The 54,729-nt window shown below is 65.7% G+C and carries 54 protein-coding genes and 5 tRNA genes (2 of these 59 only partly in view); 29 read left to right on the top strand and 30 right to left on the bottom strand.

The window, feature by feature from the left end; genetic code table 11:
• Both GOQ09_RS05205 and GOQ09_RS05200 read left to right on the top strand, forming a co-directional pair.
• A protein-coding gene (locus GOQ09_RS05205; protein ID WP_242631005.1) for an FAD-dependent oxidoreductase crosses the window boundary here: on the top strand, positions 1-3,012 show its 3' portion. It extends 873 nt beyond the left edge of the window; the window shows 3,012 of its 3,885 coding nt (coding positions 874-3,885); its start codon lies off the left edge, out of view; its stop codon occupies positions 3,010-3,012.
• On the top strand, positions 2,901-4,784 hold the full coding sequence (locus GOQ09_RS05200) for an ABC transporter ATP-binding protein (protein ID WP_165442067.1): 1,884 nt from the start codon (positions 2,901-2,903) through the stop codon (positions 4,782-4,784). Before GOQ09_RS05205 ends, GOQ09_RS05200 begins: the two co-directional genes overlap by 112 nt.
• 17 nt (positions 4,785-4,801) lie before the next feature.
• Here the strand turns inward: GOQ09_RS05200 and GOQ09_RS05195 are convergent, their stop codons facing one another.
• The 7 genes from GOQ09_RS05195 to GOQ09_RS05165 form a co-directional block, all read right to left on the bottom strand.
• Complete coding sequence (locus GOQ09_RS05195; protein ID WP_157612254.1) at positions 4,802-5,326, bottom strand: hypothetical protein; 525 nt, start codon at positions 5,324-5,326, stop codon at positions 4,802-4,804.
• Between the two features lie 17 nt (positions 5,327-5,343).
• On the bottom strand, positions 5,344-6,525 hold the full coding sequence (locus GOQ09_RS05190; RefSeq protein WP_157612252.1) for a zinc-dependent alcohol dehydrogenase: 1,182 nt from the start codon (positions 6,523-6,525) through the stop codon (positions 5,344-5,346).
• Between the two features lie 99 nt (positions 6,526-6,624).
• The gene (locus GOQ09_RS05185) at positions 6,625-7,551 is read right to left on the bottom strand and encodes an NAD(P)/FAD-dependent oxidoreductase (RefSeq protein WP_242631003.1); all 927 of its coding nucleotides are present in this window, start codon (positions 7,549-7,551) and stop codon (positions 6,625-6,627) included.
• A gap of 38 nt (positions 7,552-7,589) precedes the next feature.
• Positions 7,590-8,507 carry a manganese catalase family protein gene (locus tag GOQ09_RS05180; RefSeq protein ID WP_157612250.1) on the bottom strand — a complete coding sequence of 306 codons (918 nt, stop codon included), beginning with the start codon at positions 8,505-8,507 and terminating at the stop codon, positions 7,590-7,592.
• 99 nt (positions 8,508-8,606) lie between these two features.
• Positions 8,607-9,014 carry a response regulator gene (locus tag GOQ09_RS05175; protein WP_157612248.1) on the bottom strand — a complete coding sequence of 136 codons (408 nt, stop codon included), beginning with the start codon at positions 9,012-9,014 and terminating at the stop codon, positions 8,607-8,609.
• Positions 9,011-11,041, bottom strand: a complete 2,031-nt coding sequence (locus GOQ09_RS05170; RefSeq protein WP_157612246.1) for a S9 family peptidase — start codon at positions 11,039-11,041, stop codon at positions 9,011-9,013. Before GOQ09_RS05170 ends, GOQ09_RS05175 begins: the two co-directional genes overlap by 4 nt.
• Before the next feature lie 29 nt (positions 11,042-11,070).
• Entirely contained in the window at positions 11,071-11,556 is a 486-nt protein-coding gene (locus GOQ09_RS05165; RefSeq protein WP_157612244.1) for a host attachment protein, read from the bottom strand.
• Positions 11,557-11,778: 222 nt separating this feature from the next.
• On the opposite strand from GOQ09_RS05165, the gene GOQ09_RS05160 reads away from it, so the two are divergent.
• Positions 11,779-11,985 carry a hypothetical protein gene (locus GOQ09_RS05160; protein WP_157612241.1) on the top strand — a complete coding sequence of 69 codons (207 nt, stop codon included), beginning with the start codon at positions 11,779-11,781 and terminating at the stop codon, positions 11,983-11,985.
• 42 nt (positions 11,986-12,027) lie between these two features.
• Here GOQ09_RS05160 and GOQ09_RS05155 read toward each other — a convergent pair whose 3' ends face one another.
• A complete protein-coding gene (locus tag GOQ09_RS05155) occupies positions 12,028-12,783 on the bottom strand; it encodes an alpha/beta hydrolase family protein (protein WP_157612239.1) in 756 nt (251 codons plus the stop codon).
• On the bottom strand, positions 12,780-13,052 hold the full coding sequence (locus GOQ09_RS05150; RefSeq protein WP_157612236.1) for a hypothetical protein: 273 nt from the start codon (positions 13,050-13,052) through the stop codon (positions 12,780-12,782). The genes GOQ09_RS05155 and GOQ09_RS05150 overlap by 4 nt, the downstream gene beginning before the upstream one ends.
• 295 nt (positions 13,053-13,347) lie before the next feature.
• Between GOQ09_RS05150 and GOQ09_RS05145 the strand changes: the two genes are divergently transcribed.
• Positions 13,348-13,902, top strand: a complete 555-nt coding sequence (locus GOQ09_RS05145; RefSeq protein ID WP_157612234.1) for a DUF4142 domain-containing protein — start codon at positions 13,348-13,350, stop codon at positions 13,900-13,902.
• A gap of 4 nt (positions 13,903-13,906) precedes the next feature.
• On the opposite strand, the gene GOQ09_RS05140 is transcribed toward GOQ09_RS05145, so the two are convergent.
• Together GOQ09_RS05140 and GOQ09_RS05135 are read right to left on the bottom strand one after the other, a co-directional pair.
• The gene (locus GOQ09_RS05140; RefSeq protein ID WP_157612232.1) at positions 13,907-14,755 is read right to left on the bottom strand and encodes an alpha/beta fold hydrolase; all 849 of its coding nucleotides are present in this window, start codon (positions 14,753-14,755) and stop codon (positions 13,907-13,909) included.
• On the bottom strand, positions 14,752-14,997 hold the full coding sequence (locus tag GOQ09_RS05135) for a DUF378 domain-containing protein (protein WP_157612230.1): 246 nt from the start codon (positions 14,995-14,997) through the stop codon (positions 14,752-14,754). The genes GOQ09_RS05140 and GOQ09_RS05135 overlap by 4 nt, the downstream gene beginning before the upstream one ends.
• Positions 14,998-15,224: 227 nt before the next feature.
• On the opposite strand from GOQ09_RS05135, the gene GOQ09_RS26285 reads away from it, so the two are divergent.
• The gene (locus tag GOQ09_RS26285; protein WP_157612227.1) at positions 15,225-15,554 is read left to right on the top strand and encodes a four-helix bundle copper-binding protein; all 330 of its coding nucleotides are present in this window, start codon (positions 15,225-15,227) and stop codon (positions 15,552-15,554) included.
• Between the two features lie 8 nt (positions 15,555-15,562).
• On the opposite strand, the gene GOQ09_RS05125 is transcribed toward GOQ09_RS26285, so the two are convergent.
• Entirely contained in the window at positions 15,563-15,748 is a 186-nt protein-coding gene (locus GOQ09_RS05125) for a hypothetical protein (protein WP_157612225.1), read from the bottom strand.
• 171 nt (positions 15,749-15,919) lie between these two features.
• Between GOQ09_RS05125 and GOQ09_RS05120 the strand changes: the two genes are divergently transcribed.
• Positions 15,920-16,693 (top strand): M48 family metalloprotease, encoded by a 774-nt coding sequence (locus tag GOQ09_RS05120; RefSeq protein WP_157612223.1) that lies wholly within the window; start codon positions 15,920-15,922, stop codon positions 16,691-16,693.
• 49 nt (positions 16,694-16,742) lie between these two features.
• On the opposite strand, the gene GOQ09_RS05115 is transcribed toward GOQ09_RS05120, so the two are convergent.
• Positions 16,743-18,131 carry an MFS transporter gene (locus GOQ09_RS05115; RefSeq protein ID WP_157612221.1) on the bottom strand — a complete coding sequence of 463 codons (1,389 nt, stop codon included), beginning with the start codon at positions 18,129-18,131 and terminating at the stop codon, positions 16,743-16,745.
• A 352-nt stretch (positions 18,132-18,483) separates the two neighbouring features.
• Between GOQ09_RS05115 and GOQ09_RS05110 the strand changes: the two genes are divergently transcribed.
• Genes GOQ09_RS05110 through GOQ09_RS05100 form a run of 3 tightly spaced genes read left to right on the top strand, consistent with a single transcriptional unit; the run spans position 18,484 to position 21,426 of the window.
• Positions 18,484-19,467, top strand: coding sequence for an amidohydrolase family protein (locus tag GOQ09_RS05110; RefSeq protein ID WP_157612219.1), 984 nt, complete (start codon positions 18,484-18,486; stop codon positions 19,465-19,467).
• 23 nt (positions 19,468-19,490) lie between these two features.
• Positions 19,491-20,360 carry an intradiol ring-cleavage dioxygenase gene (locus GOQ09_RS05105; RefSeq protein ID WP_157612217.1) on the top strand — a complete coding sequence of 290 codons (870 nt, stop codon included), beginning with the start codon at positions 19,491-19,493 and terminating at the stop codon, positions 20,358-20,360.
• Between the two features lie 4 nt (positions 20,361-20,364).
• The gene (locus GOQ09_RS05100; RefSeq protein ID WP_157612215.1) at positions 20,365-21,426 is read left to right on the top strand and encodes a maleylacetate reductase; all 1,062 of its coding nucleotides are present in this window, start codon (positions 20,365-20,367) and stop codon (positions 21,424-21,426) included.
• Positions 21,427-21,429: 3 nt separating this feature from the next.
• On the opposite strand, the gene GOQ09_RS05095 is transcribed toward GOQ09_RS05100, so the two are convergent.
• Both GOQ09_RS05095 and GOQ09_RS05090 read right to left on the bottom strand, forming a co-directional pair.
• Positions 21,430-22,386: a LysR family transcriptional regulator gene (locus GOQ09_RS05095; RefSeq protein ID WP_157612213.1), complete on the bottom strand. Its 957-nt coding sequence runs from the start codon at positions 22,384-22,386 to the stop codon at positions 21,430-21,432.
• A 23-nt stretch (positions 22,387-22,409) separates the two neighbouring features.
• Positions 22,410-22,946, bottom strand: a complete 537-nt coding sequence (locus GOQ09_RS05090) for a MarR family winged helix-turn-helix transcriptional regulator (protein ID WP_431769298.1) — start codon at positions 22,944-22,946, stop codon at positions 22,410-22,412.
• A 135-nt stretch (positions 22,947-23,081) separates the two neighbouring features.
• Between GOQ09_RS05090 and GOQ09_RS05085 the strand changes: the two genes are divergently transcribed.
• Complete coding sequence (locus GOQ09_RS05085) at positions 23,082-24,347, top strand: acyl-CoA dehydrogenase family protein (protein WP_157612209.1); 1,266 nt, start codon at positions 23,082-23,084, stop codon at positions 24,345-24,347.
• Positions 24,348-24,360: 13 nt separating this feature from the next.
• Complete coding sequence (locus GOQ09_RS05080; protein ID WP_157612207.1) at positions 24,361-24,957, top strand: flavin reductase family protein; 597 nt, start codon at positions 24,361-24,363, stop codon at positions 24,955-24,957.
• On the opposite strand, the gene GOQ09_RS05075 is transcribed toward GOQ09_RS05080, so the two are convergent.
• The 7 genes from GOQ09_RS05075 to gabT all read right to left on the bottom strand — a co-directional run bounded on the left by GOQ09_RS05075 (position 24,923) and on the right by gabT (position 33,333).
• Entirely contained in the window at positions 24,923-26,401 is a 1,479-nt protein-coding gene (locus tag GOQ09_RS05075; RefSeq protein WP_157616592.1) for an NAD-dependent succinate-semialdehyde dehydrogenase, read from the bottom strand. The genes GOQ09_RS05080 and GOQ09_RS05075 overlap by 35 nt on opposite strands.
• 325 nt (positions 26,402-26,726) lie before the next feature.
• On the bottom strand, positions 26,727-27,677 hold the full coding sequence (gene speB / locus GOQ09_RS05070; protein ID WP_157612205.1) for an agmatinase: 951 nt from the start codon (positions 27,675-27,677) through the stop codon (positions 26,727-26,729).
• Positions 27,678-27,689: 12 nt separating this feature from the next.
• Positions 27,690-28,508: an ABC transporter permease gene (locus GOQ09_RS05065; protein WP_157612203.1), complete on the bottom strand. Its 819-nt coding sequence runs from the start codon at positions 28,506-28,508 to the stop codon at positions 27,690-27,692.
• Positions 28,509-28,530: 22 nt separating this feature from the next.
• On the bottom strand, positions 28,531-29,787 hold the full coding sequence (locus GOQ09_RS05060; RefSeq protein WP_157612201.1) for an ABC transporter permease: 1,257 nt from the start codon (positions 29,785-29,787) through the stop codon (positions 28,531-28,533).
• 27 nt (positions 29,788-29,814) lie between these two features.
• A complete protein-coding gene (locus GOQ09_RS05055) occupies positions 29,815-30,843 on the bottom strand; it encodes an ABC transporter substrate-binding protein (protein ID WP_157612199.1) in 1,029 nt (342 codons plus the stop codon).
• A gap of 73 nt (positions 30,844-30,916) precedes the next feature.
• Entirely contained in the window at positions 30,917-32,011 is a 1,095-nt protein-coding gene (locus GOQ09_RS05050; RefSeq protein WP_157612197.1) for an ABC transporter ATP-binding protein, read from the bottom strand.
• Positions 32,012-32,040: 29 nt separating this feature from the next.
• Positions 32,041-33,333, bottom strand: a complete 1,293-nt coding sequence (gene gabT, locus GOQ09_RS05045) for a 4-aminobutyrate--2-oxoglutarate transaminase (protein ID WP_157612195.1) — start codon at positions 33,331-33,333, stop codon at positions 32,041-32,043.
• A 162-nt stretch (positions 33,334-33,495) separates the two neighbouring features.
• Here gabT and GOQ09_RS05040 point away from each other — a divergent pair, with 162 nt between their 5' ends.
• Positions 33,496-34,908: a PLP-dependent aminotransferase family protein gene (locus GOQ09_RS05040; protein ID WP_157612193.1), complete on the top strand. Its 1,413-nt coding sequence runs from the start codon at positions 33,496-33,498 to the stop codon at positions 34,906-34,908.
• Between the two features lie 22 nt (positions 34,909-34,930).
• On the opposite strand, the gene GOQ09_RS05035 is transcribed toward GOQ09_RS05040, so the two are convergent.
• The 5 genes from GOQ09_RS05035 to GOQ09_RS05015 all read right to left on the bottom strand — a co-directional run bounded on the left by GOQ09_RS05035 (position 34,931) and on the right by GOQ09_RS05015 (position 39,884).
• The gene (locus tag GOQ09_RS05035) at positions 34,931-35,911 is read right to left on the bottom strand and encodes a Bug family tripartite tricarboxylate transporter substrate binding protein (RefSeq protein ID WP_157612191.1); all 981 of its coding nucleotides are present in this window, start codon (positions 35,909-35,911) and stop codon (positions 34,931-34,933) included.
• A 61-nt stretch (positions 35,912-35,972) separates the two neighbouring features.
• On the bottom strand, positions 35,973-36,938 hold the full coding sequence (locus GOQ09_RS05030; protein WP_157612189.1) for a Bug family tripartite tricarboxylate transporter substrate binding protein: 966 nt from the start codon (positions 36,936-36,938) through the stop codon (positions 35,973-35,975).
• Positions 36,935-37,741: a citryl-CoA lyase gene (locus GOQ09_RS05025; RefSeq protein ID WP_157612187.1), complete on the bottom strand. Its 807-nt coding sequence runs from the start codon at positions 37,739-37,741 to the stop codon at positions 36,935-36,937. The genes GOQ09_RS05030 and GOQ09_RS05025 overlap by 4 nt, the downstream gene beginning before the upstream one ends.
• 12 nt (positions 37,742-37,753) lie before the next feature.
• Positions 37,754-38,671 carry a dioxygenase gene (locus GOQ09_RS05020; RefSeq protein WP_157612186.1) on the bottom strand — a complete coding sequence of 306 codons (918 nt, stop codon included), beginning with the start codon at positions 38,669-38,671 and terminating at the stop codon, positions 37,754-37,756.
• Positions 38,672-38,723: 52 nt separating this feature from the next.
• Positions 38,724-39,884 carry a CaiB/BaiF CoA transferase family protein gene (locus tag GOQ09_RS05015; RefSeq protein ID WP_157612184.1) on the bottom strand — a complete coding sequence of 387 codons (1,161 nt, stop codon included), beginning with the start codon at positions 39,882-39,884 and terminating at the stop codon, positions 38,724-38,726.
• Between the two features lie 129 nt (positions 39,885-40,013).
• Here GOQ09_RS05015 and GOQ09_RS05010 point away from each other — a divergent pair, with 129 nt between their 5' ends.
• A complete protein-coding gene (locus tag GOQ09_RS05010; protein ID WP_157612182.1) occupies positions 40,014-40,913 on the top strand; it encodes a LysR substrate-binding domain-containing protein in 900 nt (299 codons plus the stop codon).
• Positions 40,914-40,991: 78 nt separating this feature from the next.
• Positions 40,992-41,897 (top strand): beta-1,6-N-acetylglucosaminyltransferase, encoded by a 906-nt coding sequence (locus GOQ09_RS05005; RefSeq protein WP_157612180.1) that lies wholly within the window; start codon positions 40,992-40,994, stop codon positions 41,895-41,897.
• Positions 41,898-41,904: 7 nt separating this feature from the next.
• On the opposite strand, the gene GOQ09_RS05000 is transcribed toward GOQ09_RS05005, so the two are convergent.
• Positions 41,905-42,777, bottom strand: a complete 873-nt coding sequence (locus tag GOQ09_RS05000) for an alpha/beta fold hydrolase (RefSeq protein WP_157612178.1) — start codon at positions 42,775-42,777, stop codon at positions 41,905-41,907.
• Positions 42,778-42,977: 200 nt separating this feature from the next.
• On the opposite strand from GOQ09_RS05000, the gene GOQ09_RS04995 reads away from it, so the two are divergent.
• From GOQ09_RS04995 to paoC, 4 genes are all read left to right on the top strand, one after another.
• Positions 42,978-43,961, top strand: a complete 984-nt coding sequence (locus tag GOQ09_RS04995) for an AraC family transcriptional regulator (protein WP_157612175.1) — start codon at positions 42,978-42,980, stop codon at positions 43,959-43,961.
• Positions 43,962-44,207: 246 nt separating this feature from the next.
• On the top strand, positions 44,208-44,858 hold the full coding sequence (gene paoA / locus GOQ09_RS04990; protein WP_157612173.1) for an aldehyde dehydrogenase iron-sulfur subunit PaoA: 651 nt from the start codon (positions 44,208-44,210) through the stop codon (positions 44,856-44,858).
• Positions 44,855-45,805: an FAD binding domain-containing protein gene (locus tag GOQ09_RS04985; RefSeq protein WP_157612172.1), complete on the top strand. Its 951-nt coding sequence runs from the start codon at positions 44,855-44,857 to the stop codon at positions 45,803-45,805. The genes paoA and GOQ09_RS04985 overlap by 4 nt, the downstream gene beginning before the upstream one ends.
• Before the next feature lie 5 nt (positions 45,806-45,810).
• Positions 45,811-48,024: an aldehyde oxidoreductase molybdenum-binding subunit PaoC gene (gene paoC, locus GOQ09_RS04980; RefSeq protein ID WP_157612170.1), complete on the top strand. Its 2,214-nt coding sequence runs from the start codon at positions 45,811-45,813 to the stop codon at positions 48,022-48,024.
• Between the two features lie 22 nt (positions 48,025-48,046).
• Here the strand turns inward: paoC and GOQ09_RS04975 are convergent, their stop codons facing one another.
• Positions 48,047-48,433, bottom strand: a complete 387-nt coding sequence (locus GOQ09_RS04975) for a hypothetical protein (RefSeq protein ID WP_157612168.1) — start codon at positions 48,431-48,433, stop codon at positions 48,047-48,049.
• Positions 48,434-49,011: 578 nt separating this feature from the next.
• Here GOQ09_RS04975 and GOQ09_RS04970 point away from each other — a divergent pair.
• From GOQ09_RS04970 to GOQ09_RS04920, 11 genes are all read left to right on the top strand, one after another.
• A tRNA-Gly gene (locus tag GOQ09_RS04970) sits at positions 49,012-49,088 on the top strand.
• A gap of 147 nt (positions 49,089-49,235) precedes the next feature.
• A tRNA-Leu gene (locus GOQ09_RS04965) sits at positions 49,236-49,320 on the top strand.
• Between the two features lie 20 nt (positions 49,321-49,340).
• Positions 49,341-49,416: transfer RNA gene (locus GOQ09_RS04960), tRNA-Pro, on the top strand.
• A gap of 122 nt (positions 49,417-49,538) precedes the next feature.
• Positions 49,539-49,616 (top strand) — tRNA-Arg (locus tag GOQ09_RS04955).
• Between the two features lie 98 nt (positions 49,617-49,714).
• On the top strand, positions 49,715-49,915 hold the full coding sequence (locus GOQ09_RS04950; RefSeq protein WP_157612165.1) for a short-chain dehydrogenase: 201 nt from the start codon (positions 49,715-49,717) through the stop codon (positions 49,913-49,915).
• Between the two features lie 50 nt (positions 49,916-49,965).
• A tRNA-Asn gene (locus GOQ09_RS04945) sits at positions 49,966-50,042 on the top strand.
• 62 nt (positions 50,043-50,104) lie between these two features.
• Complete coding sequence (locus tag GOQ09_RS04940; RefSeq protein WP_157612162.1) at positions 50,105-50,668, top strand: HNH endonuclease; 564 nt, start codon at positions 50,105-50,107, stop codon at positions 50,666-50,668.
• A gap of 214 nt (positions 50,669-50,882) precedes the next feature.
• The gene (locus GOQ09_RS04935; protein ID WP_157612160.1) at positions 50,883-51,563 is read left to right on the top strand and encodes a Crp/Fnr family transcriptional regulator; all 681 of its coding nucleotides are present in this window, start codon (positions 50,883-50,885) and stop codon (positions 51,561-51,563) included.
• 163 nt (positions 51,564-51,726) lie between these two features.
• On the top strand, positions 51,727-53,355 hold the full coding sequence (locus GOQ09_RS04930; RefSeq protein WP_157612158.1) for a tannase/feruloyl esterase family alpha/beta hydrolase: 1,629 nt from the start codon (positions 51,727-51,729) through the stop codon (positions 53,353-53,355).
• A 68-nt stretch (positions 53,356-53,423) separates the two neighbouring features.
• Positions 53,424-53,714, top strand: coding sequence for a DUF1330 domain-containing protein (locus tag GOQ09_RS04925; RefSeq protein ID WP_157612156.1), 291 nt, complete (start codon positions 53,424-53,426; stop codon positions 53,712-53,714).
• An 8-nt stretch (positions 53,715-53,722) separates the two neighbouring features.
• Positions 53,723-54,478, top strand: coding sequence for a response regulator transcription factor (locus GOQ09_RS04920; protein ID WP_157612154.1), 756 nt, complete (start codon positions 53,723-53,725; stop codon positions 54,476-54,478).
• A 107-nt stretch (positions 54,479-54,585) separates the two neighbouring features.
• Here the strand turns inward: GOQ09_RS04920 and oxlT are convergent, their stop codons facing one another.
• Positions 54,586-54,729: the 3' portion of an oxalate/formate MFS antiporter gene (gene oxlT / locus GOQ09_RS04915; protein WP_157612152.1), read on the bottom strand. It continues 1,209 nt past the right edge of the window; 144 of the gene's 1,353 nt are visible here — the last part of the coding sequence; the start codon falls outside the window, past its right edge — the gene reads right to left on this strand; the stop codon is at positions 54,586-54,588.

Raw genomic sequence — 54,729 nt, 5'->3', positions numbered from 1 at the left:
GATCCGGTGGCCATGGTGGCCGAGGTGTGCGAGCGCTACGGCCGCCCCGTGTTCATTGCCGAGACCGGCCATGTCGGCGACGGGCGCGCGCAGTGGATCGACGAAGTGGGCTCGCTGGCCATGCGCTGCAAGACGGCCGGAGTACCGCTGCAAGGCATCTGCCTGTATCCGCTCATCGACCGCCCCGACTGGGAAGACGCCCGCGCCTGGCACCGCAGCGGCCTGTGGGACGTGGACGAACGCACGGGCGCGCGAACCCTTCACCGCCCGTCGGCGCGCCGCCTGGAGCACTGGCAGGCGCTGCTGGCCGGCACCGAGGCACCTCCTTCTTCATCGCCTTCAACTCCAGGAAAGCCCATGACCCACCTGATCGTCTTCTCCCACCTGCGCTGGAACTTCGTCTACCAGCGCCCGCAGCAACTGCTCTCGCGGCTGGGGCACCGCTTCCCGGTGGTGTTCGTCGAAGAGCCGATGCCCGGGGCGGCGCAGCCGGTGCTCGAAATGCTGTCGCCCTGCGAAGGTGTGGTGGTGCTGCGCCCGCACCTCACGGCCAGTGCGCCGGGCTTTCACGACGACCACATTCCGCAGCTGCAGAAGCTGCTTGCCGAATACCTGGGTGAAGCGGCCATCGACGACTACTGGCTGTGGTTCTACACGCCCATGGCCATGCCGCTGGCCGCGGGGCTGTCTCCCGCCGGCGTGGTGTACGACTGCATGGACGAGCTTTCCGCCTTCCGCCATGCGCCGCGCCAGCTGCTGCAGCGAGAGAGCGCTCTGCTGCAGTCGGCCGACCTGGTGTTCACCGGCGGCCAGAGCCTGTATGAGTCGAAGCGGGAGCGGCATCCGCGCGTGCATTGCTTTCCGAGCAGCGTCGACGCGGCCCACTTCGCCCGCGCGCCCGGCGACCACCGGGAGCACGAGGCCCAGGCCGGCATCGGCCGCCCGCGGCTCGGCTACTGCGGCGTGATCGACGAGCGCATCGACCTGGACATTCTTGCCGCGCTGGCCGACGCACATGCCGACTGGCAGATCGTGGCCGTCGGCCCGGTGGTGAAGATCGACCCCGCCACGCTGCCGCAGCGGCCCAACATCCACTGGCTGGGCCAGCGCGGCTACGACGAACTGCCGGCGCTGATCGGCGGCTGGGACGTGTGCCTGATGCCCTTTGCGCTGAACGAGGCCACGCGCTACATCAGCCCCACCAAGACGCTCGAATACATGGCGGCGGGCCGCCCCGTGGTCAGCACGCCGATCCATGACGTGGTCGGCCCCTATGCGGGCGTGGTGGCGATAGCCGAGGGCAGCAAGGCCTTCGTTGAAGCATGCGAAGCCGTGCTCGCGCGCGGCCCTGAAGAGCAAGCGCGGCAGGCTGGCGCGTGCGAAGCGATCGTGCGGGCCACCTCATGGGACCGCACCGCGGACGAAATGGCCTCGCTGATCGACAAGGAAGACGAAAAGAAGCGCACGAAGCAAGCGCCGCCGCAGGCGCACGGCGGCAGCAGCAGCAGCGGCACGATCGCGCCCATCACCCTGGCGCCGGCCGCGAACGAGCAGGCCGACGGAATGGCCGATGCGTATGCCACCGTCATCCTGGGCGCCGGCCCCACGGGCCTGGCCGCCGCGCTGCACGCGGGCCGCGGCAGCCTGCTGGTCGAGCAGAACGCAACCGTCGGCGGATGGTGCCGCTCCGTCGAAGACAAGGGCTTCACCTTCGACTATGCGGGGCACATCATGTTCTCCAACGATCCGTATGTGCTCGATTTGTACAAGCGCCTGCTCGGCGACAACGTGCACTGGCAGGACCGCGAAGCATGGATCTACAGCAAGTCGGTCTATACGCGCTACCCCTTCCAGTCCGCGCTGCACGGCTTGCCGCCGCCGGTGCTCAAGGAATGCCTGATCGGCGCCATCGAGGCGCGCTTCGGCAGCATCGGCAAGCCGGAGCGGCGCGTGTCGCCCACCGGCCCATCGCGCGCGGCGGCGCCACCGGCCGCGTCGGAAAGCCCCGCACCGGCGGTGCCCCATGCGCCCACGCCCGCCACACCGCCGCGCAACTTCGAAGAGTTCATCTACAAGGTCTGGGGCGAAGGCGTGGCCAAGCACTTTGCCATTCCGTACAACCGCAAGCTTTGGGCCGTGCCGCTCAGCGAAATGGAAACCTCCTGGCTCGGCGGACGCGTGCCGCTGCCTGACCTGGAGGAAATGATCGAGGGCGCGCTGCAACCGGTGCGCAAGCCCGTGGGCCCGAACGCGCGCTTCGGCTACCCGCTGCGCGGCGGCTTCCAGGCGCTGATGAACGGCTTCCTGCCGCTGCTCGAAGGCGAGATGGCGCTGGGCACGCGGGTCACCGCCGTGTCGCCCTCGCGCAAGACGGTGACTTTCGACAACGGACGGACCGTGTCGTTCAACACGCTGATCAGCACCATGCCGCTGCCCCGGCTGGTGGAGGCCATCGGCGCAGAGGCGCCGGCGTTCGTGCGCGAAGCCGCCCGCCACCTGCGCCATGTGTCGGTGCGCTGCGTGAACCTGGGCGTGGCGCGCGAGAACATCACCGACAAGCACTGGATCTACTACCCCGAGGACACGGTCTTCCACCGCATCTTCGTGCAGGGCAATGCCAGCCCGCATTGCAACGCGCCAGGCGGCTTCGGCCTGACCTGCGAGATCACCTATTCGCCGTTGAAGCCGCTGCCGGCCGAAGGCGATGCGCTGGTGCGCCGTTGCTTCGACGATTGCGTGCGCGTGGGTTTGCTGCGGCCCGACGACCAGCTTCTTGCCGCAAACGAAGTCGACATGCCTTGCGCCTACGTGGTGTACGACCACGCGCGCGCGGCGCATGTGCAGGCCATTCGCAACTGGCTGGCCGAAGCCGACATCCTGCTGGCGGGCCGCTACAGCGAATGGGAGTACTACAACTCCGACCACGCCTTCGTGGCCGGGCGCAAGGCGGCGGAAGCGGCGCTCGGGCTGAACGCGAACCCGGCGCCACCGGCCGTGGCGGTGGCAGCCTGAACGCCGCGGCCACAACCGGCGCCTCCCCGCTGCCGGGCCGGCCCATCGCTTTCCTGTGGCACTACGTTCAGCGCCGGCGGGGGGCCTTCGGTGCGCTGCTCGCGCTGATCGTTGCCGCCGCCGCATGCTCGGTGGGCGTGCAGTACGGCATGAAGCTGATCGTCGACACGATGGCCAGTGAAGACCGCACCTCGCGCGCAGTGTGGCAGTGGCTCGGCCTGTTCATCGTGCTGATCGGCGCCGAAAGCGCCTTCTGGCGGCTGAGCGGCTGGCTCGGCTGCCTGACCGTGGTGCGCACGGGCGTGGACGTGCGGCTCGATCTGTTCCGGCATCTCTCAGGGCATTCGCTCGAGTATTTCTCGCGCCACCTCGCAGGCTCGCTCGGCAACCGCATCACGGTGACTGCCGGCGCCACCGGCGCCATTTTCGGCACGCTCATCTGGAAGATCCTGCCGCCCTGCGTCGATTTTCTGGGCGCGGTCGTGGTGCTGTGCACCATCGACATCCGCATGGCGCTCACGCTGATCGCCTTTGTGGCGGTGGTCGCGGGCTTCATGTATTTCTTCGGGCTGCGCGTGCGGCCCCTGCAGCAGGCGTTTGCCGAAAAGGCATCGCAGGTGGGCGGCGAGCTGGTGGACGTGGTCTCCAACATCTTTACCGTCATGGCCTTCTCGGCGCGCGAGCGCGAATACCGGCGGCTGCGCGAAGCCTTCGGCCTGGAGGCTCAAGCCCAGCGCCGCAGCTGGCTTTTTCTGGAAAAGGCCCGCGCCTTCCACGACGTGTGCATGTGGCTCATGGCGGGCTCGATGCTGATCTGGGCCGTGGAGGCCTGGCGCGCGGGGGAGAACATGGCGGGCGACGTGGTGCTGATCAGCGCGCTGACCTTTCGCATCCTGCATGGCTCGCGCGAGCTTGCTCTGTCGCTCGTCGATGCTTCGCAGCACTTCGGCGTGATTGCCGAAATGCTGCGCGTGGTGACGGTGCCGCACGAGGTTTCCGACAGGCCGCATGCGCCGCCCTTCCTGCCCCGCGCCGGTACCATCGTCTTCGACGACGTAGGCTTTGCCTATGACCATGACCGACCGGTCTTCGAGCATCTGGACCTCGTCATTCCGGCGGGGCAGCGGCTCGGCGTGGTGGGCCCATCGGGCGCAGGCAAGTCCACCTTCATCCGGCTGATCGGACGCATCATGGATCCGACCTATGGCCGCATCCTGGTCGACGGCGTCGACATTTCGCAGGTGCGGCAAGACAGCCTGCGCGACGCGATCGGCGTGGTTCCGCAGGATGTGTCGCTTTTTCACCGGAGCGTGATGGAGAACCTGCGCTACGGAAACCCCGATGCGACCAATGCGCAGGTCGTGGCCGCCGCGCGCCATGCCTTGTGCGACGACTTCATACGCGCCCTGCCGCACGGCTACGACACCGTCGTGGGCGAACGCGGCGCGCGCCTGTCTGGCGGCCAGCGCCAGCGCATCAGCATTGCGCGGGCCATGCTGAAGAATGCGCCGGTGCTGCTGCTGGACGAAGCCACGTCGGCACTCGACAGCCGCTCCGAGGCGGAAATACAGGCGGCGCTGGGGCGGCTCATGCATGGCCGCACGGTGGTGGCCGTGGCGCACAGGCTATCGACCGTGGCCAACTTCGACCGGATCATCGTGCTGGTCAACGGGTGCGTCGTCGAAGACGGCACGCCCGACGAACTCATCGAGCTCGGTGGCGTGTACGCCGAGCTCTGGAGCCTGCAGGCCGAAGGGCAGGAAACGCCCTGATTTTCCGAAGCAGCGGCTTAGCCCCGCAGGCGGCGCCGAGTCCGCCCCCGGCCCTTGAGCGCCATGGCGACGAGCGCCAGCGCCGCAACGCCAATCGCCACCTTGCGTGCGGCCCCCATCGGGTTATGCCTGAGCTCGGCTCGGCCGCCCATTTCGGCATAGATGTTGGGCACGTGCCCGCGCGAGATGTCTTCAATGAGGCCCTCGCCCATCTGCACCCGGTCTGCCAGCAGCAGCATGAGCCAGTGCCGAAGGTCGTTTTCCGAATGCCGGAACGCCAGGCGCCGCAGTCGGCCGCTCAGGCCCGACGGCGGCAAGGTGCTACCGAAGATGGGCGTGATGCCGGGGCGCTCGGTCGAATGAAGCACCTCCGCATGCGAGTGCTGCTGCTCTGGTGGCTCCACCGGGTGCGGCAGCCGCGGCGGCGTGCGCTCCTTGGGGTAGGCCGGGCGCATGGCGGGGTCGAGGTCGGCGCCCCAGCCGATGATGTGCGCATGGCTGGGCGACGGCGAACGGGTGTTCGAAGGATCTGGCATGTTCATTGGTGCGCTCCAGTCGATCAAAGGCTTGCGGCCGCGGTGGTGGTTTCGCGCACCATGCCCGGCGGCACCAGCACGGTCTTGATGCAGTTGTCGAGCTTGCTCGAGAAGATGTGATACGCGTCGGCCACGTCGCGCAGGTCGATGCGGTGCGAGATCACGCGGCGCGGCTCCAGCCGGCCGGCCTGGATGTGCTCGATGAGGCGCGGCAGATGCCGCTTCACGCTGGCCTGGTTCATGCGCAGCGTGAGCCCCTTGTTCACCGCGTTCCCGATGGGCACCGCGTTGAAGGTGGGCCCGTAGACGCCGACGATCGATACGGTGCCGCCCTTGCGAACCGAATTGATGCACCAGTGCAGCACCGTGGCCGCACCGCCCTGCAGCTTGAGCTTGACGCCCAGCAGCGTCTGCGCAAAGTTGCCGGCCGCCTCGCAGCCCACGCAGTCGATGCACACATCGGCACCGAGGCCGTCGGTCATCTTCTTGATGTGGATCGCCATGTCGCCCACCTGCTTGAAGTCGATGACCTCGCACTGCGCGTACGAGCGCACGAACTCCAGCCGGTACTCGACATGGTCCACCACGATCACGCGGCCCGCGCCCAGCAGCCAGGCCGACTTGGCCGCGAAGATGCCGATCGGCCCCGCGCCGAAGATCACCACCGTGTCGCCCTCGCGTATGCCGCCCATCTCGGCGGCCTGGTAGCCGGTGGGCAATGCGTCGGTCAGCAGCACGGCATCATCCAGGTCCATGTCGGCCGGAATGACGGTGGGCCCCACGTCCGCCATGGGCACGCGCACGTATTCGGCCTGCCCGCCGTCGTAGCCGCCCGCCGTGTGCGAGTAGCCGAAGATGCCGCCCACCGCCGTGGCCTCGGGGTTGGTCGAGTGGCAATTGCCGTACAGTTCCTTCTGGCAGAAGTAGCAGCTGCCGCAGAAGATGTTGAACGGCACCAGCACGTGGTCGCCCGGTTTCAAGTGCTGCACCGCCGAGCCCACCTCTTCGACCACGCCCGTGAACTCATGCCCGAAGGTGGAGCCGATGCGCGTGTCTGGCACCAGGCCGTGGTACAGGTGCAGATCGGACCCGCAAATGCATGAGCGCGTCACCCGCACGATGGCGTCGCCGGGATGCTCGATCTCGGGTTCGGGCTTGTGCACCGCGCGAATCCTGTAGGGGCCGCGGTAGTTCATTGCCAGCATCGGTTGCTCCTTCTTGATTACGGGGCCAGCATCTGCGCAGGGTGAGTGCGCCGCGCAAGCAGAGACCCACAGGCCTCGTCGGACAGCGCCCACATTGCGTCAAGTGCCGGCACGCGCCGGCCAGTCGCGCCCGAGTTCGCGGTGAATGGCCGAGGCCGCAATGGCCGCGCCACCCATGGCCACCGCAATCTGGTTGAGGCCGGCGGACACATCGCCCGCCGCATACAGGCCCGGCACGGTCGTCGCATGATGGGCATCGACGTGGACGTAACCCGTGTCGTCGACCGATGCACCAAGGGCCACTGCAAGCTGCGAATGCACGGTCAGGCCCAGCGCGCAGTAGAGCGTGTCGCATAGCGTGCGGGTGCCTGCATGCGTCAGTTCGACGCGTTCGCCGCTTCTTCGTATGGCGTCCACCGGCGCGTCGTTCCACCGAATGCCGGCCTCGGCCAGGCGGCTGCGTTCTTCCTCAGCAAGGCCGGGTCCGCCCTGCGCCATGAACAGTGTGATGTCGGCACTGAAGTGCCGAAGGTAGATTGCTTCCGCCACGCCGGCCGGGCCGTTGGCATACACGCCGACGGCCTTGCCGACCACCTCGTAGGCATCGCACACCGGGCAATAGCGCAGCGCGCCGGCGTCCAGCGCGGCGCGCACGTGCGGCATGGCGGGTGGAATATCCGTTACGCCGGTGGCAAGCAGCACCCGCCTGCCCGCAATGGGCCCCTCCTGGGTGTCCAGGCGAAAACCGTCCGGCGTGCGCTCCGCCCGCTCGACAAAGGCTTGGGTGATGCGGACCGGATAGCTGCGCAGCTGAGCCCGCAGCATGTCGCGCACCTGCGCACCCGGTATTCCTCCAACGAAGCCGGGATAGTTGTGCGAGCGCGGGATCTTCTCGATCCTGCTCTGGCCCGCATCGACCAGCACCACCGAGCGCCGGAAGCGGGCCAGGTAGATGGCCGCCATGAGCCCGGCCGGCCCACCGCCGACAACGACCGCATCGGCGATGGGTTCGGAATGGTCCTGCACGATGAAGCTCGCCTTCCGCCTGGCTTAGCGTCCTGCGGCTACACCTTGGGCTTGCCCAGCTCGGTGGCCAGCTCGTCGAGGATGGCATCGTCCGACATGCCCAGCTCCGCACCCGTTGGCGGATTGCCGGTCGGGTCTGAAGCCGTGCGCGTGGCCATGGCCTCCACCGCCGCCTGGTCTTCGGCGGTGAGCTGCACGCTGGGCTCGCCAGAGCCACCGTCCACTGCCATCTGCTGCTTCGGATCGCTGGCGTAGTCCCATTTTTCGCCCTGGTTCCAGGGCCCGCGTACCTCGCCGCCCTTGGACATGTCGAAGTAGACCTTGGTGAACTCAGGCATGCCCGGCAGCTTGCCCGGCGGGAAGTTGGGCTGGATTGCGTAGAGCGCCTTCTCGAATGACTTCTGGTGCGCAATCTCGCGCGTCATCAGAAAGCCCAGCGCCTCCTTCACACCCGGATCGTCCGTCAGGTTGATGAGCCGCTCATAGACGATCTTGGCGCGCGCTTCCGCCGCGATGTTGGAGCGCAAGTCGGCCGTGGGCTCGCCGATGGTGTCGATGTAGGCGGCCGTCCACGGTACGCCCGCCGAGTTGACCAGCGCGGGGCCGCCGCCGTAGAGCACCTGCGTCACGTGGCTGTCGTTGCCCGCACCCGTGATGCTGCGGAAAGCCTCCGCCTCGGCGTCCACCCCTTCGGCAAGGCGGCCCTTGGCGCCCTTGTTGAGCATGGCGACGATGGTGCCGATGACTTCCAGGTGGCTCAGCTCTTCAGTGGCAATGTCGAACAGCATGTCCTTGCGGCCAGGATCGTCCTCGCCGACGGCCTGCGTGAAATAGCGGCAGGCCGCGGCCAGCTCGCCCTGAGGGCCGCCGAACTGTTCGAGCATGAGATTGGCAAGGCCGGGATTGGTCTCGCTGACGCGCACGGTGTATTGCAGTCGCTTGTTGTGAGAGAACATGCGTGAACTCCTTGAAAAAGGATTTTTATGTTGCAGGCTCCGGTTCACTCCGGACTCGGCATGCGCGCCACTCTGCTGTAGGCTGAATCCGGCTCCGGGTTACCGCATGTGTGTCCCTTCTTGCCCCGGGTGCGGATGCAACGACCTGCCCGCCTCGATACAAAAGTCGATGAGCGCAGTGATCTCGGTGGTCTTGTCGAAGAACGCATCGGCACCTGTTTCGGCCGCACGTTCCCGTACAGGGTCGCGCGCATAGTTCGACATCAGAACCACCTGCTGGTGCGAAGAACGCACCGCGCAGCGCCGCAAGATGTTGAAGCCGTGGCCGCGCTCCAGGAAAAGGTCGATCAGCGCCAGGTCCCAATCCTGCGGGTGCGTATCCAGCCAGCCGATGGCCTCTTCTTCCGTCGCCGCGGCAAATACGATCTCCAGCCGCGGAATCGCCCGCAAGACTTGTCCGAGATGCTCGCGCATGGCGGCATCGTCTTCCGCCAGGAAAACTCTCATCGAAGGCTCTCTCCCTCCGGCTCTTGCGCTCTTTCTTCGTCGAGCGGCGGCGCGTCGAAAGGCTCGGTGTAGCGAACGACCCATTCGATGATCCGCTTTGCCGCGTCTTCCCGGCACGAAGGCGCACCGCTGCCCAGGAAGCCGTGCGTCTCGCCCGGGTAGAGCACCAGCTCCGCCGGCGTGTCGCCCGCGCGCGCAAGAGACACGAACAGCTCTTCCGACTGGCACTTCGGGCAGCGTTCATCTTCCTTGCCTTGCATGAAAAGCGTGGGGGTCGCCGACTTTTCGATGTGCTGCAGCGGGGACAGCCTGGCGGCAAGCTTGCGGTCGAACACCGGAGAGCTGGCCATGTAGAACGGGTCGGCGTAGTAGCCGCCGTCCGAGGTGCCGTAGTGGGTCTCGATGTTGCCGACAGGCGCCATCACCACCGCGGCGGCGAATGCGTCGGAGTTGCCGGTGGCAAAGCCGCTCAGATAGCCGCCATACGACTTGCCCGAGATGGCCACCCGGCCGTCCGACACGCCATCGGCGCGCAGCTGCCTTAGCGCCGCGAGGTGCTGCGGCAAGTCGTGCCTGCCCCAGTGCCCCGCAAGCCGCCGGCAGAACTCGCGGCCATAGCTGGCCGAGCCCACGGCGTTCAGCGCAAGCACCGCCCAGCCCCTGGCGCACAGCACCTGCCAGAAGACGTTGGTGTCGAAGTCGAGCAGCGCGTAGCTTGCAGGCCCGCCGTGCACATCGTTCAACAACGGCTGAGGCTGCGTGCTGCCGGGCGCCCGAAGCAGCCAGCCCTCGATGTGTTCGGTGCCGCCGAGGCCGTCCGGCACCTCGAACTCCATTGCGCGCACCTCGATGCCCGGGCGGTCGTGCCACCAGGGATTCAAGCGGCTCAGCTGGCGTTCCCGGCCCGGCTCGCCGGTGCCGCTTTCTTCTTCGCCGCGCGGCCGCGTCCACAGTTCGCTGGGCAGCGAGGGATGGTCCACGCTGTAGACGAAATGCCGCTCGGTGCAGCCGAAGACCCCCAGCTGCCGGTCACCGCCGGCGAGCACCCGCAGCGACTCGCGCGCCACGTCGAGCGCGACGATCTGGTGTCGCCCGCGATGCGCCCGCGTGAACACCAGGCAGCTGCCGTCGGAGGTCCATTGAACCGAACCGGGGTCGGCCACGTCCACCGTGTCCTCGCAGAGGCCCCGCACCTTTCCCGAGGCCGCTTCGGCAATCCACAACCGGGGCTCGGCATCGCCTTCTTCGCGCGCACCGGTAAAGGCAATGTGGCGCCCATCGGGCGACCAGCAAGGCTGCATCACGATGGCGTGCTCATGCGTCAGTCGCCGCGCGTTGCGGCCGTCCGCATCGCACACCCAGAGATCGTTGCAATGCGCAAAGCGCCCTTCGCGCGTGCGTGAAAAGGCAATGTGCTTCCCGTCCGGCGAAACATCGAATGCAAGCACGTCGAAAGCGCCGTCCGTCAGCTGGGTGTGCCGCCCGCTCGCCGCATCGAGCCGGAACAGGTGAAACTCGCGCTGCAGCAGATAGCCCACGCCATCTTCCTTGTAGGGAAGCCGCCACGCCACTTCGGGCATGCATTTGCGCGTTTCGGGCGGTTTGCCGTTGGCGCGCGCACCGCGCAGGTCGGGATCTGTCTTCACGGCCGCCGCAACGACCAGCGACTTGCCGTCGGGCGCCCACCGCAGGTTGGAAACGCTCTGCGGAAAGCCTCCGAGCTGCCATGCCTCTCCGCCCTCGCGCCGGATCAGGTGGACCTGCGGCGAGCCGCCGCGGTTCGACAGGAATGCGAGCCGTGTGCCGTCCGGCGACCAGCGCGGCGACTCGTCCCGCCCGGGGCCGCGCGTGAGCTGCAAGGGGGCCGAGCCATCCAGCGCGAAGGTCCAGATGCAGGAGATGTAGCTGTCGTTCTCCCGATCGACCGAGGAGACGGCGCAGGCAGCGAGCTCGAGGCCTGGCGCGCAATGAAGATCCTGGACCTTCTGGTGGAGGTAGAGGTCTTCAACGCTGAAGGGTTGCGTCATTTCGATGCGCTCCGTATTCAGGGATGGCCTCACGCCTGCGATTGGCGCCGAAAGAGGCGCCCGGCGATCTCGTCGTTGGTCATGTGCACGAGGTCCTTGTCCAGTGTTTCCTTCACGCAGCCGGCCACATCGGCCGTCAACGCCTTGCGCAGTTCGCCCAGGAAGCGCGGCGCCGCAATGATGCGCAGTTCATCGAAGCGCTGCGCCTGACGTGCCCGAGCGAGATGTTCGGCCACGCGCCTTGCGAAGCCCGCTGCCTCGAGGTGCTTTTCGCTCTCACCCGCCGAGGCCGTTGCGTTCGCCGTGCTTCGCAGGCGGTGCGGCGTGTTGGGACGTGCGCTGTGGGTGGCGCTGCCTGCGCGGCGGCCTTGCGCATCGCGGTTCAGGTCGGCTTCGCGCGCGTGCGCCGCGGGGTCCGTCAGTTCTTCGACGCTTTCCAACTCGTCGGGTTTCTTCGAACGCGCAAGAATGCGCGCAATCGCTTCGTCGGCAACGACGATCCAGCTCTTCGTCATGTCGGCTCCTTCCTTGACGATGGCTGGAAGGCGGCAACCCGCGTGCCCGGAACTATTGACCCGAGCCGATGGCCGACGGGTACACCGCAGGTAAGAGATGCCGTCAAAAAAGCTGCGGCCGCGCAGTGGAAGCCGTCCTGCACGGCATGCACTTTCCGTCCGACCTACCGCCGTGCCTGCTGCAGGAGGATGGCCGTTGCCGAAACAGCAGGAGCACCAGTCATGAATCGGAAGCAAACGTCCGCCACGCCGGCGGAATCCGCGCCCCTCACGCCGGGCAAGCTGCCGCTCGAGGCCGAGGTACGCGCAAACGACCTCGAGTTGGACGAATCGACGACGCCGGAAGAGGCGGCAGACATGGGCGATGACGAGGCGCAGCCCGGCAAGGGCGAGAACGCGCCGGGTTTCCTCAAGCGCCGGAAGCCCTGACAGACGAAGCTGGCACCACAGGGCCCGCGACGCCGCGCAAGCTCATGCAGCGCCGCGGGCCTTGTCGTCTACCGCTGCCGCGGCCCCGCCGGTGACCTGGTCCATCCACCGCAACAGCTCTTCGATGAACCGGCTCTGTGCCGCCTTGCTCGACAGCTCATGATCCGCCCCTTCGAGAAGGCGGTAGTCGAAGGACCGTGCATTCCTGAATGACGCCTTGTAGCTCTTCACTGCGGGATGAGGCACCGTCTCGTCGTCTTCGGATTCGATCAGCAGAACGTCGCCCGAAAACGCTTCGCACGCGGCAAGCGCCGCGTTTTCCTCGGGGCTTCGAACGCTGCGGCGGTAGTGGTCGAGCTCGTCCTTGTCCAGCTTCTCCTTGGGAACGAACCAGTCCTCGTCGCGGTACAGCGCGGGTGAGCGCAGCGCCATCCACTGAAGCGGCCTTTGGGCGCTCAGCAGGGCGCCAAGATAGCCGCCATAGCTGAACCCGATGAAGGCAACCGCCCTCCCTTCGACCACCTGCTGCGCCACCAGGTCGTCATATGCCGCAACGAGCTCCTTCAGGTGCTGGTCGCGGCTCATTTCATTGCGCGAGCCCTCCTGGCCTCGGTCTCCCGGAAAATCGACGCGGCGCGCGAACCAGCCCTGCTCGTGCAGCGCGGCGCTGATGCGGTCGTATTGTTCGTGCTTGCTGTCGTCCCATCCGGGCACAAGAAGAACCGCGGGCTTCTGCGCGACGCGGTGCTGCAAGACTTCGTGCGTCAATGGCTGCAACGAACCCAGGTCTTTGCTCATGAGCGGGATCCCTCCGATCCTTCCCAATAGGCGACAACGTTCCGCCTGGCTTCGTGCTCGTCGATCCACCGGATGCCCCGCGCCTTGAGGCTTTCGAACAGGTTGTTCCGGTTCTCGAAGTGTCCCGTCGAAAGCAGCGAACACCGAAGCTCGCCTTCCTTGCGCACCTCGGCCACGCCAGAACACTGGCCACCGCTCGCCGTCTTTTCGGAGAAGAAGGCGATCTCCCATCCGTTGTGAAAGTACTGCCCTTGCGGAATGAGCTCCATCGCTGCCCCTGTGCTCTGCGGATCCAACGCAGTGCCATCCCGGCACCGCTACTTAGTGTGAAAAATTTCACGGGATGTCACTGTACACGCGCGGGAATTGATGAGTTACGGCCTGAAGAAAGAGGCGCCAGTTCTCGCTCCGAAGGCCTGAAGGGGCTGCTGCATGCGCCGACCGCAAGTGGTTGACAGGCGACAGATGCAGGTAGCGTCCGACACGGCCGCCCGGGTGGCGAACTTAGATTGGACCGTCTCGCCGAGGCGAAGGCCCTGCCGTTGCCGGGCTGCAAGGAGAACCATGAAAAAAATGCTCGAAACGCGCTCGCGTGCCCTGATGCTTGTGTGCCTGGCGGCGCTTGCCGGGGGTTGTGCCGCTCCGGAAAACCCGGGCATGACACCGACCACGCTCCGCCCGGGCGGCCTTCAAGACCCGCAGTTCGTCACCGCGGCGGCGGGCAACGGCCGCTACGAAGTCCAGGCGTCGCGCCTGGCCATGTACCGCGCCGCAAGCCCCCAGGTGCGAAGCTACGCGCAGATGCTCGTCGACCACCACACGCGGGCCAACAACGAACTCATGGACCTGGTGCGTGCCCGCGGAATGCGTCTGCCCGGCGTGCTTCCGCGCGACAAGGGCGCGAAGCTGGACCGTCTGGCGTCGGCCTCCGGCGGCGAGTTCGACCGCATGTACATCCGCATCGTGGGCATCGAAGACCACCAGGCGGACATCGCGCTGTTCGAGCGCGCAAGCCGCGAGCTTCGCGACCCCGAGTTGCGGGCCTGGGCGAGCAAGACCTTGCCTGCCCTGCGTTCGCATCTGGACGCGGCGCAATCGCTCGGTTCGGCAATGCGCTGATCGTTCAGTCCGCGGCAAGGAAGGCGAGCAACAGCGCATTCACTTCTTCGGGTATCTCGTGGTGCAGCCAGTGCGTGGCGCCCGGCAGGTGAACCACTTCGCACGCGCCGCAGAACGCCGCGCCCGCTTCGGCCAAGCCGCTCGATAGAGCCGGATCTTCGTCGCCCCAGACCACCATTGCCGGAATTTCGATCTGCTGGCTCAGCGGCCGCGCCAGCGGCATTGCCCTGTACCAATTGAGCATGGCGCCGAGTGCGCCTTCCCGCGACCACGCCTCGCGGTACTTGGCCAACGCTGCCTCGTCGAAGGTTCCGGGCGGGCTTCGCCCGGTGAGCGCCAGCGCAAGCAGCGCATGGTCGTTTGCGCTCAGCGCCATCTCGGGCAGCCACGGCATCTGGAAGAAGCCGACGTAGGCGCTGCGCACGGCCTGCAGCGGATGGGTGAGCGCATAGCTTGCCAACGTGGCCGGATGCGGTGCATTCAGAATCGCAAGGCGGCTCAGCCGCTCCGGCGCCCGTGCGGCGAGATGCCATGCAACGATGCCGCCCCAGTCATGCCCCACGACCGCAAAGCGCTCGTGCCCCAGCTCACTGCATATCCCGCACACATCGTCGGCCAGCGTATCGAGCGCGTAGGCGCCGATGCCGCCGGGCTTGTCCGATTCGCCATACCCGCGCTGGTCCGGCGCGATCACGCGCAGGCCGGCACTGGCAAGCGGTTCCATCTGGTGCCGCCAGCCGTACCAGAACTCCGGAAAGCCGTGCAGCAAGACCACCGCGGGCCCGTCCTCCGGTCCGCAGGTCGCCAGGTGAAAGCCGATGCCGTTTGCGGCTACGCGCTGATGGCGGATCAACTGCGCGGCACCAGCCGCATCGGCATGGTCAGGCCGTAGAGGCCCGCCAGTCCGACCAGCACATAGACCACACGGCTGGCCATCGACATCTCGCCGAAGATGGCGGCGACCAGATCGAAGTTGAACGCGCCCACAAGGCCCCAGTTGATCGCCCCGACGATCATCAGGACCAGCGCGATCCAGTCCGCGATGCCGAGAGAGTGTTTGGCGAGTGCCGCGTCGCTGCGAAGGGTAGTGCTCATGCGAAATGCTCCTGCGTTGAGAGAAACCGAGTCAAGGCGGGATGCTCTTCTGCGCAGTGGGCCGCCGCGTAGGAAAAACGCCGGTGCGTGCGTCGGTGCCGCCAGCAGTTGCAAGCCGCTGAGGCAGCCATGCATCGCCGCCGCCTCACGAGTCGGTGGGCCCTCTTCCTACATCTGCAGCTGATCGAGGGAAGAGCATTTTTCCGAACGCCTGAAGGAGTCAGCAAATGCCCCATGAAACCTATGCCGCATGCATTGAAGCCTGCAACGGCTGCGCCACGGCGTGCAACCACTGCGCGGCCTCTTGCCTGAAGGAAAGCGATGTCGCCATGATGGCCAGGTGCATCGCACTGGACATCGACTGCGCGGCAGCATGCCAGTTTGCCGCCGCCGCGATGGCCCGCGGCAGCGAACATGCCAGGTCCATCTGCGCCGTGTGCGCGGACATCTGCCAGGCCTGCGGCGAAGAATGCGCCAAACACAAGGCCGGGCACTGCCAGGCATGCGCCAAGGCATGCCGGGAGTGCGCGGCAGCGTGCCGCTCAATGGCGGGTTGAACCGCCGCTCACTGCGCGGGTTCGATAGCGGTCACGCCGAACGCGCCGTCGATCTTCGCGGCCTGGAAGCGCACCTTCTCGCCGGTGTCGCAATTGACCCGGTGACCCGGCTGCAGGCAGCCGGAATCGACCTTGCCCCCTATCTGCCGGGCGAACGGCAACAAGACCGATGCGGGAATCGGCTCGCGGCCCATCCAACGAAAGAATTACAAGAAACGCTCCTGTAAAAAAGCAGTGGCTTCAAGCGCTTTTGCTCACCTATGATGGCGCCCGCTGCCGCGCAGCGCGCCGATGCAAAGTCGGACCGAAGCAGCGCGGCCAGCTTGATGCACTGACTTTTAATATTCATAAGAAGGGGAGCTCCAATGCACCATCTCAATCTACGTATCGCCGCTTCCGTCATCATGGCTGCCGCCCTCGCGGGCTGCGGAGCCATGAAGGGCGCAGACACGGGCGCGCTTGCGCAAGTCGGCGGCTCGGCCTACAAGGCCATGTCGCTGACCGATGCGGACATTGCAACGATGTCCGACCAGTCTTGCGCCGCAATGGACCAGAAGAACGAAGTCGCACCCGCCAACAGCCGGTACACCACGCGGCTGAACCAGGTGGTGCGCGCAATGCCCACCAGCGTGAACGGCAAGACGGCCAACTACAAGGTCTACCTGACCAAGGACGTGAACGCCTGGGCCATGGCCAACGGCTGCATCCGCGTGTACAGCGGGCTGATGGACCTGATGAACGACGACGAGCTGCGCGGCGTCATCGGCCATGAAATCGGCCACGTGGCGCTGGGCCATTCCAAGTCGCGCATGCAAACCGCCTATGCAGCCTCGGCTGTTCGGGGCCTTGCCAGCGCAGCCGGCGGCGTCGTGGGCCAGCTGTCGCAATCGCAGGCCGGCGACCTCGGCGAGAAGTTCATCAACGCCCAGTTCTCCCAAACGCAGGAGAGCGCGGCCGACAACTACTCGTTCGACCTGCTGACGGAACGCAAGCTGGAACGCAAGGGCCTGGTGAGCAGCTTCCAGAAGCTCGCCGCACTCAGCAGCGGCAGTTCGGGCAGCTCGATCCTGAGCTCGCACCCGCCGTCGAGCGAGCGCGCTGCGGCAATGCAGAAGCGCCTCGACACCAAGGCCAAGTAAAGGCAAGGGCCGGGGCAATCCCGGCCCTTTTCGCATCAGCGGCGAGCGATCAGCCTCCGGGCGTTCCAGATACAGACACCCCCGCCGCAACCTTGTTCAACGCAGAACCGGCCTCTGCACGCAATGCCGATGCCGACGCCGACCGGTCGTGCTTGATGAGCAGCACCGCAACCATGCCGATGACCGCCGGAATCGCAATGGCGATGAAGTTCTGGTGCAGCGGAAGGTTCATGCCGACCAGCACGCCGATCAGGATCGGCGCGAGGATGGCACCGCTGCGGCCGACTCCCAATGCCCATCCGAGCCCGGTGGCGCGCACGGCCATCGGATAGAACTGGCCGGTGTAGGCGTTGGCCACGATCTGCGTGCCGATGGTCGATGCACCGGCCAACCCTATGAGAATGAACAGCGCCGGCGTCGGCATCTTGTAGCCCAGCAGAGTGAGCGAAACGGCTGCCAGTGCGTACATTCCCGCGAGCACGTACTTGATGTGGAACCGGTCGGCGAGCCACCCGCCCCCGATGGCGCCGACCATCGCACCGACGTTCAGCACCAGAACGAACGTCAATGCCGAGCCCAGGCTGTAGCCCGCACTCGCCATGAGCTTGGTCAACCATGAACTCAGCGCGAAGACCATGAACAGGCACATGAAGAAGGCGATCCAGAACATCACCGTGCTGAATCCGCGGCCGTCGTAGAAGAGGTGCTTGATCGGTGCGCTGTCAGCCCTGTCCTTGGCTGGAACGGCAAAACTGTCGGTCGCCAGCGGCTTGTAGCTCGGCTCGAGCCGCGAGGCGATCTTCTTCAGCTCTTCGTTCCGGCCCCTGGCCAGCAAGAAAGCCATCGACTCCGGAACTGACTTCAGGATCAACGGGATGAGGATCACCGGCAGGCCGGCTGCAAAGAACACCGATTGCCAGCCGTAGGCCTCTATGAGCCCCTTGCCGAGCAACGCCGCAATGATTCCCCCGACGGCATAGCCGCTGAACATCAGCGTGACGAGCGTGGCGCGGATTTTCTTCGGCGAGTACTCGGTCATTTGCGCCACGACGTTCGGCATGACGCCCCCGATGCCGAGCCCGGCAAGGAAACGCATCGCGCTGAATGCGACGGGACTTTCGGCCAGCCCTGCGGCGGCAGTGAAGACGCTGAAGAGTCCGACACAAATGGCGATTGCCCAACGGCGGCCGATCCTGTCGGCAATGGTCCCCATGAAGATGGCGCCGAACATCATGCCGAACAGCGCGGAACTGACCATGAATCCGGCATTGGTCGCGTCGACGCCCATCTTCTTCATGATCGAAGGCAGCGCGATGCCGACGACCGCCAGGTCGTAGCCGTCGAACACGATGATCAGCGCGCACCAGAACAGCACCAGCCCATGAAAGCGGTTGAAGCGGGCATCGTCTGCCAGCTTGTGAAGGTCGATTTGACGCATGACTCTTGTCTCCGGTTCGAATGGCAAAGATGCCTTGTGCGCCGCCCTGGTGTCGCGTGGAGTTGCAGGGTGACCGGCGATGCTGGCGATCATGGGCTTGCCGGTTTGGCAGGTCCAACGCATTTTTCGGATGCCCTCTATGCGGCCTGTGAATGTTGGGGCGGGTCTACCCATGGGCCGCCCCTCCCCGGGCGCATCTGCTCGCCCCTTCATACGATCTTCGAATGCGCGCTATCACCGATCTTTGTTGGACCGTGCCTTTCGGCGCCCATAAATTGACCGCAGGCCAAGCGCCGCTGTGGAGCGGCCGTAAGTCAGGTGTTTGCGGCGAGCCCGCACAAAGGAGATAGCTATGCAAGGAAAGATCGGTCTCGAAGAACATTTCGCGATCCCCGACACGCTGCAGGATTCGGCCGGCTTTGTGCCCGGCGTCTACTGGAAGGAGCTCAGCAGCCGCCTTCTCGACATCCACGACGGACGCCTGCGCCAGATGGATGAGAACGGCATGGAGATGATGATTCTTTCGCTGAACGCGCCCGCCGTTCAGGCGGTGCCCGATCCGGTGAAAGCGTACGAGCTCGCGGTGCGCGCCAACGACTTTCTCGCGGAGCAGGTGGCGAAGCGGCCCGATCGATTCCAGGCGTTTGCCGCGTTGCCGATGCAGGACCCTGAAAAGGCAACGCAGGAACTCGAGCGGTGCATGACCGTGCTTGGCTTTCGCGGTGCGCTGGTCAACGGGTTCTCGCAGGTCGGCACGCCCGACAACGCCGTCTACTACGACGCGCCGCAGTACGCGCCCTTCTGGGCCGCGGTGGAGCGGCTCGATGCGCCGTTCTATCTGCATCCTCGCAACCCGCTCGCAAGCTGGTCGCAGATCTATGAAGGCCATCCGTGGCTGCTCGGCCCCACCTGGGCCTTTGCGCAAGAAACCGCTGTGCATGCGCTGCGCCTCATGGCAAGCGGCCTCTTCGACCGGCACCCCGGGCTCAAGATCATCCTTGGCCACCTGGGCGAAGGCCTGCCCTACAACATGTGGCGTGTCGACCACCGCAACGCCTGGGTCGAATCTCCCAAGGGCTATCCGGCCAAGCGCAAGCTCTGCGACTACTTCCACGAGAACTTCTATCTCACGACCTCGGGCAACTTCCGCACCCAGACATTGATCGATGCGATGCTGGAAGTCGGATCGGACCGGATCTTGTTTTCGACCGATTGGCCTTTCGAGAACGTCGACCATGCGTCGAACTGGTTCAACGACACGAGCATCAGCGAGGCCGACCGGAAGAAGATCGGCCGCACCAACGCGTTGTCGCTGTTCAAGCTGCCCCATTCCTGAGCCACGCGAAAAGGCAGGCACGCATGATCGATATCGACGAGTGGACCATCACCGGCGCTGCATTGAAGGCGCAGGGCGCCGCACCCAACCCGCGCCTGAAGGCCGTGATGGACAGCCTGGTGCGGCATCTTCACGATTTCGCACGCGAGGTGCAGCTCACCGAAGCCGAGTGGGCATTGGGCATCGACTTTCTCACGAGTGCCGGAAAGATCACCGACGACAAACGCCAGGAGTTCATCCTGCTGTCCGACGTGCTGGGCCTTTCGACCCTCGTCACCGCACAGTGCAACCGGCGCCCCGCGGGCTGCACCGAGGCCACAGTGTTCGGCCCCTTCTACGTGCCCGACGCGCCCGAGTACAGCAACGGCGACGACATCTCCAACGGTGCGAGCGGTGAACCCTGCTTCGTCGGCGGAAGCATCCGCGGGATCGGCGGCGAGCGCATAGCCAATGCAAGCATCGACGTATGGCAGTCCGACGATGAAGGCTGGTACGACGTGCAGCGCCCTGAGCTGGACCATGCGCAGGGCCGGGGCCATCTGAGAAGCCTTGACGACGGGCGCTATCACTTCAAGTCCATCGTGGCGGTGCCCTATGCCATTCCTCACGACGGGCCGGTGGGCCAGTTGCTGCAAAAACTCGGCCGCCACCCGTGGCGCCCCGCGCACCTGCATTTCATGATCAAGGCGCCGGGCTACGAGACTCTGATCACCCACGTGTTCCGCTCGGGCGGAAGCTACCTGGGCTCGGACGCCGTATTCGGCGTGCGCTCTTCGCTCATCGCCGACTGGAAGCGCCACGAGCCCGGCGTCGCGCCGGACGGAGAGCGCATGGATGTGCCGTTCTACACGCTCGACTACGACTTCGTGCTGAACCCCGTAGCGCAGGACTAGAAGCATGGACCGCTTCGTCTACACCGCGAGCCCTTCGCGCATCGTCTTCGGTGCGGACAGCATCGACCAGCTTCCGGCGGAGATCGATCGCGTCGGCGCCCGGCGCGCTCTCGTCCTGTGCACGCCCAACCAGCGCGGCCAGGCCGAGGCCATTGCCGACCGGCTTCCCGGCCGCGTTGCATTCATCTTCGACGAAGCCGCCATGCATGTGCCGATCGAGATTGCGCGCAAGGCACGCACGGTCGCTTCGGAGCTGAAGGCGGACTGCGCCCTGGCTGTCGGCGGCGGATCCACCATTGGCCTCGGAAAGGCCATTGCCCTGGAGTCCGGCCTCCCCATCATTGCTGTGCCCACGACCTACGCGGGCAGCGAAGTAACGCCCATCTACGGCATTACCGAAGACGGCCTGAAGAAGACCGGGCGCGATCCGCGCGTGCTTCCGAGCGTGGTGGTCTACGACCCCAGGCTCACGCTGTCGCTGCCCTTAGATCTGACCGTGACGAGCGCGATCAATGCGATGGCCCACGCGGCAGAAGGCCTGTATGCGCACGACGGAAATCCGGTAATCGCATTGATGGCCGAAGAAGGCATCCGCGCGTGCGCAGCATCGTTGCAGCCGCTTCAGGACAACCCGCACGACCTGCCCGCGCGCAGCCTGGCGCTCTACGGCGCCTGGCTCTGCGGCACGGTGCTGGGCGCGGTGTCGATGGGCCTGCACCACAAGCTGTGCCACACCCTGGGCGGCACCTTCGACCTTCCGCATGCGCAAGTGCATACGGTGGTTCTTCCGCATGCGCTCAGGTACAACGCCGCCGCGGCGCCGGACGCCATGGCGCGCATCGCAAGAGCCCTGGGCGTCGAGGATGCGGCAATGGGCCTTTTCGAACTGGCAAGAACCCATGGCGCTCCCGTTTCGCTGAAGGCGCTCGGCATGCCGGCAGATGGACTTGAAAAGGCCGCGGAATATGCGGCTTCGAACCAATATCCGAATCCGCGCCCGCTCGAAAGGGAGGCGCTGCGCGCTCTGCTCGACCGCGCCATGGATGGCGCGCCGCCAAGGCCTTGAGCATCACCTGCTCCGCGTTTGCGGCGACACAAGCTCGCGGCTCGACCGCTCGTGGAAGAGACCGAATATCAGCTCACGCAACCAGCGGTTGCCGCTGTCCTGATGAAAACGCTCGTGCCATTGCTGGCGTATTTCGAAGGGCGTGACATCGAAGGGAGCCTCGACACTGTGCAGGTCCGCGCGTGACGCCACCATCGCCTTGGCAAGGCGGGCCGGTGCGGTCAGCAACAGGCCCGAGGTGGCGACGATCGTCGCCAGGCCCAACGAGTGGGCGGCGGTCAGGACGACCCGCCGCCGGTCGAGCGCACCCGCCCTCTCCAGGGTTTGCTGTAGCTGCGAATCGGTTGTTCCCTGCGGGCGGTAGGCGATGTGTTCGGCCGCAAGATAGTCGTCCAGTTCGATGCGCTCGCGGGTGCCCAGGGGCGATGCCTTCGACATCAGGACGACAAATGTCTCGTCGAACAGCCGCTGTTGATAGAACGACGGGCCCATCGACTCCCAACTGCCCAGCGCGATGTCGACCTGGCCATGGAGCATTCGCTGCCGCGCGTCGGCCATGGAGACGTCCACGGTTTCGAAGCGCACCGCGGGTGCGACGCCGCGCGCGACGGCAAGCAGCTCGGGCATCATGACCAGCTGCCCGATGTCGTTGACCGCAATGCGAAAAATGCGGCCGGACGTCTCCGCCTCGAAGGTCCGGCCTTGATCGACAGCCTGCATCAGGCAGGCGATACCTTCTTCGATGGGGGCGATGAGCCGCTCGGCCACTGGGGTGGGGACCATCCCATCCGCCGACCGCACGAAGAGCGCGTCGTTGAACCGCTCGCGCATGCGCTTGAGTGCGTTGCTCACGGCGGACTGCGTCATGCCGAGGCGGTCGCCCGCGAGCGTGACGCTGCGCGTGGCGTAGATCGCCTGGAACACCAGGAAGAGATTCAGGTCAATGGAGTTGATGTTCACCGCGCCGCCTCCTTTACCGAGCGTTACTCGTTGTCCAGGACCGCCAGGTTGTCGTAGACCATCCGAAGCATGTCGCGCAGGGATTCGGCCTGTGCGGCAGTCAGTCCGGACAACGATATGCGCTCGTACACCTGCGCCAGCGGGATGATTCGCAACGTGAGATCGCGCCCCGCATCGGTGAGGCTCAGCGCGAGCGCGCGGGCGTCCTCGTCCGACCGGTCGCGCACCAGCACGCCGCGCTGCAAAAGACCGTCGACCACCCGCGAGAGCGTGGAAGGGTCCGTGGATGTGTGCAGCGCAAGATCGGAGAGCCGCTGGTGCGCCTTGTGGTGCAGCGCGACGCAAACCCGCCATTCGGTGAGCGAGAGCTTGAACTGCTTCAGCTCCTTGCTGAATGACTGTCCCATTCGCATACCTGCGCGTGCAAGCAGGTACGGAATGGCCCGCTCCAGATCGTGATCCGCTGATTTATCTGCGATTGCATTCAATTTTTGAGGGGTCTCGGCACGTGTTCCACGTGCTGGGCGAGCTCCCTGCTCGGATAACTTTCTTTTAGCCATGACGAATGCTACAAGCGAATCGCGTCATGGATATAGCGTAAACCCCAAGCATTTATTATTTGCATTTGCAAGTTTCATGAGCTTCAATCAAGGCCTGCCTGCCGAGTTCCCCACCCACCTTATCCGGAGACAACCATGACTGAAGCCGTGAACCCCTTCGCCCGCCTGGACCGCGTCGACCTCCCCGCTCCGGGCCGCAAGTCACCCGTGAGGGATGCACCTCCCATCGAAAAAATAGTTGCGTCCGCAAGCAACTTGGTTCCAATGCTTCGAGAGCGTGCGCAGCGTACCGAACAGGATCGACGCGTTTCCGAGGAAACCACGCGCGCGTTTCACGAGGCAGGCTTCTTCAGGCTGATGCAGCCTGCGCGCTACGGCGGCTACGAGTACGGCTTTACCGCGTTCATCGACGTGGTCAGCGAATTGGCGCGGGGCTGCACATCGTCGTCCTGGGGCTGCTCACTGGGCGCCATTCACCAATGGCTGGTCGCGATCTTTCCGGAACAGGCACAGGACGACGTCTGGCGCAAGGACCCGAGTGCGATCGTTTGCGGCTCGTATGCGCCCGCGACCATGGCCGAGAAGGTGGACGGCGGCTACCTCGTGCAAGGCAAGTGGCTCTTCGCATCCAACGTGGACAACTCCCAGTGGGCACTGCTGGGCGTTCAGTTTCCGCCTGAAGAAAAAGGCGCGCCACCCAGTGCCGGCTTCCTGCTCGCGCCGCGAGCAGACTGGGCCATCGAGGACAACTGGCATGTGGCCGGCCAGGCAGGTACAGGCTCGAAGGCGATCGTGATCGACAAGCCGTTGTTCGTTCCGGGACACCGCAAGCTGACCTTTGCGGAAGCTTCGTCCAACAGCCCACCCGGCGCCGTGGTCAACACGAATCCGATCTACCGCATTCCCTTTCTTTCGGCAGTACCGGTTTGCCTTGTGTCGCCGATCATCGGCACCGCACAAGGCGCGGTCGACGAGCTGATCGAGTTGGCCGGCACGCGCGTCACCCGAGGGGCGGTTGCCGGAGGCGGCAGCAGGCTGAGCGAGTTCTTTCCAGTGCAGTCGCGGCTTGCCGAAGCCTCGGCCAGCGTCGACGCGGCGCGGCTCCTGCTCTATCGCGACACCGCCCAGGTGGAGCAGATGGCGCTCGACGGCCAGGTCATCAGCATCGAGCAGCGAATCCGGAACCGGCGCGACCATGCGTTTGCCGCGCGGCTCTCGCGCGATGCTGTCGAAGCGGTATTTGCCAGCGTAGGAGGTGCCGGGCTGTCGCTGAACCAGCCGATCCAGCGCATGTGGCGCGACACGAACGCCATCTCGCGCCACATCAGCCTCAACTGGGACGCCGTCTCTTCGATGGTGGGCCAATACCTGCTCGGCCTGGAGCCGAAGGGCCAGTACTGACTGGAGCAGCACCATGTATTCCTGGGCTCTCATCACGGGCGATGCGGCCGAAACGGTCGATGCCCGCCAGCTGCGGCAGGCGCTCGGCGCCTTTCCCACGGGGGTGTGCCTCGTGACCACCACCACGCCGGAGGGCAAGCGCGAGGGGATGACGATCAACTCGTTTGCTTCGGTGTCGCTGGATCCGCCATTGATCCTGTGGAGCATTCGCGACGACACCCGCAGCGCCGAGGCATTCCTTGCGGCGCGGCCGTTCAATCTCAGCGTGCTGACTGCCTCGCAGCGGGACCTGGCCTGGCATTTTGCGAAACCCGCAGCGGACAAGTTCGAACGCTTTGCCGAAGCATTCGAGCTCGCGCCCAACGGATGCGCAAGACTTGTCGAGAGCGTCGCGACCTTCGAATGCTCGACCTACTCGCGCCATCAGGAGGGCGACCACACCATCATCCTCGGCCGTGTGGATCGGTTCTCGCGAACCGACACGCCGCCCTTGCTTTTCCACTCAGGGCAGATGGGATCGCTGTGGGAACTTGCCGAGAACCTGGAGCGGCCTCAACGCAACGATGCGGCGCCGTCTACTTCTGGATGTCGCCCAGGCACAAATACTTGATCTCGACGTAATCGTCCATGCCATGGTGCGAACCCTCGCGCCCCAGGCCCGATTGCTTCACGCCGCCGAAGGGCACGTGCTCCGTGGCGATCACGCCGGCGTTGATGCCGACCATGCCGTACTCCAGCGCCTCCGCCACGCGGAAGATGCGCCCCACGTCGCGCGTATAGAAGTAGCTTGCCAAACCGAACTCCGTGTTGTTGGCCGCGTCGATGGCCTCCTGCTCGGTCTTGAAGCGGAACACCGGCGCGAAGGGGCCGAAGGTTTCCTCCTTCGCGCACAGCATGTCTGGCGTGGCATCGGCAATGACCGTCGGCTCGAAGAACTGGCCCTCGATCTTGTGGCCGCCCGCCAGCAGCTTGCCGCCCTTGGCAACCGCGTCGTCGACGTGCCGCTGCACTTTATCCACAGCCGCATCTTCGATGAGCGGCCCTTGCACCACGCCCTCTTCAAAGCCGTTGCCCACCTTCAGCGCCTTGACCTTGGCCGCGAACTTCTCGACGAAGCTGTCGTAGATACCGTCTTGCACATACAGCCGGTTCGCGCACACGCAGGTCTGGCCCGCGTTGCGGTACTTGCTGGCCATGGCACCCTCGACCGCCGAATCGACATCGGCATCGTCGAACACCAGGAAGGGCGCGTTGCCGCCCAGCTCGAGCGACAGCTTCTTCACCGTGGGCGCGCACTGGCTCATGAGAATGCGGCCGACCTCGGTGGAGCCGGTGAAGCTCAGGTGCCGCACGATGTCGCTCTCGCACAGTTCCTTGCCAACGGCAATGCTGTTCTGGCTGTCAGCCGTGAGCACGTTGAGCACGCCCGCCGGAATGCCCGCGCGCATAGCCAGCTCGGCCGCGGCCAGCGCGGTAAGCGGCGTGAGCTCGGCCGGCTTGATGACGACCGTGCAGCCCGCCGCCAGTGCCGGTGCCACCTTGCGCGTGATCATGGCCAGCGGAAAATTCCAAGGCGTGATGGCGGCGCACACGCCAATGGCCTGCTTCATGACCAGCAAGCGCCGGTTGTTGTCGAACTGCGGCAGCACTTCGCCGTTGACGCGCTTGGCTTCTTCGGCAAACCATTCAATGAAGCTGGCGCCGTAGGCCACCTCTCCCTTGGCCTCGGCGAAGGGCTTGCCCTGCTCCGCGGTCATAAGGCGCCCCAGGTCTTCGGTGTTGGCAACCAGCAGGTCGAACCACTTGCGCAGCACGATGCTGCGCTCCTTGCCGGTCTTGCGGCGCCAGGCAGCAAGCGCCTTGTTGGCGGCGGCAATAGCCAGGGCCGCGTCCGCGCGCGTGAGGTTGGCAACGTCGACCAGTTTCTGACCGGTGGCCGGGTCGTTCACGTCGAAGCGACTTTTGCCTCGAATCCATTCGCCGGCGATCAGCGCATCTGTCTTCAGGAGGGTCGGGTCGTTCAGCAATGCAAGGGGGGATGTTTTCATGTCGATGCTCTCGAGTTTTGTTTGCGATTCTGTTTGGTTGAAGGGGCTTGTTTGGTGACGCTGCTGTTCAGGGCGGCGCGCCCGCCGACGGGGTACCTTGCTCCGCGAATGTCCCCCGGGGCTGCGCCCCTCCTCCTTTATTTCGCTGCGCAAGGCACCCCATCGACGTGTGCGTCATACGCGCTGGTCGTTGATCAGCGGTACACCACGAGCGTGCCCAAGTGCACAGGGCATCGGGTGCTCCGCGCAGCGAAATAAAGGAGGAGGCCGAAGGCCGGGGGACATTCGCGGAGGGGAGTACCCGGTGGCCTGTGCACACGCCCTGAACAACTCACCGATAAGGCACACCCGGCAGCACACACAACATCTCGTAGAGAAGATTGGCCCCCAGCAGCGCGGTATTCCCGCTGACGTCATAAGGCGGACTCACCTCCACCAGATCGGCCCCAACCACGTTCAAGCCCCGACACCCGCGCACGATCTCCAGCGCCTGCGGCACCGTGAGGCCGCCGATCTCCGGCGTGCCCGTACCGCCGGCAAACGAAGGATCGATGCCGTCGATGTCGAAGCTGATGTAGACCGGATGCGTGGGCCCGATGCGCTCGCGCACTTGGGCCATGAGCGGTGCCAGCGACTGGTACCAGACCTCGTGCGCCTGCACCACGGTAAAGCCCTGCTGGCGCGGCCAGTCGAAATCGTCGGCTGCATAGCCGGTGCCGCGCAGGCCGATTTGCCAGACCTTGTCGCAGGCCAGCAGGCCCTCTTCCACCGCGCGGCGGAACGGCGTGCCGTGCGCGATGCGCTCGCCGAACATGTCGTCGTTCACGTCCGCATGCGCATCGACATGCACCAGCGCGACCGGGCCGTGCTTGCGTGCCACAGCGCGCAGGATGGGCAGCGCAATCGTATGGTCGCCTCCGAGCGTGAGCGGTGCGCAACCGGCGGCCAGCACCGCGCTGTAGAACGCCGAAATGATTTCGACCGACTTGTCGAGCGAATAGGTGTTTATGGGCACGTCGCCCAGGTCGGCCACGTTCAGCTTATCGAACGGCGCCGCGCCGGTGGCCATGTTGTAGGGCCGCAGCAGCGCCGATTCAGCGCGGATCTGGCGCGGCCCGAAGCGTGCGCCCGGCCGGTTGGAGGTGCCGATGTCCAGCGGCACGCCAATGAACGCTGCATCGAGCCCCTGCGCCGACGCCGCGGCCGGCAGCCGCATCATGGTGCCCGGGCCGGCGAAGCGCGGCATGCTGTTGCCGCCAAGCGGCTGATTCGGTGTGGTCATGGGAGCCTGGCCTCAGCGCTGCCGGCCGCGCAGCCATTCGAGCGCAAGCAGCAGCGCGGTGGTGAAGATGATCAGCAGCGTTGCAACTGCCGCAATCGTGGGCGAGATGTTCTCGCGAATGCCCGTGAACATCTGGCGCGGCAAGGTCACCTGGTCCGGCCCCGCGAGAAACAGCGTGACCACCACCTCGTCGAACGACGTGGCAAAGGCGAACAGCGCACCCGAGATCACGCCCGGCGCAATCACCGGCAGCGTGATGCGCATGAAAGTCCTGAATGGCGTTTCGCCCAGGCTCAGCGATGCGCGCACCAGGTTGTGGTTGAAGCCCGCCAGCGTGGCAAGCACGGTGGTCAGCACAAATGGCGCGCCGAGCGCCGCATGCACCACGATCAGCCCGAAGTAGGTGTCGGCCAGGCCAAGGGGCGCGAAGTACAGGTACGCGGCCACGCCCACAACCACGATCGGCACCACCATCGGCGAGATCAGCACGCTCATGAGCAAGCCCTTGAACGCGAAGTTGGTGCGCGACAAGCCTACTGCCGCCAAGGTGCCGAGCACGGTGGCCAGCGCCGTCGCGGCCGGCGCGACGATGAAGCTGTTGCGCGCTGCGCGTGCCCACTCGGGCGATTCGAACAGGTGGCGGTACCACTGCAGCGACCAGCCCCGGATCGGGTAGGCCAGAAACGAACTGTCCGAAAAAGACAGCGGAATCACGACCAGGATGGGCGCCAGCAGAAAAGCCAGCACCGCGACACAGCCGGCGCGCACCAGCCACCAGCCGAGCTTGTCGGCAAAGGTGGCGTAGGCCGGGAATTGAGGGAGCTTGAACATGCGTGTGTGTCCTTCGTGCCGCTCAGCCGAGGCTCAGCTCGGCCCTGCCGATGCGGCGGTACACCGCGTAGAGCACCAGCGTGGCGACCAGCAGCACGGCGCCCAGCGCACAGGCCATGCCCCAGTTGATTTCGACATTGGTGTAGCGCGCGATGTAATAGCTCAGCATCTGGTCGTCCGCGCCGCCGAGCAGCGCCGGCGTCACGTAGTAGCCGATGGCCAGGATGAAGACCAGCAGCGCACCGGCACCGATGCCGGGATAGGTCTGCGGCACATACACGCGAAAGAACGCCGCGAGTGGAGAGCTGCCCAGCGAGACGGCCGCGCGCAGATAGGTGGGCGGCACGCTCTTCATCACGCTGTACAGCGGCAGGATCATGAAGGGCAGCAGGATGTGCACCATCGCGATGATCACGCCGGTGCGGTTGAACAGGAGCGCGAGCGGATGGTCGATCAGGCCAATGCCCATGAGGCCGCGGTTGACCAGCCCTTCGGATTGCAGCAGCACGATCCACGCCGCCACACGCACCAGGATCGAAGTCCAGAACGGCACCAGCACCAGGATCATCAGCACGTTGGCCTTGCGCGCGGGCAAGGTCGAGAGCCACCATGCCAGCGGATACGCCAGCAGCAGGCAGAAGAAGGTGACCACCGCGCTGATATGAAAGGTGCGCAGCAGGATGTTCGCAAAGGCGCGCTGGTCGTCGGGCATGCGCTCCACCTCGCCCGCCACGTTGCGGCGCAGGTCGATCGAAGCCAGCAGGTAGTCAGGCGTCCAGCGCGAACCGTTCTTGGCAATGGCCTGCCAGTAGGGCGCCTCGCCCCAGCGCGGATCGAGCTCCAGCATGCGCGCCTTGACTTCTTCGGGCGTGCCGGCAATCGGCAGTGCCCTGAAGGTGCCCATCACCAGCGAACGGGCGCCGGCAATTTCGGTGTTGAGGCGGCGCGCCAGGGCGCCGGCGTCGGAGCTGTCGGGCAACTGCCCCAGGTCGGCCGCCATGGCGGCGTAGGCCGCGGGTGCGGGCGCCTCCTTGCGGTTCCAGCCGTCGAGGGCGCGCACGGTGCGCGGCAGCGCATTGGCCACTTCCGGGTTCTCGATGGCGCGCTGCAGCAGCGTGACGATGGGCACCAGCAGCGTCAACAACAGAAAGACCAGCAGCGGCGCCGTGAGCGCGAAGGCCCGCCACTTGCGGCGCGCTTCGGCGCGAGCCAGCGCACGCCGCAGCGAAACGGGGGGTGCCTCCGCCGGAACCAGGGGAACAGTCGTTGCCGCGTGCATGGCCTCTTTCGTTCGTTCGCGCGCCGTTTACTGGGTGGCCCAGGATGCGAAGCGCTTCTCCAGCGCTTCACCCTGGTCGGCCCAGAAGCCGACGTTGAACTGCAGCGCTTCCTTGGCGTTGGTGGCCGAGGTCGGCAGGTCGGCCAGCACCTTGGGGCTGAGCGAAGCCAGTGCCTTGGTGTTGGTGGGGCCGTAGGCGATGTTCTGCGCGTAGACCGACTGGTTGGCCGGCTGCATTGCGAACTGGATGTACTTCAGCGAGGCTTCCTTGTTGGGTGCGCCCTTCGGAATCACCAGGTAGTCCAGGTCGTAGATGCCGCCCGGCCAGAAGATCTTGAGGTCGCGGCCTTCGCGGTTGGCAGCGTCGATGCGTCCGTTGTACACGGTGGTAAGCACCACGTCGCCGGCCACCAGGAACTGCGGCGGCTGCGCGCCGGCTTCCCACCACTGGATGTTCGGCTTCAGCTCGCTGAGCTTCTTGAACGCGCGCTCGGCGCCGTCCTTGGTAGCCAGCACCTTGTACACGTCGGCCGGCTTCACGCCGTCGGCCATGAGCGCGAACTCCAGGTTGTAGCGCGCGCCCTTGCGCATGCCGCGCTTGCCCGGGATCTTCTTCACATCCCAGAAGTCGGCCCAGCTGGTGGGCGCGGTCTTGAGCTTTTCGCCGTTGTAGGCCATCACGGTCGACCATACGAAAAGGCCCACGCCGCAATCGGTGACCGCAGCCGGAAGAAAGTCGGCCTTGCTGCCGATCTTGGAATAGTCGAGCTTCTCGAACAGGCCTTCGTCGCAGCCGCGCGCCGCGTCGGGCGATTCGACCTCGACCACGTCCCAGGTGACCTTCTTGGTCTCGACCATGGCCTTGATCTTGGCCTGCTCGCCGTTGTATTCGACCGGGATGATCTTGGTGCCGGTCTTCTCGTAGGGCTCGTAGTAGGCCTTCTTCTGCGCGTTGGCGTTGGCGCCACCGAAGTTGACGACGGTGAGCTGCTGCTGGGCAAGCGCCGGCAGCGCGAAGCTGGCAACGACGGTGCAGGCGAGGAGTGTCTTTTTCATGGTGGTGCGGGTCCTGGGTGATGAACGGGAACGAGAAACGGAACGGGATTCAGAGTGCATGTCAGAGCGCACGTTACGACGCATACATGCGCGCATGCGCCACCGGAAATTCGAGCGACACCGATTCGCCGCCCTGCGGTGCGGCGGCGCCGTTCAGGCCGGTGAGCGGCAGCTTCACGGTGGCTTCGGCCTGGCCGCCGCCCACGTTGCAGAGCAGCCGCAGGTGATCGCCGAAGTAGATGACGCGCGCCACCTCGGCCTGGAGCATGTTGGAGCCCTGGGCCTCGGCGCCGCGGTGCAGCACCACGCGCTCGGGGCGGATGCACGCCTCCACGGCGCTGCCAGCGGCGGCACCGCCGACGTTGAGCCCGCTGAGCACGCGGCCATCGGGTAGCGTCATTTCGGCGTGCTCGCCGGCGCGGCTCAGTTGGCCCTTGAGCACGGTGTTGTCGCCGACGAAGCCTGCCACGAAGCGGTTCGACGGTTTCTCGTACAGCCGGTCGACCGTGTCCAGCTGCTGGATCACGCCTTCGTTGAACACCGCGACGCGGTCGCTCATGGTGAGCGCCTCGCTCTGGTCGTGCGTCACGTAGACGAAGGTCACGCCCAGTTGGCGGTGCAGGTCCTTCAGCTCGATCTGCATGTGTTCGCGCAGTTGCTTGTCGAGCGCGCCGAGCGGCTCGTCCATCAGCACCAGCTGGGGTTCGAACACCAGCGCGCGCGCCAGCGCCACGCGCTGCTGCTGGCCGCCCGAGAGCTGCCCCGGGAGCCGATCGGTCATGCCGCGCAGCTGCACCATGTCGAGCGCGCGCTGCACGCGGCGCTGCTGCTCGTCTTTCGGCACCTTGCGCACGGTGAGCGGATAGGCCACGTTCTGCCCCACGCTCAGGTGCGGAAACAGCGCGTAGTTCTGGAACACCATGCCGAAGTGCCGCTTGTGCGGTGGCGTGCCGGTGATCGGCTTGCCGTTCAGCAAGATCTCCCCGGAGGTCGGCGACTCGAAGCCCGCCAGCATCATCAGCGTGGTGGTCTTGCCCGAGCCCGACGGGCCGAGCAGGCTCAGGAACTCGCCGCGGTGAATGTCCAGGTCGAGCTGGCGGACCACCAGGTGCTCGCCGTCGTAGGTTTTCTGGACACGCTGGAAACGCACCAGGGGTTCTGCTGTCATGGAGGCATTCAAGAGAAAAAATGGACCGATCAGCGCAGTGCGGCGAAGCTGTCCGCGAGAAGCGACAGGCCTTCGTCCACAAGCAAGTCGGATGCCGTCAACGGCACCAGCACGCGAATTACATTGCCGTAGGTGCCGCATGACAGCAGGATTAACCCGCGCCGCGCGGCTTCTGCCACCACCCGGCGGGTCAGCGCCGCGTCGGGCCGCGCCGTGTCGCCCTCCTCGAACAGCTCGATGGCCACCATGGCGCCGAGGCCCCGCACGTCGCCAATGGCCGGCACTTCGGCCGCCATGCGGCGCAGGCTCGCCGTGAGCCTTTCGCCCAGCGCCCTGCTGCGCGCCAGCAGCTGCTCGTCGTCGAATACGTTGAGCACCGCCAGCGCCGCGGCGCAGCCGATGGGGCTGCCGGCATAGGTGCCGCCCAGGCCGCCGGGCGCGGGCGCGTCCATCACCTCGGCGCGGCCCACCACGCCGGAGATCGGAAAGCCGCCCGCCATCGACTTGGCGGTGGTGATCAGGTCGGGCGCCACGGGCCACTGCTCGCTGGCGAACCAGGTGCCGGTGCGGCCGGCGCCGGTCTGCACTTCGTCGGCAATCACCAGGATGCCGTGGCGGTCCGCCAGGGCGCGCAGGCCTTCGACAAAGTCGTTGGGCGCAACGTAGAAGCCGCCCTCCCCCTGCACCGGCTCCAGGATGAAGGCCGCCACGCGCTCGGGCTCGATGTCGTTCTTGAACAGCAGCTCGACCGAATGCAGGGCGTCGTCCACGCTCACGCCGTGCAGCGCGTTCGGATAGAGCGCATGGAACACCTCGCCCGGGAACGGGCCGAAGCCGATCTTGTAGGGCGCCACCTTGCCGGTGAGGCCCAGCGTCATCATCGTGCGGCCGTGGTAGCCGCCGGTAAAGGCGATGACGCCCGGCCGCTTGGTATAGGCGCGGGCGATCTTCACCGCGTTTTCGACGGCTTCGGCGCCGGTGCTCAGGAAGATCGACTTCTTCGCGAACTTGCCCGGCGCCAGAGCGTTCAGCCGCTCGGCCAGTTCCACATAGGGCTCATACGCCAGCACCTGGAAGCAGGTGTGCGAATACAGGTCGACCTGCGCCTTGACGGCCGCGCTGATCTCCGGGTGGCAGTGGCCGGTGTTGAGCACCGCAATGCCCCCGGCAAAGTCGATGTAGCGGCGCCCTTCCACGTCCCAGACCTCGGCGTTGGCCGCCCGGCTGACGAAGATTTCATGGGCCTGGCCAACGCCGCGGGCCACGGCCGCGCCGCGGCGGGCCATGAGGGCGGCGTTGCTGAGATGGGGTTCGCGCTGCATGGATACGACCTGTGCCTGAAAGAAGATGCTGGCACTTTAGGTTTCAGGTCCGGGCCTGACCATGTACACCCCGAGCCGTGGATCGGCGGACTGTGCTGGTCTTGTATCCTGTACATACTTTCCTCAATATGGTGCAGATTCGGCCTGCCGGGCCCCCTTTTGATGCTCATTCTTCATCCCGAACAGCCGACTCCGCTCGTGAGTCAGATCGTGGAAGGGCTTCGCGGGCTGATCGGCGCCCAGAAACTCAAGGCGGACAGCAAGCTGCCTTCGATCCGCGCCTTTGCCGCGGCCCATGGCGTCAGTGTTTTCACGGTGGTGGAGGCCTACGACCGGCTGGTAGCGCAGGGCCTTCTGGTGTCGCGCGCCAATGCGGGCTTCTTCGTCAAGCGGCGAAGCGACGACAACCCGGCCGGCAGCGGGCCTGCCGCGGCCCAGCCCGACCCGCGCTTCGACGCGCGCTGGTACCTGCGGCAGATTTTCGAGAACCGCAACCTGCCGCTCAAGCCGGGCTGCGGATGGCTGCCGCACGATTGGCTGTTCGAGGACGGCATGCGCCGCAGCCTGCGCAGCCTTGCGGCCGGCGGCACCGACATCGGCGGCTACGGCCTGCCGTTCGGGCACATGGCGCTGCGCATGGCGGTGGCCGATTCGCTCTGCGAGCGGCAGATTGCGGTGGAGGCGGGCCAGGTGCTGCTCACCCAGGGCTCGAGCCAGGCGCTCGACCTGGTGGCGCGCCAGCTGCTGAAGCCGGGCGACGAGGTGCTGGTGGACGACCCCGGCTATCCCAACCTGATGTTCATGCTGCGCTTCCTGGGCGTGAACATCATCGGCGTGCCGCGCACGCCCACCGGCTACGACCTGCCGGCGCTGGAGGCGCTGCTGGCGCTGCACCGGCCCAAGGCCTTCTTCACGCAGCCGCGGCTGCAAAGCCCCACCTGCTCGCTGGCGTCGATGCCGCAGCTCGTGCGGCTGCTGCAGCTCGCGCAGGAGCACCAGTTCACGCTGGTCGAGAACGACATCTACGCCGACATGGACGCCTCGTCGCGGCCCTCGCTCGCCAGCCTGAGCCAGTTGCGCCAGGTGGTCTACGTCGGCAGTTTCTCCAAGACCATTTCGCCGAACCTGCGGGTCGGCTACGTGGTGGCACAGCCCGAACTGATGGAAGACCTGGCCCAGCTGAAGATGGTCTCGGGGCTCACTTCGTCGGACATTACCGAGCGGCTGGCCTTCGGCGCCGTGACCGACGGGCGCTGGCGCAAGCACCTGAAGTCGCTGCGCGAGCGGCTGGCCGAGGCGCACTCGAACGTGGCCAGGCGACTCGAAGCCCAGGGCTTCGAGCTTTTTCACGAGCCCGCGGCAGGCCTGTACCTGTGGGCGCGCCACCCCGACCTGACCGACACCGCCGAGCTGTCCCGGCTGGCGGCGGCGGAAGGAATCATGCTCGGCCCGGGACAGCTTTTTCTCGTGAATCCGCGCCCCACCGGTTGGCTGCGCTTCAATGTGGCGTTCAGCGAGGACGAGCGGATCTGGCGCTTTCTGGCGCGCGGCATCGAAGAGCGCAAGGCAGATTGAGGCGCGCCGGCGGCTGCCTGCTTCAGTCCACCCGGATGTTGCGGGCCTTCACCACCTTGCTGTAGATTTCCGCGTCGCGGCGCACCATGGCGCTCATCTCGCCGCGCGTGACGCCCAGCGGTTCGCTGTTGAGGTCCTTGATGCGCTTGGCGAGGTCCGGGTCCTTGCTGGCCTCCACGAACACGGCGTTGAAGCGGTTGAGCACCGCGGCAGGCGTCGCAGCGGGCGCCCAGATGCCGTGCCACGACATCATCGAAAAGCCCGGCATCACTTCTGACAGCGTGGGCACGTCGGGCAAGGCCGGGTGCCGCGTGGGGCCCGAATAGGCCAGTGCCTGCACACGGCCGCTGCTGATGAACGGATACCCTGTGGCAATGGGCTCCATCAGCGTATCGACCTGTCCGCCGACCAGGTCGGCGATCGGGCTGGCCCGGTAAGGCACGTGCAGCATGTTGATGCCCACCTCGTCTTTCAGCGATTCCACGATCAGCTGCGACGGACTGCCCGCGCCGTACGAGGCATGCGAATAGGTGCCCGGCTTCTCCTTGGCCGCGGCCACCAGCTCCTTGATGGTCTTGGCCGGGAACTTGGCGTTGGCGATCAGCACCAGGCCCTGGCGCATCGTCGTCGCGACGGGCACCAGGTCCTTGTCGGGATCGAACGGGAGCTTGCTGTAGATGTACGGGTTGATCGTGAACGCGGTCGAGAGGTTGTAGAGAAAGGTGTAGCCGTCGGCCGGGGCCTTGGCAACCGTGTCCGACGCAAGATTGCCGGCCGTGCCCGGCTTGTTGTCGATGAGCACGGGCACGCCGAGCTTGCGGCTCGCGTAGTCGCCGTACATGCGGGCAAAGATGTCGGGCGGCGTGCCGGGGGCAAAGCCCACCACGATCTTGATCGGCTTGCTCGGCCATTCCGGTGTTTGGGCGCCTGCGAGGCCCGAGGCCACGCTGCCGGCAATGCCCAGCACCAGGCCAAGCATCTTCTTGAGGGTCGTCGAACGCATTCTTTGTCTCCTTGGGCCACTGCGTGCCCGTGTTTTGGTAATTTCGCTTCTTGTCTTTTCTTCAATCGACCTGTGCGCCCGAACGGCGCACGGCCTCGCCCCATTTCGCGATCTCGGACGTGCCGAAGGCCGCCATCTCCGCCGCGGTCATCGCCATGGGCTCGATGCCCTGCGCGGCCAGCTTGTCGCGCACCGCGGGCTGGGCAAGCACGGCCTGCGTTGCTTCGCGCAGCCGGTCGCGCTGCGCGGCGGGCATGTCGGCCGGCGCATACAACATGAACCAGGCCACCAGGTCGAAGTCGGGTATGCCTTGCTCGGCCAGCGTCGGCACATCGGGCGCAGCCATGCTCCGCCGGGCGCTCGATGCGCCGAGCGCCCGCAGCTTGCCGGCGCGCACCTGCGGCAGCACCGCGGCCGGGTGATAGAACATGAACTGCACGTTGCCCGCCATCACCTCGGTGAGCGCCTGCGCGCCGTCTCGGTAAGGCACGTGCACGAAGTCCTTGCCCAGCCGCAGGTTGAGCAGCTCGCCCGCAAGGTGGCCCGAGGTGCCGTTGCCGGCCGACGCAAAGCTCACCGACTTGCCGCTGGCCTGGCGCATGTCCGCCACGGTCTTCCACGGCGCCGCGGCCGGCACCACCAGCAGCGTGGGCGTGGCGCCGACAAAACCCAGCGGCACGAAGTCGCGCTGCGGCTGGTAGGAGAGCCGCTTGAAGAGCGAGGCGTTGATGGCGTGGGTGCCCACGGTGCCCAGCAGCACGGTGTGCCCGTCCGCACCCGAACGGGCCACCAGCTCGCTGCCAATGGCGCCGCCCGCACCGGGCCTGTTGTCGACGATGACCACCTGCGAGAGCTGGCGCCCCAGCGCCTCGGCCAGCACGCGCCCCACGATGTCGGTCGAAGTGCCGGCAGCGAAGGGCACGACCAGCTTGATAGGCCTGGTGTGGCCGCCCTGCGCCCATGCGCCCGCCTGCGAAAGCAGCGTGGCGGCAAACGTTGCCGCGGCCAGGATCGCGCGGCGCTTCATGCCGCTTTCCCGAAGCCCGCAGGCACGGTGCCGTTGTACTGGAGCTCGCGCGTGGCCTGGTAAGACAGCGCAAAGCCGCTGGGCGTTTCAGCCTCTTCCGCCAGGTGCGCGATGAGCCCCGCTGTGCGCGCGAGGATCGGCACGCCGCGCAGCGACGCCACCGGAAAGCCCACACCCAGCAGCACCGCCGGAATGGCCGCGGAAACGTTCATGCGCAGGTCCTTGCCGACAATGCCCGGGATCACTTCTTCAAGCGCTTGCGCAATGCGCACGTAGCGCAGGTCGGCACCCGCCTCTGTGGCCACTTCGATCAGGCGGTCGACGCGCGGATCGCGCTCCTTGTGCAGCGGATGGCCATAGCCCGGAATGGCCGCGCGTGCGGCCTTCAGCTCGGTGATGGCTGCCGTGGCTGCATCGGGCAGCGTGGCCCCCGCATCCACGCGCGCGGCCACGTCCATGAACAGGCGACCCGCCGTTTCGGAAGCGCCGAGGATCACCGAGCCGCAGCCGAGGATGCCCGCCGCCACCGCGCCCTGCAGCGCATCGGGCGCCGCCGCAAAGGTCATGCGGCTGGCCTGCACGCTCGGCACCAGGCCGTGCTCGGCAATGGCCACCAGCGTGGCATTGAGCACGGCGCTGCACGCCGCATCGGGGCGGCGCCCGGTGAGCAGCAAGAAGAAATAGTCGGCGAACGAGAGGTGCCCGATCAGCTCCTGGCACAGGTCCTGTCCGCGCACGACGATGGTGTGTTCGTCCGAGGTGCAGATGGCGGTGCTCGGGACGGTGGACTTTCCGATCTTCATGGGTAGCGTCTTTCAGGCGTGTTGGGGTTCGAGGCGGAAGTCGTAGTGCGCGGACCAGTAAGGCGTTTCCAGCGTCTTGCCGTCGGGCGCGCGGCCCGCGGGGTGCGACTCGAAGTCGACGATCAGGCTCGGCCGCACGCCGAACACCGCATCGGATTCGATGTACGGGCTGCCCGCCACGAAGAGGTGCGTGGTCACCGGCACATGGCCCGGCGCCGAAACCATCATGTGGATGTGCCCCGGGCGGTTGGGGTGGCGGCCCATCGCATCCAGCATGCGGCCCACGGGTCCGTCGACCGGAATCGGATAAAAGGTCGGGCGGATCGACCAGAACCAATAGCGGCCTTCATGGTCGGTGCGGATGCGCCCGCGCGCGGCCATGGCGGCGCCCTCGATCTGCATGTCGTACACGCCTTCTCCGTCGCCGGACCAGATGTCGAGCAGCGCACCCTGGAGCGGCTGGCCGTGGGTGTCGGTCACGCGGCCGCTGTAGAAGGTCGGCTCGCCCCGGGCGCCCTGCGCCACGTCGGCACCCAGCGGGAGATCAGGTGCGCCTTCCCAATAAAAGGGGCCCTGCACCGTGGCGTGCGTGGCCTCGCCCAGCTCAGTGGCTTCAGTGGCACCGCTGCCGTCGCGGCCGCGCTTGCCGGCGGCGGCGCGCAGCTGCTCGAGCATGACCACCATCATCGAGGCGCCCAGCGTGTCCGACAGCAGGATGAACTCCTGGCGCTTGTCGGTGCAGGTCTGGCCCACCGCTGTCAAAAACTCGATGCTCTTCATCCACTCGTCGGGCTTCAGGTCCACCTCGCGGATGAAGGCATGCAGATGGGTGATGAGCGACTGCATGATCTCTGCAAAGCGCGCATCGCCGGCGCCTTGCAGCCGCTGCAGCACGGCCTGCGTCAACTCGCTTTCGTTTGATGGGGTCATGTTCTTTTGTCTCCTGGCTTTGTGTCTTGATCGAGGGCTACTTTGAGGGACCTCAGCTCGCGCCCGGCGGCTGCCCCAGGCGTGCGCGGATCGGATCGACGATGGATGCGTTGTCGGCGCCCAGCGTGGGCGGCGCCGTCACTTCCAGCGCGCGTTCGCCGTCGAAGCTCACGGGCGAGCGGATGGTGCGCCATTCGCCGCCCTCGGGGTGGGGCGCGCTCACCTCCAGTTGCAGATGGCGCGCCTGCGGGTCTTCCATGGCCTCGCGGGTGTCGTACATGGGGGCGTGCGGCACGTCTTCGGCCTCGAGCCGGGCGCACCACGTGGCGCGCGGCTGCTGGCGGAACAGATCGCCAAGCAGCGCGATCAGGTCTTCCTGGTGGGCGATGCGTGCCTCGCGCGAGGCAAAGCGCGGGTCGGCAAAAAGCTGCGGCCGCTCGATGGCATTGGCCAAGCCCTGCCAGAATTTTTCGGGCGATGACATGTGCAGCGCGATCCACAGGCCGTCCGCGCACTCCAGCACATAAGACTGCGACACGCTCGGCCGGCTGAACGGGCCCATGACCTCGCTCTCCGAAAAGTAGTGCGTGAACGCGTCGAGGTTGAAGTGGCACATGGCCTCCAGCATCGACACTTCCACCGCGCGCCCACGGCCGGTGCGGCCACGTTCGACCAGCGCACCAAGCACGCCATAGGCGGCATAGAAGCCGGTCATGGCATCCGCCAGTGCGGGCCCCACCACGCGTGGGTTGGCCGGGTTCACCAGCAGCTTGAGAAAGGCGCTCGCGGCCTGCGCAACCGTGTCGTAAGCCGGCCGGCCGGCGGCCGGGCCCGTCTGTCCGAAGCCGCTGATGGCGCAATACACCAGCCGCGGATTGAGCTCGCGCAACCGTGCTTCGCCTGCACCCAGCCGATCGGCCGCGCCGGGGCGGAAATTCTGGATGTAGACATCCGCATCCTTGACGAGCTCGTCGAACACGGCCGCATCCTGAGGCAGCTTCGGGTTGAGCGTAATGCTGCGCTTGTTGCGGTTGTAGGTCTGGAAGTGGGGGCTGTAGAGCCCGCCGCGAAAGGCGCGGAACGGGTCGCCCGCGCCGGGCTGTTCGATCTTCACCACCTCGGCGCCCAGGTCCGCGAGAAACATGCCCGCGGCCGGCCCGGTAATGAACGTGCCTTGCTCCAGCACCTTGATGCCGCTGAGGACTTTTTGCACCGAGGCGTCTCCTGCTAGTTGTTTGTAAGGACTGGAAGAAACTGTAGGCGGCTGCGGTCGTTCCCGAAAATGATTGTTTTTCATCGTTAGCATCGATGCCATCGATCATCGGCACCAAAAAGAAGCACCATGGAACTCCGGCACCTGCGCTACTTCATCGCTCTTTCAGGCTCGCTCAACTTCACCCGGGCGGCCGAGCGCCTTCACGTGACGCAATCGACGCTGTCGCACCAGATCAAGCAACTCGAAGAAGAAGTCGGCCAGCCGCTGTTCGACCGCATCGGCAAGCGCGTGAGCCTGACGGAAGCCGGCGACGAGTTTTTGCACTACTGCACCAAGGCACTGCACGAGATCGACCTGGGCCTGGGTGCGCTGCGCCAGAGCAGCTCCGATGTGACGGGCGAGCTGCGCGTGGGCTCCACGCACACCTTCAACCTGGGCTTCATTCCCGACTGCATTGCGAGCTTTCACGGAAAGCACCCGCAGGTGAAGGTGGTGGTGGAAGAACTCTCGGCCGACCAGATTGCCGCGCGGTTGCAGCAGGGCACGCTGGACCTGGGCATTGCCTACCGGCCGAATGCGCCCGGGCCGCTGCAGTTCGAACCGCTCTACAACGAGGAGATGGTGCTGGTGGTGGCGAAGAAGCACCCCCTGGCGCGCCGCAAACGGGTGCGCATGGTGGAGCTGCATCGGCTGCCCATGGTGTTGTTGCCGGGGAGCTTTGCCACCCGCCAGATGCTGGACGAGTGCTTTCGCTCCTGCGGTGCGCAGCCGCATGTGGTCGCGGAGATCAACACGCTGGCGCCCATGATGGACCTGGTCGCCAAGACGCAGCTGGCTTCCATCATGGCCGCCAATGTCGTTACTGCTCAGTCGGGCCTGGTTGTCGTGCGGCTCGAAAGCCCCACGCCGGTGCGTACGCCCGGCATGCTGTGGTCGCCCGTGGCGCGCGACGCGGCGGCCACGCGCGCGTTCTCGACCATCGTGCGCAAGCTGGCGCTGCGAAGCAGCCTGCAAGGTACCCCGTAGCGGCATGCGCTGGTTCCCGGGGCATTCTTCTTGCATCATTGAAAGCCCCTAAGCACTGCGCACTGAGCACACCGCGACATGAGCCCGGTATTTCTATTGCTTGTCCATGCAGATCCACAGCAGGTCAAACGGCTGCTGCAGCGGCTCGTGTCCGTGGGCCGCTGCTTTGTTCATGTCGATGCAAAGTCCGATCTCGCGGCGTTCCGCATCGAAGACTCGCGCGTGACCTATTTGCACGACCGCGTCGACGTGCGCTGGGGCGCCATTTCGCAGGTTGAGGCCACCTTGAAGCTCATGCGCGCTGCGCTCGCAAGATGCGAGGCGTCGCAGGTGAGCCATTTCGTGCTTCTCTCCGGCAACTGCTATCCGGTGCGTCCGATGGAGGAGTTTGGTGCCTATTCGCGCTCGCATGCGGGCATGAACTTCATCAAGATGATTCCCCTGGCAAGCACGCGCAAGCTGCACGAGCGCGTTCGCCATTTCTGGTTCTACGAAGACCTGCCGGTCGATGGACGCAAGTTCACGCTCGTAAGGCTGGCGCGTGGCCTGCTGCAATTGACCGGCAAGCTCGGCCGCCGTTCGTTTTCGCTTTTTCCGCAATGGCACTTCGGCTCGCAATGGTGGGCGCTCACCCCCGAAGCGGTGGGGTACCTCGTGTCGCATCCGCTCGAAGAACCCGTGAAGCGCTTTCTGCGGTTCTCCAAGGCGCCGGACGAAATCTACTTCCACACCCTGCTTGCACATTCTCCGCTGCGGCACAGCGTGAAGCGCGTCAGTGGGTCGGGCGTGTGGGACGCGGCCAACCTGCACCTGATCGATCCCTCGCTGTCGCGCTGGTTTCACGCGGCCGACTACGAGGAGATCGTCGCGTCGGAGAGGTGGTTCGTGCGCAAGGTGGGAAGCGGTGTCTCGGGCGACCTGTGCGACATGCTGGATGACATCGACGACGACCTGGTCGCGGAGCAGGACAGGAAGACTGCGTAGCGCTGGCTCAGGCGGGAACGGGATGCGATCGCCGCACGAAATCGGCGATCCGTTCTGCGCAGTACTTGGCATGGGTTTCGAGCAGCATGTGCGGGCCGTCCAGAACATGCGCTTCCATGCGCGGCAGGTCCTGCAGCCAGGAAAGGATCTCGGCGCAATCGAAGTAGCTGTCATGCCGCCCCCACAGCATGAGCGCTGGCGGCTGGTGGTCGCGCAGATACCGCGCGATGTCGTCGAAGCGGGCAACGTAGTTCCCATAGTCCTTGACCAAGGCGCGTTGCACTTCCAGGTGGCCTGGCCGGCTCATCGTGCGCCAGTCTTCGATCCAGTTGTCGGCGGAGATGCGCGAGGCAATGTCGTCAGGTATACCGCCGACATACTCGGCTCGCACGCCTTCGAAGGTGAGATGCGCAGTGGCAGCTTGCTCGTTTTCTTTCGAGGGGGCGCTCCAATAGTCGATCGTGCCGCGCCATTGCGGCCCCATGCCCGTGCGATGCGCGTTGGCGTTCTGGACGATCAGGCCCAGCACGCGGTGCGGATGGCGCATTGCCAGCTCCAAGGCCACAGGCGCGCCGAAGTCGTGCAGATATAGATAGGCATTCGCGATGCCAAGCTTTTCCAGCAGGCCTTCGATCAGGTCGGCGAAGCGGGCAAAGGTCGCGTCGGGAACGAGATCGGATTCGCCCGAACCCGGAAGATCCGGCGCGATCACGAAGCATGTTTCAGACAAGCGCGGGATGATGTTCCTGAAGGTACGCGACGAGCTAGGGAACCCGTGCAGGAGCAAGACAGCCGGGTGGCTCCGGTTTCCGCCCACCACGGCGGAAATCCTGCAACCATCAATATCGAAGCTTTCGCGGCGTGCTGGATCGGCTTTCATCTCGTGGTTCTCCTTTCATCAGTTGAATCAAGGGGTACGCTCCGTCCGCGGCAAGCTGGACAAGTGCACGTTCCGAAGGGGCGCCCCGCCAATCGTTTGCGTATTCCGCTCGATTTCTTGCCTGATCCTCTGGTGCTGCCGCTGTTTTTCGGACGAAGATCGGCTCGCACATTAGAGTGCTTCGCGGAGGCTCCAGCAACATGGCACTCAGACCCCACGACACGGCCGCCCAACCCGTTCCGCCGCAGGAGGCCATGGTCCGCATCATCGGCGCGCGAACAACGGGGTCGGGCGACTTCGAAACGCCCATCGCCGGCCTCGGCTTCTTTCGGCGCGAAGCTCCGGCCTCGCCTGTCGTGTGCATGGTCGAGCCGAGCATCGTTCTTGTTGCGCAGGGCGCAAAGCAGATGTGGGTAGGCGGCGACGCCTACCCCTACGACACCTCGCGCTTTCTGGTCACGTCGCTCGATGTGCCCGCCAATTCCGAAGTGCTGGCGGCAAGCCCTGAGCGGCCCTGCCTGGGCCTGGTGCTGAAGCTGGACGTGCGAGTGCTGGCCGAGCTGGTCGCGCAGGGCGGCCTGCCGCCGCATCGCGATCGCTCGCCCGGCGTGGGGGTGGGAATCGGCGCGGCAACGCCCGCGCTGCTGGCACCGTTCGGACGGCTGCTGGAGCTGCTCGACGAGCCCGCGGCCATTCCCGTTCTCGCGCCCCTGATCCACCGGGAAATTCACTACCGGCTGCTGATGAGCGACCAGGCGCCCAAGCTGCGGCAGATTGCCTCCGTGGACGGACAGGGCTACCGGATTGCAAGAGCCATCGATTGGCTGAAGCTGAACTACGCCTCGCCGCTTCGCGTCGATGAACTCGCAGCGCGCGTGCAGATGAGCGCGCCCACCTTTCATCACCACTTTCGCCAGCTCACCGCCATGAGCCCGCTGCAGTACCAGAAGTGGCTTCGGCTGAACGAAGCGAAGCGGCTGATGCTGAGCGAGCACTCCGATGCGGCGAGCGCCGCCTTCAAGGTCGGCTATGAAAGCCCCTCGCAGTTCAGCCGCGAATACAGCCGCCTGTTCGGAGCACCGCCGAAGCGAGACATCGATGTGCTGCGGGACGGCGCGCGTGGCGCCAACGTGCAAACGCATGCAAAAGACTTCGTTCGACGCCGCCCTGCCCTGAACGATTGAGCCTTTGCTCTGCCGGCGCTCGCGCGCACAGAGGATCAAGCAAGAAATGAAGCGGAATGCTCTATCGATTCCGCGCGTGGCGCCAGAAGAATGGTGATCCGGCCACGCCTCGCGGGCTGAGGCCTTTTTGCTGTCGGGGAACTCATCCGGCAACAAAGAGCCGGTCTCCTATTGCCATCGCCGATGGCTCGCGATATCAGCGGTGATCGCCCACGAACCCACGAACCTCGAACAACAGGAGCCGATATGGACAGTCCCACGACCCACCTGATCTCCCGGCGCGATGCGCTCATTGTCGGCGCCGCAACCGCCGCCACTGCCGCGGCGGTGTCATCTTCCGCGCCTGCTGCCGCTGCGCCTGCTGCTTCCGCGGCAGGTGCGGTGCCCCGCGCGAAGCTGTCGCTGACCGTCAACGGCAAAGCGCATTCGCTCGACCTCGATACGCGCACCACCCTGCTCGATGCATTGCGCGAACACCTGCACCTGACCGGCACCAAGAAGGGCTGCGACCACGGCCAGTGCGGCGCGTGCACGGTCATTGCCGACGGAAGGCGGATCAACTCCTGCCTGACGCTCGCCGTCATGCACGATGGCGGGCAGGTCACCACCATCGAAGGGCTGGGCACGCCGCAGAACATGCATCCGCTGCAGGCGGCATTCGTCAAGCACGACGGCTACCAGTGCGGCTACTGCACGCCGGGCCAGATCTGCTCGGCGGTCGGCGTGATCGACGAGGTGAAGCGCGGCATTCCGAGCCACGTGAGCGCCGACCTGACCGCGCGCCCGATGCTCTCGGCCGATGAGCTGCGCGAGCGCATGAGCGGCAACATCTGCCGCTGCGGCGCGTACTCCAACATCGTCGAGGCCATCACCGAAGTGGCGGGGAGCAGAGCATGAAGCCGTTTACCTACGAGAAGGCGCAGTCTCCGGCACAGGCCGCGGCGGCCATCGCGCGCAACCCGGGTGCCAAGTTCATCGCGGGCGGCACCAACCTGCTGGACCTGATGAAGCTGCAGATCGAAGCGCCGCCGCACCTGGTCGACGTGAACGGCCTTGCACTGGACAAGATCGAACCCACGGCCGATGGCGGCTTGCGAGTGGGCGCACTGGTGCGCAACACCGACCTGGCGGCCGACGAGCGCGTGCGCCGCGACTACGGCGTGCTGTCGCGCGCGCTGCTGGCCGGCGCTTCCGGCCAGTTGCGCAACAAGGCGACGACGGCAGGCAACCTGCTGCAGCGCACGCGCTGCCCGTACTTCTACGACACCGACCAGCCGTGCAACAAGCGCCAGCCCGGGAGCGGTTGCAGCGCCATTGGCGGCGTTACCCGCCAGCATGCGGTGGTCGGCGCCAGCAAGGCCTGCATTGCGACACACCCCAGCGACATGGCAGTGGCCATGCGCGTGCTCGACGCGACCGTGGAAACGGTGCGCCCCGATGGCCGCACGCGCGTGATCCCGATTGCCGACTTTCATCGCCTGCCCGGCGACACGCCGCACATCGAAACGGCGCTGGAGCAGGATGAGCTGATCACCAGCGTCACGCTGCCCAAGCCCATTGGCGGCGCGCAGGTTTACCGCAAGGTGCGCGACCGCGCCTCCTATGCCTTCGCGCTCGTGTCCGTTGCGGCTATCGTGCAGCGCGACGGCTCCGGCCGCGTGGCCCTGGGTGGCGTGGCGCACAAGCCGTGGCGCCTGGAGTCCGCGGAAGCCTCGATGCCGCAAGGCGCCAAGGCCGTGACTGCGCAGCTTCTGGCCGGCGCGCAGCCGACGCACGAGAACGCATTCAAGTTGCCATTGGCCGAGCGCGCACTGGCCGCGGCGATGGTGCAAGCGAGGAGCTGACCATCATGAAATTCGACACACCCGCCACCACCAACCCGATCGACCAGCTCAAGATCATCGGCAAGCCGACCGACCGGATCGATGGCCCCGTCAAGACCACGGGCTCCGCGCGCTATGCCTATGAACGCAACTCCGAAGTGCCCAATGCCGCCTATGGCTACGTGGTGGGCGCCGGCATCGCAAAAGGCCGCATCGCCTCGATGGACCTGACCGCCGCCCGCGCGTCGCCGGGCGTGCTGGCAATCGTCACGGCGCGCAATGCGGGCAAGCTCGGCAAGGGCGACTTCAATACGGCCAAGCTGCTGGGCGGGCCCGAGATCGATCACTACCACCAGGCGGTCGCAGTGGTCGTGGCCAACACCTTCGAGCAGGCGCGTGCCGCGGCGCAGCTGGTGCGCGTCGAGTACACGCGAACAGCGGGCCGCTTCGACCTGTCGGCAGAAATGAGTGGGGCGCAACTGCCCAAGCCCAACCCGTTTTCCGGCGAGCCTGAAACGAAGACCGGAGATTTCCCTGGCGCGTTCGCATCGGCCCCGGTGCAACTCGATGCCACCTACACCACGCCCGACGAGTCGCACGCCATGATGGAACCGCACGCTTCCATTGCGCAGTGGAAGGGCGACAAGCTCACCATCTGGACATCGAACCAGATGATCGACTGGGGCGTCGGCGACGTCGCCAAGACACTCGGCATTCCCAAGACCAACGTGCGCCTGGTGTCGCCCTTTGTGGGCGGCGGCTTTGGCGGCAAGCTGTTCGTGCGCGCGGATGCGGTGCTTGCCGCATTGGGTGCGAGGGCGGCCAAGCGGCCCGTGAAGGTGGCACTTCAGCGGCCGCTGATGATGAACAACACCACGCATCGGCCAGCGACCATCCAGCGCATTCGCATCGGCGCCGGAAAGGACGGCAAGATCACGGCCATTGGGCACGAAGGCTGGTCCGGCGACCTGCCTGGCGGCCAGGCGGAGACCGCGGTCAATCAGACCCGGCTGCTCTATGCGGGCGCCAACCGCCTGACGACCACGCGGCTTGCCGTGCTGGACCTGCCCGAAGGCAACGCCATGCGTGCGCCCGGTGAAGCGCCGGGCTTGATGGCGCTGGAGATTGCCATGGACGAAATGGCCGAGAAGCTCGGCATCGACCCCGTCGAGTTTCGCGTGCTCAACGACACCCAGGTCGACCCTGAAAAACCGGAGCGTCCCTACTCGCAGCGCAAGCTGATCGAGTGCCTGCGCACGGGCGCCGAGCGCTTCGGCTGGAGCAAGCGCAACGCGTCACCGGGCCGGCAGCGCGACGGGCGCTGGCTCGTGGGAATGGGCGTTGCCGCGGCGTTCCGCAACAACCTGCTGACGAAGTCGGCCGCGCGCGTGCGTTTGGACAACCGCGGCATGGTCACCGTCGAGACCGACATGACCGATATAGGCACGGGCTCGTACACCATCATTGCGCAGACGGCTGCAGAAACGATGGGCGTAACGCTCGACAAGGTTCAGGTGCGCCTGGGTGATTCGGCCTACCCGGTTTCGGCCGGGTCCGGCGGGCAGTGGGGCGCCAACAATTCGACCTCGGGCGTTTATGCGGCCTGCATGAAGCTGCGCGAAGCCGTTGCAAGCAAGCTGGGCTTTGCTGCGGCGGCGGGCGTGGAATTTTCGGACGGCATGGTGCGGTCCGGCGAACGCGTGGTGCCCATTGCAGAAGCGGCGGGCACGAACGGCTTGGTGGCCGAGGACGGCATCGAGTACGGCGACCTCGACAAGAAGTACCAGCAATCCACCTTCGGCGCGCATTTCGTGGAGGTGGGCGTCGATGCCGTCACGGGCGAGATACGCGTCCGGCGCATGCTCGCTGTATGCGCGGCCGGCCGCATTCTCAACCCCAAGTCGGCGCGCAGCCAGGTGATCGGCGCCATGACGATGGGCGTTGGCGGCGCGTTGATGGAAGAACTGGCGCTCGACAAGAGGCACGGCTTTTTCGTCAATCACGACCTTGCGGGCTACGAGGTGCCGGTGCACGCCGACATTCCGCACCAGGAGGTGATCTTCCTCGATGAGACAGACCCGATCTCGTCGCCGATGAAGGCCAAGGGTGTGGGCGAGCTCGGCATGTGCGGCGTTGCGGCCGCGGTGGCCAACGCCGTCTACAACGCCACGGGCGCTCGGGTGCGCAACTATCCGATCACGCTCGACAAATTGCTGGACCGCCTGCCGCCGGTGGCCTGAGCCGGGCTGCGGCACTTGCAATCTACCGGGGGCTTTTGCCCTCTGGTGGGTTCGCGTGCTCCAGCAAGATGGTGCGCAGCGCGCGCTTGCCACGCGCGTTCTGCGCCCTGTAGGCCTGGCGCGCCAGTTCCACGAACCGCTCCTCCCCCGCGTCCGGCAAAGGCTCGGCGGCTTGTGGCGCATCAAGCCAGAGTGGGGCCTTTCCGCAATGGGACTCGATCTGCCGTGCCAGCTTGTCCGAGATCACTCGGCCTTTCTTGATCTGGCTCCACATGCTGGCCGAGATCTGCAGCTTCTGTGCAAACCTGGCCGCCAAGCCGAGCGGCTCCGCCCCGTTGGCCGCATGCTCCGCAACAAACTCGCCGAAGAGAACCAGGACGTTGTTGCGACGGATAGCTGGAAGAGACATGCTTGGTGAGAAAAAAACACAACACTCAAAAAAAGTGTTGCGTGAAATAGTAAACCGAGTTTACAGTACATCCCATCGACGAAATTGCTTCGTCCCCGTTTCATCCGCAACCAACTTCGAATCATCGAGAACTTCTTCGCCAAGCACTGGAAACCATCGTGAAAGCAAACATGACCTCACTGAACAACCGACCGGCATCGGGCCGTACGTTCGTGCGCGTCTCGTTTCGCGGCGGTCGCAGTCTGGCGGCGTTCAACATGCATTCGCAGCTGAGCTCCCTTCCCGCAGCGCCGGCCACCTTGTGGCTCGGACAGCAGTACGAGGATCAGCCGCACCCGGGTGGAGGTAGCGCGTAGGCGCATACCTCCCAAGCTCTCTCATCAGAGGCCCGGATTCCGAAATGGATCCGGGCCTTTTTGTTTTTTTCATCATCTACCGCGAACGGCACCTGTTGCCTGCCGCCACTGCAGTGATCGCGCTGCCGTGAATTCACCCGCCGAGCGGCGCCGGTGAACGCTCTTTAAAAATTTGCCGCGGATCGCGCCCCTCACTGGTGGGCCGACGATCCGCAAGAACATGCAGCCGTAGCTCAGCCAGGTAGAGCGCAACGTCGCCAACGTTGAGGCCGAGGGATCGAAGCCCTCCTGCTGCTCCATTTCGGGTGTGCCTTTGCAGCACCTCCAGAGGCCAACCGCGCCGGCGGCCTGGAGGGATGTGCACGGTCTGGACCCAGCCATGTGCAGCGATGCCGACGTGGGCGCGCAAGCGCTCGAATCGCGTGAAGACACAACCGAAATGGAATGCCCCGATGGCGGAATTGAAAGACGCACCGGCCTCAGAAGCCGGGGACGAAAGTCATGAGAGTTCGAGGCTCTCTTGGGGCACCACCAGATTCACTCGAAGGTTTCGGGGCGTAGCGCAGTTGGCAGCGCGGTTGCTTTGGGAGCATCAGGTCGCAGATTCGATTTCTGCCGCCCCGACCACACAAGAGCGAGACCGGGCGATTCACATCGTCCTCTCGTGGAAACCGGCCTCAAAGATTGGGAGGCGCCGGAACTCGTAACCGGACACCATTGGAGGATTGGCCAAGAGGCCTTTCTCCCCTCCCGCGTTAGCTCAACTGGATCAGAGCACCGGCCTACGAAGCCGGGGGTTGCACGTTCGAATCGTGTGCGTGGGGCCATACACCCGGAGTGCGAGCAGCCGCTCAATATTTCACGGCACCCGCCGATATACAGAGATCATTCACCACCGCCCAGCGCGACCAACAGGAGGACATCCATGCGACTCACCACCAGCCACCGCCGGCCGGCGACCCGCATCACGGTGTCCGAACCCAGGCCTCGCAACGCTCTTGTGCAGGCGGTCACACGCAGCTTCGGTGTAATGACCGGGCAGCGCCAGCGGGACGCCGAACGCGCACGCGAGCGGTTCGAGAAGCTCGACTTCGATCAGCGGGTGCGCGAAATCGGCGAGTGGTAACAGCCGCGGCAATGCTGCCGGCGCCCACTCGATCGAACAATTTCTTTTTTTCCTCGATAGCTCAGCTGGTAGCAGCGTCGCACTGTTAATGCGAAGGTCCCTGGTTCGAACCCAGGTCGAGGAGCCACAGCCAACAAACAGGAGATTCCCCTCAAAAAAAGCGCTCGGCCATGAAAGGAGGCCGTCATCATGAAACCCCAAGTTCTTCAGCTCGACGTCCAGGGAACGCCGCAGGCCTGGATCTCGCTTGAGCACGCTGCCGCTCACTATGCAACGGACTCCGTTGTGTGGGAGGACGGCGCAGGTCCGCTGGCGACGATGCGCGGGGGCTTCAACGTGGCGCGCGGCGCGGAATCCCGGCTGGAGATCTCGCCGATCATCGCGCTCAAGGGCTGCGCAAAGGTGAACCTGTTCGATCACACGCCGGCCTTCAGCCGGCGCAAGCTCTTCGTGCGCGACCGCTTCACCTGCGCCTACTGCGCGCAGCACTTTCGCGAACAAGACCTCACGTGCGAGCACATTCTTCCCGTCAGCCGCGGCGGCGGTTGGGACTGGATGAACCTGGTCGCGGCCTGCCGCGCCTGCAACTCGGAGAAGGCCGACCGCCTGCCCGAGGAAGCGGGCATGAAGCTGGTCTACCTGCCGTACGTGCCAAGCCGCTGGGAAGACTTTCTCCTGGAAGGCCGGAACGTGCGAGCCGACGTGCACGAGTGGCTCGCGAGCCGGCTGCCGAAGGGCTCGAGGCTCAACTGAACGAACAAGGGGGCGCTCCGCGAGGGGCGCCCCTTTTTCTTTTTGCCCGTCAGGGTTTGTCCCAGCGGCGCAAGGACCTAAATGTCGTCCACGCTACAAACTCGGCAAGCCAGCACTCATAGGATTCGGCAGCTCAAGGAAATTCGCAATGAGAGTCCGCTCTGGTTCGTTCTTTGCCCGCGCCAATATCTCTCGCCTGGCGTGGTGGTAACGCATGCTGCCGGCCAAGGAACTGAATGCTTTCTTCGAACGGTGCATCTGGCCGCGCGCACTCACGCAGGCAGAGCGAACGAAGGCATTCGAGGCACTGTACGTCCGCCATCATGAAGCGCACTCCTATGTATGCCAGCGCGACGAAATGGCCGACAGCTGGATTGGCGTGCTGGAAGGCTTTCTTCGGGTTCAGGACACCACGGTGGACGGCCGCCTGATCATGTTCACCGGGGTCGCGGCCAGCGGATGGATCGGCGAAGGGTCGCTGCTGAAGCCTGAGCACCGCAGGTACGAGGTCATGGCAACACGTCCGACCATCACGGTCCACCTGCCGAGGGCCACGTTCTCATGGTTGCTCGAGCGGAGCATTCCGTTCAACCACTTCATGCTTTCGCACTTGAACGAGCGGCTCGGGCAGTTCATTGCCATGGTGAAGTTCGACCGGCTGCTCGAACCGACTGCGCGCGTGGCGCGTGGAATCTCGAGCCTCTTTCATCCGGTGCTCTATCCGAATACCGATTCCACGCTGCGGATCAACCAGGAGGAGATCGGGCTGCTCGTGGGCATTTCGCGCCAGCGCGTCAACATGGCGCTGACCGAACTCGAAACCGCGGGCCTCATCCAGCGTGGCTACGGCTACATCACCGTGATGGACCGGCAGGCACTTGCCCGGTATCCCTGACAAGGCCGCCGGACATTGAAACCCGGAGGGTTTTTCCTTAGAAATTAACGGCCCGAATGTCCGTCCTGGAACAGTTGCCCAAGTTCTCGCCTTTCAGAATCTGGTGGGCATCGCTCAATCCCGATGCGGTGCGCCGGCAGAGAACTGACAAAGGAATAGAGACATGCACTTCTTACTCTCAAAGGCATCATTGCCTCGCGTGAAGCTCCATGCTGCTGCTGTCAGCGTGGCGATGCTGGCGGCTTGCGGCGGCGGTGACTCCGGCAACGGTACGCCCTTCTTGCCGCTCCCCGCCCCTCCAGCCGCACCACCGGCAAGTCCTCCGCCCGCCCCAGCTGTCACGGCTCAAAAGGCCTGCGGTGACCTGAACGGAAAGACCGTCGCGGGCGCTACCCTCGCGGCCGCCATGGAGGCGGCGTCGGCAGGCACGCCCGTGTACTGCAAGGTCACCGGCACGATAGCGCCGGCGCTCAACTTCCAGATCTCCCTGCCCGAGGTATGGAACGGCAAGCTCTACTACCAGGGCGGAGGCGGCTACAACGGCGCCATCACACCGCCCGGCGCACCGGCGCTCAGCCAAGGCTACGCCGTGGTCGCCAGCGACTCCGGCCACCAGGACAACGGACTGAGCGCGAACTTTGCGTTGACCGATACCTTCGCCGCCCAACTGTTCGGCAGCCTCTCGGTACCCACGGTGATGTCGACCGCAACGGAGACCCTGGCAACCGCCTATGGGGCCTTGCCCGCAAAGTCGTATTTCGAGGGCTGCTCCAACGGCGGACGGGAAGCACTGATGGCAGTGCAGCGCTCACCGAACCTTTTCGATGGTGTCATTGCGCGTGCACCGGCCTACAACTGGGTCGGCTTCATGGGAGCGTTCAACCGGAATTCGCGGGCGCTTGCCGCGCCAGGCGGTGCATTCAGCGCTGCGAAAACGGCTCTGCTGAGCAAGCATGTGCGAGACGCGTGCGACGGGCTCGACGGCGTGGCGGACGGCGTTGTGTCCAACCAGGCCGCATGCACGCCGGCAGTGGCCAACGTAGCCGCGCTGCGCTGCGCCGGCGGAACCGATACCGGGGACACCTGCCTGTCGGACGCACAGCTCGACGTGGTGACCTCGTGGACCACCGAAGCCACCTTCACGGGCAGCACCACCTTCCGCAACGCGGGCTGGAACCTGACAGGCAATGAGGACGACCCCGGTGCCTGGCGGACCTGGCTCACCGGCGACGGCAATGTCACCATGGCGCTGCAGTTTCTGTTTCAGGACACGACCGTCAAAAACTACCTGGCGCGCGACAGGACCGTCGATTCGCTGGCCTACACGCCCTGGGACCAGAACCAGAACGCGCTCTATGCCATGGCCGCACTCAACGACGCGACCAACGCGGACATTCGGCCGTTCATCAACAGCGGCGGCAAGCTGATCTTGTGGCATGGCGGAAACGATTCCGCGCTCAGCGCCCGGTCGACGGTCGAATACCACGCCAACATGCGAAACGCGGTGGGCGCTCCGGCCGCCGATGCATCCACGCGTTTCTACATTGCGCCGGGGGTAAACCACTGCGCCGGAGGACCAGGCGCCGATACGGCCGACCTGCTGACGGCCCTCGACCAATGGGTGGCGAAGAGCGCCGCGCCGGCGACGCTGGTTGCGGAGAAGCGCGATACCGATGGATCGGTTCTGCTCAGCCGGCCCTTGTGCCAGTACCCGCAATATCCGCGGTACACCGGGCCGGCGAACGATGCCGCGGCGTCCAGGTTGGCGGCCAACTACGCCTGCACATCCTGAGTTGCAAAGCCAAGCGGTGAAGCGGCGAGCAAGCTATATTGCTCGCTCTGCAACTGAGAGAAATCACCATGGCAAAAGCCTATTGGGTCAGCGCGTACCGTGCCGTCAAGGATGCCGACAAACTCGCGGCCTATGCAAAGCTCGCCGGCCCCGCAATCGCTGCGGGCGGCGGTCGTTTTCTGGCGCGGGGCATGCCCGCCCAGGTCTATGAATACGGCTTGCCGGAGCGCACCGTGCTGATCGAATTCGACAGCGTCGAGCAAGCCCGTGCCGTGCATGACAGCCCCGACTACCAGGCCGCGCTTGCGGCACTCGCCGGCGGCGCCGAACGGGACCTGCGGATCATCGAAGGCGTCTGAGCCCTGCCATGAGCACCATTGCCGAGCCGTCGGCGCCCGCGCCGCATGCCGCGCCGCGGATCCGCGTGCTGATCGCCGACGACCAGGCGCTCATCCGCCGCGGCATGGCCATGCTGCTCGATGCCGCGCCGGACATCGAAGTGGTGGGCCAGGCGGCCGACGGCATCGAAGCCGTGGAGCTGGCACGCCGCCTGCTGCCTGATGTAGTACTGATGGACCTGCACATGCCGCGCAAGGGCGGCGTGCTCGCCACGCGCGAAATCTCCGCCGCCTTGCCGCACACGCGCGTGATGGTGCTGACCACCTTCGACCGCGACGACCTGGTCTTCGACGCGGTGCGCGCCGGCGCGCAAGCCTATCTTCTCAAGGACGCCTCGGAAGAAGAAGTGCTGGACACCGTGCGGGCGGTGCATCGCGGCGAATCACGGCTCACGCCGCAGATCGCGCGCAAGGTGATGGACCAGTTCCGGCTGCTGGCCGACCGCGTTGCGCAGGAGCCGCCGCCCGCGCCTGCGCCGGATTTGCGCGCCGAGCCGCAGGCCACTGTTCCCGGCGAGTTGTCGGGGCCCGACGCGGCAACCAAGCCGCTGACCGACCGCGAGGCCGCCGTGCTCGAGCTGATCGCCAAGGGCTACGGCAACCGCCAGATTGCCACTGCCCTCAACCTGGCCGAGGGAACGGCAAAGAACCACGTCAGCCGGATCATGCAAAAGCTTCACGCCAACACCCGCACCGAACTGGCGGTGCTCGTGCTCAAGAAATAAGGCGCTGCGCCCGTCGCGCCTTCTGAACTTCGCAAATGCAAATGCACCCGGTAGCCCCGGCGAAGCCGGTTCCACGGGTGCATTGAAAAAAACGAAGCCGGTGCCGGTCAGGCCGTGCGGCCTGCGGGCGCAAGGCCGCCCGGCATCGCAAGGTCAGGCGCCGGCGAAGGCGCATGCGATGCGGCGATATTGCTGGCGGTGTGCTTTGCCAGCATCGGCCGCAGCGCGACGATCGCCAGGAATGCTGCGAA

Origin of the sequence: Variovorax paradoxus (assembly GCF_009755665.1) — a bacterium.
Taxonomy (GTDB): domain Bacteria; phylum Pseudomonadota; class Gammaproteobacteria; order Burkholderiales; family Burkholderiaceae_C; genus Variovorax; species Variovorax paradoxus_G.
The sequence above is the reverse complement of the archived record's forward strand: the minus strand, read 5'-3'. Positions and strand labels throughout refer to the sequence as shown.

Excerpts from the sequence above, each read along its gene's own strand:
- GOQ09_RS05065 (WP_157612203.1), bottom strand. The coding sequence starts at position 28,508 with ATGTTCAAGCTCCCTCAATTCCCGGCCTACGCCACCTTTGCCGACAAG.
- GOQ09_RS05110 (WP_157612219.1), top strand. The coding sequence starts at position 18,484 with ATGCAAGGAAAGATCGGTCTCGAAGAACATTTCGCGATCCCCGACACG.
- GOQ09_RS05000 (WP_157612178.1), bottom strand. The coding sequence starts at position 42,777 with ATGAAAGCCGATCCAGCACGCCGCGAAAGCTTCGATATTGATGGTTGC.
- speB (WP_157612205.1), bottom strand. The coding sequence starts at position 27,677 with ATGACCACACCGAATCAGCCGCTTGGCGGCAACAGCATGCCGCGCTTC.
- GOQ09_RS05175 (WP_157612248.1), bottom strand. The coding sequence starts at position 9,014 with ATGAGAGTTTTCCTGGCGGAAGACGATGCCGCCATGCGCGAGCATCTC.
- GOQ09_RS04985 (WP_157612172.1), top strand. The coding sequence starts at position 44,855 with ATGAAGCCGTTTACCTACGAGAAGGCGCAGTCTCCGGCACAGGCCGCG.
- GOQ09_RS05160 (WP_157612241.1), top strand. The coding sequence starts at position 11,779 with ATGAATCGGAAGCAAACGTCCGCCACGCCGGCGGAATCCGCGCCCCTC.
- GOQ09_RS05145 (WP_157612234.1), top strand. The coding sequence starts at position 13,348 with ATGAAAAAAATGCTCGAAACGCGCTCGCGTGCCCTGATGCTTGTGTGC.
- GOQ09_RS04975 (WP_157612168.1), bottom strand. The coding sequence starts at position 48,433 with ATGTCTCTTCCAGCTATCCGTCGCAACAACGTCCTGGTTCTCTTCGGC.
- GOQ09_RS05190 (WP_157612252.1), bottom strand. The coding sequence starts at position 6,525 with ATGCTGGCAATGAACTACCGCGGCCCCTACAGGATTCGCGCGGTGCAC.
- GOQ09_RS05050 (WP_157612197.1), bottom strand. The coding sequence starts at position 32,011 with ATGACAGCAGAACCCCTGGTGCGTTTCCAGCGTGTCCAGAAAACCTAC.
- GOQ09_RS04950 (WP_157612165.1), top strand. The coding sequence starts at position 49,715 with ATGCGACTCACCACCAGCCACCGCCGGCCGGCGACCCGCATCACGGTG.
- GOQ09_RS05030 (WP_157612189.1), bottom strand. The coding sequence starts at position 36,938 with ATGAAGCGCCGCGCGATCCTGGCCGCGGCAACGTTTGCCGCCACGCTG.
- GOQ09_RS26285 (WP_157612227.1), top strand. The coding sequence starts at position 15,225 with ATGCCCCATGAAACCTATGCCGCATGCATTGAAGCCTGCAACGGCTGC.
- GOQ09_RS05020 (WP_157612186.1), bottom strand. The coding sequence starts at position 38,671 with ATGACCCCATCAAACGAAAGCGAGTTGACGCAGGCCGTGCTGCAGCGG.
- GOQ09_RS05035 (WP_157612191.1), bottom strand. The coding sequence starts at position 35,911 with ATGCGTTCGACGACCCTCAAGAAGATGCTTGGCCTGGTGCTGGGCATT.
- GOQ09_RS04940 (WP_157612162.1), top strand. The coding sequence starts at position 50,105 with ATGAAACCCCAAGTTCTTCAGCTCGACGTCCAGGGAACGCCGCAGGCC.
- GOQ09_RS05115 (WP_157612221.1), bottom strand. The coding sequence starts at position 18,131 with ATGCGTCAAATCGACCTTCACAAGCTGGCAGACGATGCCCGCTTCAAC.
- GOQ09_RS05005 (WP_157612180.1), top strand. The coding sequence starts at position 40,992 with ATGAGCCCGGTATTTCTATTGCTTGTCCATGCAGATCCACAGCAGGTC.
- GOQ09_RS05120 (WP_157612223.1), top strand. The coding sequence starts at position 15,920 with ATGCACCATCTCAATCTACGTATCGCCGCTTCCGTCATCATGGCTGCC.
- GOQ09_RS05135 (WP_157612230.1), bottom strand. The coding sequence starts at position 14,997 with ATGAGCACTACCCTTCGCAGCGACGCGGCACTCGCCAAACACTCTCTC.
- GOQ09_RS05165 (WP_157612244.1), bottom strand. The coding sequence starts at position 11,556 with ATGACGAAGAGCTGGATCGTCGTTGCCGACGAAGCGATTGCGCGCATT.
- GOQ09_RS04925 (WP_157612156.1), top strand. The coding sequence starts at position 53,424 with ATGGCAAAAGCCTATTGGGTCAGCGCGTACCGTGCCGTCAAGGATGCC.
- GOQ09_RS05025 (WP_157612187.1), bottom strand. The coding sequence starts at position 37,741 with ATGAAGATCGGAAAGTCCACCGTCCCGAGCACCGCCATCTGCACCTCG.
- GOQ09_RS05125 (WP_157612225.1), bottom strand. The coding sequence starts at position 15,748 with ATGGGCCGCGAGCCGATTCCCGCATCGGTCTTGTTGCCGTTCGCCCGG.
- GOQ09_RS04995 (WP_157612175.1), top strand. The coding sequence starts at position 42,978 with ATGGCACTCAGACCCCACGACACGGCCGCCCAACCCGTTCCGCCGCAG.
- GOQ09_RS05055 (WP_157612199.1), bottom strand. The coding sequence starts at position 30,843 with ATGAAAAAGACACTCCTCGCCTGCACCGTCGTTGCCAGCTTCGCGCTG.
- paoA (WP_157612173.1), top strand. The coding sequence starts at position 44,208 with ATGGACAGTCCCACGACCCACCTGATCTCCCGGCGCGATGCGCTCATT.
- GOQ09_RS05085 (WP_157612209.1), top strand. The coding sequence starts at position 23,082 with ATGACTGAAGCCGTGAACCCCTTCGCCCGCCTGGACCGCGTCGACCTC.
- GOQ09_RS05195 (WP_157612254.1), bottom strand. The coding sequence starts at position 5,326 with ATGAACATGCCAGATCCTTCGAACACCCGTTCGCCGTCGCCCAGCCAT.
- paoC (WP_157612170.1), top strand. The coding sequence starts at position 45,811 with ATGAAATTCGACACACCCGCCACCACCAACCCGATCGACCAGCTCAAG.
- GOQ09_RS05040 (WP_157612193.1), top strand. The coding sequence starts at position 33,496 with ATGCTCATTCTTCATCCCGAACAGCCGACTCCGCTCGTGAGTCAGATC.
- GOQ09_RS05105 (WP_157612217.1), top strand. The coding sequence starts at position 19,491 with ATGATCGATATCGACGAGTGGACCATCACCGGCGCTGCATTGAAGGCG.
- GOQ09_RS05090 (WP_431769298.1), bottom strand. The coding sequence starts at position 22,946 with ATGGCTAAAAGAAAGTTATCCGAGCAGGGAGCTCGCCCAGCACGTGGA.
- GOQ09_RS05150 (WP_157612236.1), bottom strand. The coding sequence starts at position 13,052 with ATGGAGCTCATTCCGCAAGGGCAGTACTTTCACAACGGATGGGAGATC.
- GOQ09_RS05010 (WP_157612182.1), top strand. The coding sequence starts at position 40,014 with ATGGAACTCCGGCACCTGCGCTACTTCATCGCTCTTTCAGGCTCGCTC.
- GOQ09_RS05180 (WP_157612250.1), bottom strand. The coding sequence starts at position 8,507 with ATGTTCTCTCACAACAAGCGACTGCAATACACCGTGCGCGTCAGCGAG.
- GOQ09_RS04935 (WP_157612160.1), top strand. The coding sequence starts at position 50,883 with ATGCTGCCGGCCAAGGAACTGAATGCTTTCTTCGAACGGTGCATCTGG.
- GOQ09_RS05060 (WP_157612201.1), bottom strand. The coding sequence starts at position 29,787 with ATGCACGCGGCAACGACTGTTCCCCTGGTTCCGGCGGAGGCACCCCCC.
- GOQ09_RS05155 (WP_157612239.1), bottom strand. The coding sequence starts at position 12,783 with ATGAGCAAAGACCTGGGTTCGTTGCAGCCATTGACGCACGAAGTCTTG.
- GOQ09_RS05100 (WP_157612215.1), top strand. The coding sequence starts at position 20,365 with ATGGACCGCTTCGTCTACACCGCGAGCCCTTCGCGCATCGTCTTCGGT.
- gabT (WP_157612195.1), bottom strand. The coding sequence starts at position 33,333 with ATGCAGCGCGAACCCCATCTCAGCAACGCCGCCCTCATGGCCCGCCGC.
- GOQ09_RS04920 (WP_157612154.1), top strand. The coding sequence starts at position 53,723 with ATGAGCACCATTGCCGAGCCGTCGGCGCCCGCGCCGCATGCCGCGCCG.
- GOQ09_RS04930 (WP_157612158.1), top strand. The coding sequence starts at position 51,727 with ATGCACTTCTTACTCTCAAAGGCATCATTGCCTCGCGTGAAGCTCCAT.
- GOQ09_RS05200 (WP_165442067.1), top strand. The coding sequence starts at position 2,901 with ATGGGAGTACTACAACTCCGACCACGCCTTCGTGGCCGGGCGCAAGGC.
- GOQ09_RS05170 (WP_157612246.1), bottom strand. The coding sequence starts at position 11,041 with ATGACGCAACCCTTCAGCGTTGAAGACCTCTACCTCCACCAGAAGGTC.
- GOQ09_RS05080 (WP_157612207.1), top strand. The coding sequence starts at position 24,361 with ATGTATTCCTGGGCTCTCATCACGGGCGATGCGGCCGAAACGGTCGAT.